47 protein-coding genes, 1 other RNA gene and 2 CRISPR repeat arrays (1 of these 50 running past the window's edge) are annotated in these 57,671 nt (G+C 36.9%); of the genes, 25 read left to right on the top strand and 23 right to left on the bottom strand.

Annotated elements, in window-relative coordinates; translation table 11 throughout:
* The 5 genes from NMU02_RS11215 to NMU02_RS11195 all read left to right on the top strand — a co-directional run.
* Positions 1-929, top strand: partial view of an endonuclease I family protein gene (locus NMU02_RS11215; RefSeq protein ID WP_255028002.1) — the 3' portion only. 484 nt of this gene lie to the left of the window's left edge; the window shows 929 of its 1,413 coding nt (coding positions 485-1,413); its start codon lies off the left edge, out of view; the stop codon is at positions 927-929.
* 21 nt (positions 930-950) lie between these two features.
* Positions 951-1,439, top strand: a complete 489-nt coding sequence (locus tag NMU02_RS11210; protein WP_255028000.1) for a hypothetical protein — start codon at positions 951-953, stop codon at positions 1,437-1,439.
* A gap of 149 nt (positions 1,440-1,588) precedes the next feature.
* Positions 1,589-2,647 (top strand): class I fructose-bisphosphate aldolase, encoded by a 1,059-nt coding sequence (locus NMU02_RS11205; protein ID WP_255027999.1) that lies wholly within the window; start codon positions 1,589-1,591, stop codon positions 2,645-2,647.
* 105 nt (positions 2,648-2,752) lie between these two features.
* The gene (locus NMU02_RS11200; protein ID WP_255027998.1) at positions 2,753-3,259 is read left to right on the top strand and encodes a flavodoxin; all 507 of its coding nucleotides are present in this window, start codon (positions 2,753-2,755) and stop codon (positions 3,257-3,259) included.
* Complete coding sequence (locus tag NMU02_RS11195; RefSeq protein WP_255027997.1) at positions 3,256-3,633, top strand: DUF2023 family protein; 378 nt, start codon at positions 3,256-3,258, stop codon at positions 3,631-3,633. The genes NMU02_RS11200 and NMU02_RS11195 overlap by 4 nt, the downstream gene beginning before the upstream one ends.
* Before the next feature lie 185 nt (positions 3,634-3,818).
* Here the strand turns inward: NMU02_RS11195 and NMU02_RS11190 are convergent, their stop codons facing one another.
* The 3 genes from NMU02_RS11190 to NMU02_RS11180 all read right to left on the bottom strand — a co-directional run bounded on the left by NMU02_RS11190 (position 3,819) and on the right by NMU02_RS11180 (position 6,054).
* The gene (locus NMU02_RS11190) at positions 3,819-5,033 is read right to left on the bottom strand and encodes a sodium ion-translocating decarboxylase subunit beta (protein WP_255027996.1); all 1,215 of its coding nucleotides are present in this window, start codon (positions 5,031-5,033) and stop codon (positions 3,819-3,821) included.
* Positions 5,034-5,044: 11 nt separating this feature from the next.
* Positions 5,045-5,488, bottom strand: a complete 444-nt coding sequence (locus NMU02_RS11185; RefSeq protein WP_255027995.1) for a LapA family protein — start codon at positions 5,486-5,488, stop codon at positions 5,045-5,047.
* 122 nt (positions 5,489-5,610) lie between these two features.
* Positions 5,611-6,054 (bottom strand): hypothetical protein, encoded by a 444-nt coding sequence (locus NMU02_RS11180; RefSeq protein ID WP_255027993.1) that lies wholly within the window; start codon positions 6,052-6,054, stop codon positions 5,611-5,613.
* Between the two features lie 317 nt (positions 6,055-6,371).
* Between NMU02_RS11180 and NMU02_RS11175 the strand changes: the two genes are divergently transcribed.
* The 5 genes from NMU02_RS11175 to NMU02_RS11155 all read left to right on the top strand — a co-directional run bounded on the left by NMU02_RS11175 (position 6,372) and on the right by NMU02_RS11155 (position 13,044).
* On the top strand, positions 6,372-7,835 hold the full coding sequence (locus NMU02_RS11175; RefSeq protein ID WP_255027991.1) for a glycosyltransferase family protein: 1,464 nt from the start codon (positions 6,372-6,374) through the stop codon (positions 7,833-7,835).
* 291 nt (positions 7,836-8,126) lie between these two features.
* Positions 8,127-8,447, top strand: a complete 321-nt coding sequence (locus NMU02_RS11170) for a hypothetical protein (protein ID WP_255027990.1) — start codon at positions 8,127-8,129, stop codon at positions 8,445-8,447.
* 71 nt (positions 8,448-8,518) lie between these two features.
* The gene (locus NMU02_RS11165) at positions 8,519-9,661 is read left to right on the top strand and encodes a BF3164 family lipoprotein (RefSeq protein WP_255027989.1); all 1,143 of its coding nucleotides are present in this window, start codon (positions 8,519-8,521) and stop codon (positions 9,659-9,661) included.
* Positions 9,662-9,663: 2 nt separating this feature from the next.
* Positions 9,664-10,272 (top strand): hypothetical protein, encoded by a 609-nt coding sequence (locus tag NMU02_RS11160; RefSeq protein WP_255027988.1) that lies wholly within the window; start codon positions 9,664-9,666, stop codon positions 10,270-10,272.
* 192 nt (positions 10,273-10,464) lie between these two features.
* The gene (locus tag NMU02_RS11155) at positions 10,465-13,044 is read left to right on the top strand and encodes a retropepsin-like aspartic protease (RefSeq protein ID WP_255027986.1); all 2,580 of its coding nucleotides are present in this window, start codon (positions 10,465-10,467) and stop codon (positions 13,042-13,044) included.
* Between the two features lie 109 nt (positions 13,045-13,153).
* Here the strand turns inward: NMU02_RS11155 and NMU02_RS11150 are convergent, their stop codons facing one another.
* From NMU02_RS11150 to NMU02_RS11140, 3 genes are all read right to left on the bottom strand, one after another.
* Positions 13,154-13,711 (bottom strand): STM3941 family protein, encoded by a 558-nt coding sequence (locus NMU02_RS11150; protein ID WP_255027984.1) that lies wholly within the window; start codon positions 13,709-13,711, stop codon positions 13,154-13,156.
* A 153-nt stretch (positions 13,712-13,864) separates the two neighbouring features.
* Complete coding sequence (locus NMU02_RS11145; protein ID WP_255027982.1) at positions 13,865-14,983, bottom strand: glycosyltransferase family protein; 1,119 nt, start codon at positions 14,981-14,983, stop codon at positions 13,865-13,867.
* Positions 14,984-15,043: 60 nt separating this feature from the next.
* Positions 15,044-15,832 carry a UDP-2,3-diacylglucosamine diphosphatase gene (locus tag NMU02_RS11140; RefSeq protein WP_255027980.1) on the bottom strand — a complete coding sequence of 263 codons (789 nt, stop codon included), beginning with the start codon at positions 15,830-15,832 and terminating at the stop codon, positions 15,044-15,046.
* A gap of 181 nt (positions 15,833-16,013) precedes the next feature.
* Here NMU02_RS11140 and NMU02_RS11135 point away from each other — a divergent pair, with 181 nt between their 5' ends.
* Positions 16,014-16,664, top strand: a complete 651-nt coding sequence (locus NMU02_RS11135) for a SagB/ThcOx family dehydrogenase (protein ID WP_255027978.1) — start codon at positions 16,014-16,016, stop codon at positions 16,662-16,664.
* 87 nt (positions 16,665-16,751) lie between these two features.
* Here the strand turns inward: NMU02_RS11135 and NMU02_RS11130 are convergent, their stop codons facing one another.
* On the bottom strand, positions 16,752-19,292 hold the full coding sequence (locus NMU02_RS11130) for a DUF5686 and carboxypeptidase-like regulatory domain-containing protein (RefSeq protein WP_255027977.1): 2,541 nt from the start codon (positions 19,290-19,292) through the stop codon (positions 16,752-16,754).
* A 168-nt stretch (positions 19,293-19,460) separates the two neighbouring features.
* Here NMU02_RS11130 and NMU02_RS11125 point away from each other — a divergent pair, with 168 nt between their 5' ends.
* Positions 19,461-19,925 carry a CYTH domain-containing protein gene (locus tag NMU02_RS11125; protein WP_255027976.1) on the top strand — a complete coding sequence of 155 codons (465 nt, stop codon included), beginning with the start codon at positions 19,461-19,463 and terminating at the stop codon, positions 19,923-19,925.
* Positions 19,926-19,983: 58 nt separating this feature from the next.
* On the opposite strand, the gene NMU02_RS11120 is transcribed toward NMU02_RS11125, so the two are convergent.
* Positions 19,984-21,537 carry a sulfatase family protein gene (locus NMU02_RS11120; RefSeq protein ID WP_255027975.1) on the bottom strand — a complete coding sequence of 518 codons (1,554 nt, stop codon included), beginning with the start codon at positions 21,535-21,537 and terminating at the stop codon, positions 19,984-19,986.
* A gap of 316 nt (positions 21,538-21,853) precedes the next feature.
* Between NMU02_RS11120 and NMU02_RS11115 the strand changes: the two genes are divergently transcribed.
* From NMU02_RS11115 to NMU02_RS11085, 7 genes are all read left to right on the top strand, one after another.
* Entirely contained in the window at positions 21,854-22,543 is a 690-nt protein-coding gene (locus NMU02_RS11115) for a hemerythrin domain-containing protein (protein ID WP_255027973.1), read from the top strand.
* A 4-nt stretch (positions 22,544-22,547) separates the two neighbouring features.
* On the top strand, positions 22,548-23,156 hold the full coding sequence (locus NMU02_RS11110; RefSeq protein WP_255027972.1) for a response regulator transcription factor: 609 nt from the start codon (positions 22,548-22,550) through the stop codon (positions 23,154-23,156).
* A gap of 142 nt (positions 23,157-23,298) precedes the next feature.
* Positions 23,299-24,306: a 2-hydroxyacid dehydrogenase gene (locus NMU02_RS11105; RefSeq protein WP_255027971.1), complete on the top strand. Its 1,008-nt coding sequence runs from the start codon at positions 23,299-23,301 to the stop codon at positions 24,304-24,306.
* A 117-nt stretch (positions 24,307-24,423) separates the two neighbouring features.
* Positions 24,424-24,798 (top strand): YccF domain-containing protein, encoded by a 375-nt coding sequence (locus NMU02_RS11100; RefSeq protein ID WP_255027970.1) that lies wholly within the window; start codon positions 24,424-24,426, stop codon positions 24,796-24,798.
* Positions 24,799-25,053: 255 nt separating this feature from the next.
* Positions 25,054-25,242 (top strand): hypothetical protein, encoded by a 189-nt coding sequence (locus NMU02_RS11095; RefSeq protein WP_255027968.1) that lies wholly within the window; start codon positions 25,054-25,056, stop codon positions 25,240-25,242.
* Positions 25,243-25,932: 690 nt separating this feature from the next.
* A complete protein-coding gene (locus NMU02_RS11090) occupies positions 25,933-27,633 on the top strand; it encodes a WG repeat-containing protein (protein ID WP_255027967.1) in 1,701 nt (566 codons plus the stop codon).
* Positions 27,634-27,638: 5 nt separating this feature from the next.
* Positions 27,639-28,589, top strand: a complete 951-nt coding sequence (locus NMU02_RS11085; protein WP_255027966.1) for a tetratricopeptide repeat protein — start codon at positions 27,639-27,641, stop codon at positions 28,587-28,589.
* Between the two features lie 262 nt (positions 28,590-28,851).
* Positions 28,852-29,205: direct repeats of the CRISPR family, unit length 47 nt; unit sequence GTTGTATTTTGCTTCCAAAATGTTACCTTTGTGTGATTAGCAACAGC.
* 148 nt (positions 29,206-29,353) lie between these two features.
* Here NMU02_RS11085 and cas2 read toward each other — a convergent pair.
* The 9 genes from cas2 to tilS form a co-directional block, all read right to left on the bottom strand.
* Positions 29,354-29,686 carry a CRISPR-associated endonuclease Cas2 gene (gene cas2 / locus NMU02_RS11080; protein ID WP_255027965.1) on the bottom strand — a complete coding sequence of 111 codons (333 nt, stop codon included), beginning with the start codon at positions 29,684-29,686 and terminating at the stop codon, positions 29,354-29,356.
* Between the two features lie 7 nt (positions 29,687-29,693).
* Positions 29,694-30,629, bottom strand: a complete 936-nt coding sequence (cas1, locus tag NMU02_RS11075) for a type II CRISPR-associated endonuclease Cas1 (protein WP_255027963.1) — start codon at positions 30,627-30,629, stop codon at positions 29,694-29,696.
* Positions 30,622-35,178: a type II CRISPR RNA-guided endonuclease Cas9 gene (cas9, locus tag NMU02_RS11070; RefSeq protein ID WP_255027961.1), complete on the bottom strand. Its 4,557-nt coding sequence runs from the start codon at positions 35,176-35,178 to the stop codon at positions 30,622-30,624. Before cas9 ends, cas1 begins: the two co-directional genes overlap by 8 nt.
* Before the next feature lie 763 nt (positions 35,179-35,941).
* Positions 35,942-36,988 (bottom strand): lysylphosphatidylglycerol synthase transmembrane domain-containing protein, encoded by a 1,047-nt coding sequence (locus tag NMU02_RS11065; protein ID WP_255027960.1) that lies wholly within the window; start codon positions 36,986-36,988, stop codon positions 35,942-35,944.
* A 12-nt stretch (positions 36,989-37,000) separates the two neighbouring features.
* On the bottom strand, positions 37,001-38,149 hold the full coding sequence (locus tag NMU02_RS11060) for a glycosyltransferase (protein WP_255028041.1): 1,149 nt from the start codon (positions 38,147-38,149) through the stop codon (positions 37,001-37,003).
* 87 nt (positions 38,150-38,236) lie between these two features.
* Positions 38,237-39,898 carry a putative transporter gene (locus tag NMU02_RS11055; RefSeq protein ID WP_255027959.1) on the bottom strand — a complete coding sequence of 554 codons (1,662 nt, stop codon included), beginning with the start codon at positions 39,896-39,898 and terminating at the stop codon, positions 38,237-38,239.
* Between the two features lie 160 nt (positions 39,899-40,058).
* Positions 40,059-41,516, bottom strand: coding sequence for an alpha-L-fucosidase (locus NMU02_RS11050; protein WP_255027958.1), 1,458 nt, complete (start codon positions 41,514-41,516; stop codon positions 40,059-40,061).
* A gap of 157 nt (positions 41,517-41,673) precedes the next feature.
* A complete protein-coding gene (rho, locus tag NMU02_RS11045; RefSeq protein WP_255027957.1) occupies positions 41,674-43,698 on the bottom strand; it encodes a transcription termination factor Rho in 2,025 nt (674 codons plus the stop codon).
* A gap of 236 nt (positions 43,699-43,934) precedes the next feature.
* Entirely contained in the window at positions 43,935-45,281 is a 1,347-nt protein-coding gene (gene tilS / locus NMU02_RS11040; RefSeq protein ID WP_255027956.1) for a tRNA lysidine(34) synthetase TilS, read from the bottom strand.
* 135 nt (positions 45,282-45,416) lie between these two features.
* On the opposite strand from tilS, the gene pheS reads away from it, so the two are divergent.
* Positions 45,417-46,436: a phenylalanine--tRNA ligase subunit alpha gene (gene pheS, locus NMU02_RS11035; protein ID WP_255027955.1), complete on the top strand. Its 1,020-nt coding sequence runs from the start codon at positions 45,417-45,419 to the stop codon at positions 46,434-46,436.
* Between the two features lie 103 nt (positions 46,437-46,539).
* Positions 46,540-47,184 carry an endonuclease III gene (gene nth, locus NMU02_RS11030; protein ID WP_255027954.1) on the top strand — a complete coding sequence of 215 codons (645 nt, stop codon included), beginning with the start codon at positions 46,540-46,542 and terminating at the stop codon, positions 47,182-47,184.
* Between the two features lie 30 nt (positions 47,185-47,214).
* Here nth and ybaK read toward each other — a convergent pair whose 3' ends face one another.
* Positions 47,215-47,691, bottom strand: coding sequence for a Cys-tRNA(Pro) deacylase (gene ybaK / locus NMU02_RS11025; RefSeq protein ID WP_255027953.1), 477 nt, complete (start codon positions 47,689-47,691; stop codon positions 47,215-47,217).
* A 38-nt stretch (positions 47,692-47,729) separates the two neighbouring features.
* Positions 47,730-48,419, bottom strand: coding sequence for a 2,3-diphosphoglycerate-dependent phosphoglycerate mutase (gpmA, locus tag NMU02_RS11020; protein WP_255027952.1), 690 nt, complete (start codon positions 48,417-48,419; stop codon positions 47,730-47,732).
* A gap of 158 nt (positions 48,420-48,577) precedes the next feature.
* Between gpmA and NMU02_RS11015 the strand changes: the two genes are divergently transcribed.
* The gene (locus NMU02_RS11015; protein WP_255027951.1) at positions 48,578-49,345 is read left to right on the top strand and encodes an exodeoxyribonuclease III; all 768 of its coding nucleotides are present in this window, start codon (positions 48,578-48,580) and stop codon (positions 49,343-49,345) included.
* 143 nt (positions 49,346-49,488) lie between these two features.
* Here the strand turns inward: NMU02_RS11015 and NMU02_RS11010 are convergent, their stop codons facing one another.
* The 4 genes from NMU02_RS11010 to metF form a co-directional block, all read right to left on the bottom strand.
* A complete protein-coding gene (locus NMU02_RS11010; protein ID WP_255027949.1) occupies positions 49,489-50,001 on the bottom strand; it encodes a hypothetical protein in 513 nt (170 codons plus the stop codon).
* Positions 50,002-50,491: 490 nt separating this feature from the next.
* Positions 50,492-50,889, bottom strand: a transfer-messenger RNA (tmRNA) gene (gene ssrA / locus NMU02_RS11005).
* Between the two features lie 81 nt (positions 50,890-50,970).
* A complete protein-coding gene (holB, locus tag NMU02_RS11000; protein WP_255027947.1) occupies positions 50,971-52,092 on the bottom strand; it encodes a DNA polymerase III subunit delta' in 1,122 nt (373 codons plus the stop codon).
* A 9-nt stretch (positions 52,093-52,101) separates the two neighbouring features.
* A complete protein-coding gene (metF, locus tag NMU02_RS10995) occupies positions 52,102-53,052 on the bottom strand; it encodes a methylenetetrahydrofolate reductase [NAD(P)H] (RefSeq protein ID WP_255027946.1) in 951 nt (316 codons plus the stop codon).
* Between the two features lie 325 nt (positions 53,053-53,377).
* On the opposite strand from metF, the gene NMU02_RS10990 reads away from it, so the two are divergent.
* The 3 genes from NMU02_RS10990 (at position 53,378) to NMU02_RS10980 (ending at position 56,939) form a co-directional block, all read left to right on the top strand.
* Entirely contained in the window at positions 53,378-54,163 is a 786-nt protein-coding gene (locus tag NMU02_RS10990) for a polysaccharide deacetylase family protein (RefSeq protein WP_255027945.1), read from the top strand.
* Between the two features lie 19 nt (positions 54,164-54,182).
* On the top strand, positions 54,183-55,130 hold the full coding sequence (locus tag NMU02_RS10985; protein ID WP_255027944.1) for a glycosyltransferase family 2 protein: 948 nt from the start codon (positions 54,183-54,185) through the stop codon (positions 55,128-55,130).
* Between the two features lie 513 nt (positions 55,131-55,643).
* Positions 55,644-56,939, top strand: coding sequence for a DUF4270 family protein (locus NMU02_RS10980; RefSeq protein WP_255027943.1), 1,296 nt, complete (start codon positions 55,644-55,646; stop codon positions 56,937-56,939).
* Between the two features lie 217 nt (positions 56,940-57,156).
* Positions 57,157-57,665: a CRISPR direct-repeat array (repeat unit 48 nt; unit sequence AGCTGTTTTTGATCACACAAAGATAACATTTTGAAAGCAAAATACAAC).
* Between the last annotated feature and the right edge of the window lie 6 nt (positions 57,666-57,671).

The raw sequence follows: 57,671 nt of genomic DNA, 5'->3' as shown, positions 1-57,671 counted from the left end.
TTAACAATATTATATTCGATAACGGAGTAAGCAAAGTCGGCCAAGCGGTTATCGCCGGTCGTGGGATGTCGGCTTTCGAACCGGCCGACGAATATAAAGGCGATTTCGCCCGCATGTATATGTATATCGCCACATGTTATCAAAATTATAAATGGAAAAGCTACGGCACAAATATTTTTGAAGACGGAGTGTATCCTACACTCACTTCTTTCGGAAAAGAGTTATTATTGAAATGGCACCGACAAGACCCGGTAAGCCAGAAAGAGATCGACCGAAATAACGCTGTTTATGAATTTCAGAAAAACAGAAATCCGTTTATCGACTATCCCGAACTCGCAGAATATATTTGGGGTAACAAAACCTCAGAAGGATTCGAGTTCCCTGTTGCCACTATAACCAATTATAAACAGAATGATATAATCGTCATTCCTGCAACAAAAACCACCGGCAGTATCGAAATCTCTCTAAAGGGTGATAGTTTCGGTAACGACGTTACGTTGTCTACATCATCGCCTTTTGAAATAAACAAAACCCGATTATCAGCCGAAGATCTTAACAAAGGAGTGAAAATTACGATTCGGTTTAATCCGGGAACCGACGATAATACAGGATTTTACAGCGGTAAATTGCGAATCGAAGGAGATGACTTGGCCAAAGATTTTACACTACAATTATATAGCGTATTAGTACCTGCCGAAATAAACCGGATACAGCCTGTAGGACTAAAAACGACTTATAAAACTACCGATCAACCGGTCGAACTGAAACTAAACAAAAATGTAAATAATTGTATTTGGACAAGTGAAAAAGGAATTATTTCTGAAAACGGAACATTCTTTTTCAATCCCTCATCAGCCGGTAAAGGAATACATATAATTAAGTATCGCTCGGCAGATTATAGTGGAAATATCCGTATTGTAGTCGAATAAAATTAAACGCAATCATTATATATGAAGAAATCATTTGTAAAATTATTTTTGTTTGTCGTACCGATTTTTCTTTTTACAATAATATCGTGTAATGATAACAAAAATTCGAATAACGGTACAGAACCTCCTGTATTTACCGATGACAATACACCACGTATAGAAGGATGGAAAAGCAATACGGTATATATGAATGCCAAAACCGGAGATATATCATCGATGGAAATAGGTAGAGATGCCGCCGGTAACGAAACCGGTGAAAATTTGACCCGGACTTACGAATTCTCGAACCTCAACAACAATTCCGATTTTTTCAGGGCAAGCGCCAAAGGAGACTTTTCAAAACAAGGGTCATTATCGGAAGGTTATATAGCTATCCGAGAAAGCGGAGGTGAAACCGATTATCTGATCGCTCAAAAAACGACTATCGAAAAGACGGCTAACGGACAAATATGGCTCTTGTTTTCATTTAAAGACCATGATGATATACGTATCGTAACAGAATCTTTGTAATTAAGAGATACCGATCTTTAAATTCCGGGAAAAGACACAACGTAGTTTCCCGGAATTTTTGTTTTTATATATAAAACTATTCAATTAATCCACCATGAACATTCTGCCGATTTGAACTGTATTATAAGAATAATTAAACCGAAATGATTATGAGCACAAACAAAATTCTCGAACTTTTAGGCAACGAGGCTCAATATTACCTCGAGCACATTTGTAAAACTATAGATAAGAGTCTTATCCATATTCCCTCTCCCGAAACTATAGATAAAATCTGGATACCGAGCGATCGGAATATCCCGACTCTTTCGAATCTGCAGCGTTTATTAAACCATGGTCGACTGGCCGGAACCGGATATGTTTCGATCTTGCCCGTCGATCAGGGTATCGAACACACTGCCGGTGCATCTTTTGCTCCAAATTCACTGTATTTCGATCCTGAAAATATCGTCAAACTCGCAATTGAAGGGGGTTGCAACGGTGTCGCTTCTACTTTCGGAGTATTAGGCTCGGTCGCCAGAAAATATGCACATAAAATTCCTTTTATCGTTAAGCTCAATCACAACGAATTACTCTCTTATCCGAATACCTATAATCAAATCATGTTCGGAACCGTAAAAGAAGCCTGGAATATGGGAGCTATAGCTGTAGGAGCCACTATTTATTTTGGTTCGGAAGAAAGCCGAAGACAAATTATCGAAGTATCCGAAGCTTTCGAATATGCCCATGAACTGGGAATGGCAACAATACTTTGGTGTTATCTGAGAAATTCAAACTTTAAAAAAGACGGGGTAGATTATCATGCTGCAGCAGATCTTACCGGACAGGCAGATCATCTGGGAGCAACAATACAAGCCGATATCGTAAAGCAAAAATTGCCTGTAAATAACGGCGGATTTACAGCAATCAAGTTCGGAAAAACCGATAAACGTATGTACGATACGCTGACGACAGATCATCCTATCGATATGTGTCGGTATCAGATAGCCAATAGTTATATGGGACGCGTGGGATTGATAAACTCGGGAGGTGAATCGAACGGAATATCCGATCTCAAAGACGCTGTAATTACTGCTATCGTAAACAAACGAGCCGGAGGTATGGGACTTATCAGCGGACGAAAAGCTTTTCAAAAGCCCATGAATGAAGGGGTCGAACTGCTGAATGCTATTCAAGATGTTTATCTGAATCCGGAAATTACAATCGCTTAGTCGGTACTATACTTTTTTATAGTGATAGAATAGTTATAAAATCCATATATATAGGTATTTCTTTTACCAGGCAGAGAAAATAACTTTGTAAAAAACAAAATAACAATGGAGAAAATAGGTATATTTTATGGAAGCACTACGGGAACTACCAAAGATATTGCTTCCAGAATCGGCAAAGTTCTCGGTGTATCTGCCAGAGACATACATGATGTAGGAAATGCAGATGTTAACACGGTAGATAATTATGATTGCCTGCTTTTAGGCTCCTCTACCTGGGGAAGCGGTGATTTACAGGATGACTGGTATGACTTCATCGAGAAATTAAAAAAGAAAGACCTCACCGGGAAAAGAATAGGATTTTTCGGTTGTGGTGATGCTGACTCATATCCCGACACTTTCTGTGATGCATTAAGAGTTCTATACGATGATCTGCAATCTTCAGGCTGCATTTTTATCGGATCGTATAAACCCGAAGATTATTATGTCACAGATTCTCTTATCAATAAAGATGGAGAATTTGTCGGCCTTGCAATCGATGAAGTAAACGAAAGCGATAAGACCGATACTCGGATAAAAAGTTGGACCGAACTTATTAAAGCCGAAAGCAAATGAGTATAGAAGACTTTGACCGGTTCCGGGATATGAAGCTTTTCCTGCATCATATCTACGAATTTAAAAAGGGGATCAGAAATCTGATTCTTTGTACCATGAACCGTTCCTGCGCGAAAGTATTTATCAACCGGTTAAGACAACAGGAGATCGATTTTCTCGTACAAGAAGTAAGAGATGACAAAGTAAACCTTTTTTTCGGAAAACCGGCTTGTCTCGACGCTTTGCAAACCTTTATCGATAAACCGCTTAACCGGCTTACCCCCGAAGAAGATTTCATGCTGGGAATTATGCTCGGATATGATATTACATTACAGTGTGAACGATTCTGTAACCGTAGGAAAGACAAAATAATGTCGGAAGAGCTGATAGGTTGATATTTTTAGATCAAATGACCGGATTATCCATATCCGGCCATTTTACCGTTTTATGTTACAAATACTTCTAAATTATATTGGGGTTGATTCAGTTATACTAAAAAATCAAGTATTATCTGGATACTATCGAACCGGAAGCCAGCCATACTTCCGGTTCTTAGTTTTTTTTAATCCTTTCTTAAAAATTACATATAAGGGATCATGGTAATATAAATACCGGTAATAATCGCAGAAGTAATGACTCCTGAAATATTTGCGCCTAAAGCATCTCCCAAAATAAAAGAATCTGGATTATCTTTACTAACCAGTTTCTGAGCTACTTTGGCAGTGGTAGGTACACAACTTACAGCCGCAATTCCAATAACGGGATTATAATTCCCTTTTTTAATAAAATACATAATATAGCCACCCAATATACCTCCGATGCCTGATAATAATAACGCTGTAATACCCAATACCAGTAATTTCAGTATTTTAGGATCGAGCAGTAAATGAGCATCGCATAATACACCCAATAATAAACCAAGCATAAAAGTAGAACCGTACAACAAGGGGCCGCTCACAAAATCATAAATATGTTTCATCCCAGACTCTCGTACTGCAACTCCCAGAAACAAAGAAAAGAACAAAGGCGATGCGACCGGGAAAAGGAAACAGAGAACGGCACACAATATAACGGCAAAAGCCAGTTTTACTTTGGCATTATAATTTTTAGCCGGTTTCTTCTGTACCATTTTTATAGCCCGTAACTTTTTAGGGACCATAAGTTTTACAAGATAAGGATAACCTCCGTATGTAAGTCCGAGATATAAATAAGCGACAACAGTTATGGGTACGAATAAATGTTTTGCCAACATCAGCGACGTAAATAATACCATCGGGCCATCGGCACCTCCTACCATTGCAATCGAAGCGCTTTCTTTAAGGTCGAGACCAAAAAAAGAAGCGATAGGTAATGTAAGAAAAGTACCAAGTTCGGCACACAAAGCTAAAAATAAGCTTGCAAACGGTTTCTGAAGTAAAAAACTTACATCGAGTAGTGTGCCTATTCCCATAAAAACAAAACAGGCAATAAGTCCATTACTGAACGTAAGAGTATAAACCGGCTGAAGGAAATCAATTTGCATCGTATTCATCAATTCATCGGTATCGGATAACATAGGATCGAGAAATAAATTGCTCAAACCGCCATCAGGCATAAACAAAGTTCCGCAGTTTATGGCAACCATGCCCAATCCCATCGGTATCATTACCATCGGTTCCAAAATTCCCTTCCAACCCAAATACACCAACAAACCTCCCAAGGCGATAAGAAAAATACGTGCTGAAGCTAATACCCAACCACCCGCAGCCATAGTACCTACACCCTGAAACAAATTAAAGAAATCTATATTTTCCATACTGTTTTCTATCATTTTTTATTTTCGGAAGAATTATTCTCATTATCCCGTTTTTCCTGTAATCTTATCATTTGTTCTCGTTTTCGCAGATACATTAATTGAGTATCTTCGGAATAATAATAATCGATCAGGTCTAATTTCGATTGACCATGGCTTACACCATGATAATAACCGGCTGGACGTACCTCTGATAGGTCTTTATTAATACCCCGGCTAAACTCTACCCGTTTATCACCATACCGGTAATTCTTAATTGCCTCATGTTCGAGCAACCGAGCTACTTTCTGATGCAGTTTACGTACTCGTTTCAATCTCAGCAACTCTTCCTGATGCGTATTGTAAAAATCGAGGGAATCAGCCCACGACGCAATTCCTTTTATCACGGCAGCAACAAAAAAGCCGATAATAAAAGTAAGTCCCATCATCTCTAATGTGGACATTAATAAGTTTAACATGATAATTGATTTTTAAGTATTTATATATTAAGATAAATAAATATCATATTGAATACTTGCATATTAACAGTAACCGATTTTTATTCCTAAAAACCGATACAGACATTAACAGAATCTATTTATTAAATAATTATTGTTTCGAGAGTATATAGAAAATATAATAGTGAAGACTTTACAAAACTATAGTGCAAATACCACTTTCTGGAATTTTTCTCGACAAGAGGCTTATTCTGAGAAGATAAGATGAGTATAGGAGAAACCGATTTTACTACAGTGTAAAAACCTCCTCCAACTAACTGAGACAACTGGAATAATACAAGATCTCCTATTTCAGCACCAAACTCTCTATTGTCATGATAAACAGTAGTTGTCGAATTTCTATCACACAGAGTATTATTTACCGATGACGATAATACGGCATAAGAAGAAGAAACAGAATTTAAAACGTCGAAATCCTGCTTATCGTTTTCTCTATTACCGACAAAAATCACAGCAAAGAGAATTATCGCAATTATACCTGTAAATGACCTGTACATCGTTGTGACAAACATAACAAATATCGGCATAAAAATAAAACATTTATCCTTATATTAACCTTATGCTTTTAAAAATATTTATCTGTATATACATCTAATCAATAAAAAAACAATCACCTCTTTTATAACAACATATTCAATAAAATTGATTTTTATCCATTATTACCATATTTATACATATAATATCATAATAAAATTAAATTATAAATTTAATTCTTTCTCATTTTTAAAATTCTTTACTATATTTGAAAAAGCCTATTTACATTCATTGAGTTAATATTAAATTTACTGTTACCAGAAAGAAGTTATATTCAGTGATTGAAAAAAGATTGAAAAATGAGTATTTTTTGTTTGTAATAGCCTTATTAGTATATCTTATTACAGCCATCAACAGTAACGGTTATCATCACCCCGACGAGCATTTTCAGATTATAGAATTTGCAGGATTAAAAGCGGGATGGAATACCGCTGCAGATCTTACATGGGAATACGATTCAAACCTGAGGCCCTCTTTACAACCAATGATAGCTTTAGCTATAATAAAATTATGCGATGTTGCAGGAATAACCAATCCTTATGACCAAAGTATGATTATGAGAATTATTACTGGGATCGGCTCTTTGCTATGTATCGGTTATTTTATCCGCTGTTTTTCTAAAATCATTCAACCACGATTTAAAAATATTTTTATTTTCCTATCCTACTTTCTTTGGTTTCTTCCGGCAATAAACGTACGATTTTCTTCCGAAACATTATCGGGACTATCGTTTCTTTGTGCAACAGGTCTGGTTTGGTCTTTAACCAGACCCACTTTCAAATCATACTTATTTATAGGAATATTATTAGGCCTTAGCTTCGAATTCAGGTTTCAAATGGCTATTGCAGCCACAGGAATGATGGGCTGGCTTATTTTTATAAAAAGAATACCGATGAAACAGATACTCACAATTTTACTGGGGGGATTATCGGTAGTAATTCTTTGTACATGCCTCGATTCGTGGTATTATAACAAACCTGTATTCGTTCCTTACAACTATATTTATTCTGCATTTTCAGACACAGACCAGTTCGGGACTCATCGTTGGTTCTTTTATATTGTACATATCATATCAAGACCTACGCCGGTTATAGGTATTATCATTTTATGTTCTTTATTTTATTTATTAAAAGAATACAAGAGCATTTTATTCTGGTGTATATTTCCCTTCCTTCTCGTACATATTTTTATACCACACAAAGAGGTAAGATTTCTATATCCTTTAATAAATTTTTTACCTCTCATAATGATTTTATTCATCCAGAAAATTATTCCCGAGATAACATCCTCAGTAAAACAACTGATTGTATATCCGATTTATATTATTTTTTTTATAATAAATATTGGAGGTATCATTATGCTCGCCTTTAAGCCACCAATGACAGGAAACGTTGCCATGATGGAATACATTCAAAATAACTACTCGTCGAAACCTACTCATCTTTTTGTTATAGAAGGCTGGAGTAATCCTTACTCTTATTTAAATATTAAAGGATTAAATATGCGTTTTTATAATAATAAAATGATAAAAACTATCGAACTAAGAGATAATTCTCAACATCACAAAATAAGAAATGACTTAAAAGATGATGATCTGATACTTCTTAGAAAAGATGCTTCCGAAAGATACCTGATCGAAAAATTAGGGTATACAATTGAAAAACGGAGTATTCCTCCCTGGATAGAAAAAATGAATCCTTTCTATAAAGTATATAATTCGAATACAGCTCTTTTACTCTATTCGAAAAAGAATAAAAAGAAAATCACATTATAACTTAAATAAAAAACAAATCACTTATGCCAATATTATTCGACTATACCTTCATTAACTATTAAATCTTAAACCTTAAATCGATTATACCATGTATAGACTCTATTTTTTAGAAGTATATCAATACCGACTATCCCTTCCAAAAGGAGGGGATAAAAAAACAAACGACATAAAACAATAAAAAACTATGTAAAATAAACATTTAAAATTAAAAACAACATGAAAAATATAAAATTAATAGTACTTGGAGTATCTACTATATTAATCACTTTAGCCTTAAATTTCAGACATGCAATGAACGATTATGGAGTGCTGGATAACAAGCTTCAAACAGAGGTTCTCGCCCAGTCAAACAACTCTGGTAACGATAGTGGAGGTACTACCGTTCCGGGATATCCGGGTGGAACGACTATTCCAAACTCAGGCAGTACCACAATTAATTGGGGAGACTGGTCTGGAATAATTGGCGGAAGCGTTACCGGTGGTGAATTAAAATTAGATTTCAAACTCGAATATGAATACAGAAATGTCACTATCGGCGGACAAGTCACAACAAAATTATTTCCGAAAGCATGTGTACCCTACGTCGGACTTTCTTGTAAAATAAAATTTTAAACGGATCTGATATTAATTAAGTTACGCGGGAAGTTATATATTTCTTCCCGCGTACAATAAAAATATAATATATGAAACTTATAAAACTATTTGCTCTTGTTTTTATTATCTGCTATGCTTGTTCTTCGGAAAAGAAAATAGAAAGTGATTTGACAAAGATAAATGTAAATCCTTCAGAAACCGGCATAGCTTTAGATATCGCCAATAATATTGAAAAACAATGGGAAATCATTCCTTTAGAAACCAAAGATGAATGTTTGGTTAACGAAGCGGATAAAATTTTATATAAAAACGGGATATATTACATTCTCGACCGGCAAGGTAATTCGTTATTTCTATTCGATTCGGATGGTAAATTTATTTCTAAAATTTTAAAAAAAGGAGAAGGTCCTGACGAATACAGTAATCTCGACGCATTTGCTGTCGATAACGATAGCATCTGGATATCGGATGCCAGTAGCCGATCTTTAATTTGCTATGGACCAGATTTAAAAATGATAGATCGGGCAAGCACCTGGGAAAGAGCGACAGGAAACGATATTACACTTATGAATGGGAAAATATATCTGGCAACAAACTGGACTGGTTGGAATAAAAAAAATTCACAAATCGCTTCTTACGATATTAAAAATAAGGATGTAACCGGACTCTGGCGAGTTCCTCCACTAAACGGAGACCATGCTCTTATCAGAAAATCTTGCCAATTGGCTGATAATGGAGATTCTTGTTTATTTATATATTCATACTGTGACACAATTTTCCAAATTAAAGACAATAAATTAACCCCCGCATACCAATTATCTTTTACCGAAAGATATGACGACGTTCCTTTACCGATCGAAAAACTGATGGACCCACAAAACAAAAACATTATACGGGGAATCGATTACTTAAAACAAACCAATACCCATATTTTCTTCAGCTATGCCGATGACGGTTTACTCATATCAGTCATTTATAACAAAAAAGATAATAGTTGTAAAACGTTCCCCTATTTTATAAATTCTAATTTGGGAGAAATGAAAACGTACCTATATACTACCTTTTTCGATGGCAATAATATGATATGCGTTTACGAACCGGAGACTATAAAAAATAACGATCTATCAAAAATAAGCGATATCGCTGACAGAGAAAAATTCAAGCAAGTCTCAGAATCTCTTAAATCAGATGATAACCCGGTACTGATTAAATATAAACTTAAAGATTTTTAATTATGAAATACAATCCGAATGTTATTATCGCAGTATTTATCGTCTTGCTTATTTTTAGCGGTTTTTATATATATAATCAGAAATCTGAAGTTAACCAGTTACAATTACTGAACCATCAGACCTTGAACGAAAAAATAGACTTATCTATGGTTCAGGAATACAGAGATGCGGAAATAAATTTAAATGGAAAATCTTTAGCAGGACAACTAAAAGTTTCAGATGAGAAAGGCAATCCTGTAAATTTCGAAGAAATGATCGATGGATGCAAATTGATACTTTATTTCTCTGAATTTAATTGTGATATCTGTCTCGAAGATGCTTTTAATAATCTAAACAGCCAAATCGACTCTATCGGCTATGAGAATGTAGCGGTATTGATAGACGCAGAAAATAAGAGGTTTGTAAAACAATACAAAACGAATCATAACATTAAATACAAATGTTTTGAAGTTGAAAAAAAACCGGATGGTATATTCTCAAGTTCCCTACCATTTTTCTTTATTGTCGAAAAAGAAAAAGCACGAATAAACTCGGCTTATATTCCTCAAAAAGAAAAACCAGAGGATACAAAACGATATTTAAGAAAAATCATCTCTGATTATTTTTCTTAATACTATATAGAATATATAAAACAACATAAAACATAATTTCGATGTTATTATTATATAAGATTTTATTCGGATATGACTGTTTAATACAGTCTCCGAATAAAATCTCGTATTGAAAATTATTAATCCGTATTAAAACTACCTATTAATTATTTGTAAGAAACGATATAAGTCAATCATTTAAATTTTTAAATTATGAAGACCTTTTATATCCTAAGTTTACTGAGTATTTTTTTTATACTTCCATCCAGTACACATTCTCAAAATACGGATGAAATCATCAGTAATTATATCATAAAAAAAGATTACGCCTCTTTATGTCGAGACTTCCCTTCACTCAAAAAAGGTATAAAAAATAAATACGTTTACGATTTTGCACAGGCTTATTACGACATGTGCACTAATACTCCTGAGAACGCGACAAAAAGTATCGAAAAATTGCTTCTATCTCATAAAGAAAAAATAGATGCACAAACCGTAAATATTCTAAGTTTAAATCTTGCCAGAAAATATGAAGATTTGTTTCAATATGATAAAGCGTTCGCTGCATTAAAAAGATTTTCGAATAAAAATTTATTCGATAACGATGCGCTCAGAATGGAATATAATAAATATAAAGCATTAAGTAAAATCCCCTCTACCGAAATAATAAAACCTGAAAGCTATACTATTCCCTATCAAATATCTGAATTTGAAAATTTAGGATCACTAATGACTATAAATACCAAGCTTAATAACGTTCCTGCAAATCTGATATTCGATACAGGAGCAGACGTGCAAATGTATCTTTCTGAATCTCTTGCACGCAAACTTAATGTAAAAATAATAGCTGATTCTATACCCACACTCTCTATCATGTCATCTCCTTATATGAAATTAGGTTTACTCGATAGCATAGAAATCGGCAATATTAAAATAAAAAATGTAGTAGTCAATGTTGGCGCATTAAACGATGTGTTAACAGGAGAGCCTTCAAACCAAGCAAATAATCTGCACATGACAGTAAACGCAGTATTAGGACGTCACCTGATAAATAAATTAGGAGAAATACAGATATTTCCTCCACAGAAAAAAATAACATTCTCCCAAATCAGATCAGACGGGTTGTCCCAAAAGAAGAATCTTTATGTAATTAACGGACAACCTTTCGTATATGCATCTTCTAACGAAAAGCCTTTTGTATTCCACTTCGATACCGGAAGTGCAGAATCTTACCTGTCCCCTTCATATTATACCGAAAATAGAGATCGTGTAAGATTAACAGGACAACGAGACATGGGACAAAAAACAGGGATTGCAGGATCGGCCCAATTAAATGAGATTTATATTATTCCGGATGTACCTGTAAAAATAAACGATGCTATAATCGATTTAGGTGAATCGATCGTTTATACCGATAACGAAGTAATGGGAAATAATTTTTCGGATGCCCGAATCGGAATAAACCTATTATCCGATTGCAAGAGAATTATTATCGACTTCGACCGCTTTCTTTTTATTGCCGAACCTACAGAAAACAAAGTTACACAAGATACGAATAATACTGCTATATCGGCAACTGCTTCACAGGAAGAAAAAATAGCTCGACTCATAAATTCAGGGGATTATATTACCATAAACAAAGAATTCGATTCAATACAATACAATATCCCACCGGTACTTAAAGATATAATTTCACCTCTACTACTGAGTGCATTAAATAAGCACGAACCTGCTATAGAAAAGCTAAAATACATGATATCCACTTACCAGACGGGAATAGGTTTCGCAAATTATTTCAAATCCATTTCTCAGATTGCCGACGAATTAGCGCTCATTTATCATTATAAAGATGCTGCAGGTATACTTAAACAAACCATAGATCAGATAAAAGAATATAATTTAGTCAGTAAAAACATACTCTTACCCATCGAAAACGATTACCGCATCTTTTCGGCATTAAGCAATGCAAAACCTACCATAATCAAAAAAGGGAATAAAGATTGTATCTTAAAAACCGATATCGCAAATAATCTTCTGTACATTCCTGTCAAAACAAAGGACAAAGAGATTCCTTTCTTGATCGATACGCAAGCCGATTTTCAATGTGCCGTATCCGGATCGATGGCCGCCACACTCCCCTTACGTATTCTCGTCGATTCGATATTTATCGATAGTAATACCAAAGAAAAAGGGAAATTGGGAATTATCGACAGTCTCGAAATCGGAAACATCACGGCATATAATGTCATATGTCGTATAGGGTTGGATAAAGACCGATACGAAAAGAATAATACAAAAGCCGTTTTCGGAAACAGGATGTTGGAATTATTAGAAGAAATTCAGATACTTCCAAAAGAAAAAATGGTTATAATACCATTACGTCAAACAAATTTACCAGAAAACGGAATAAACATAACAAACAGTTTCGGGGTACCCGCAACCGAGGTATTTGTTAATGGAAAAAGATATCTGATGAAATTCGACACCGGTAAGGAGAATTCTTTCTTGTCTCCTGTTTATTATAATAAAAACAGATCTTATGTGGAAAAATCCGGAAAAAAAATTCAAGCAGATGTTGAAAATATTAAATCTGTTCTTCCTGAAACTAACATCTATTCTATGAACAATCTTAAGATGCGTATAGGAAATAAAGACTTAAACGCGCCGCAAATTACAGTATACGATTACGAAACATTGGGTGAGAAGTATGACGGTAGCCTAAGTTTGGACTTATTAAAAAACCAAAATGAAATTACACTTAACTTTAGAAAAATGTTTCTGACGATAAAATAAATCTATCTCTTTCTGAAGCAATCTACTCTGATTATAAATCCGATCAAGACGCGATTGCTTCAGAAATTCATTTATATCCCGCAACTTTAATTTTCAGATTAGTAAATAATTATTCTGCTAATTTTTTCTTTTCATCGAGATTTAATAATTGTAGGCGATCATTTAAAATACGATAAATATCATTGCCTTTCATCGTAAGCATATCGACCGGTATTGTCTCGAACGCTCCCACAGTGATATAATTAAATGCTAAAATAGCCGATTTCAATTTACTTTTCGAATTCTTCTGGTACTTATTATGAATAAGATCGGGTTTAAAATCGATCGTGATTTGTTTTGTTCTCTCAATTTTAATTATCCGAAAACTCTTTACGTCGGAAAACGGTATTACCTTATACTTTCGCTTTAAATGCACATAAATTTCCAATCGGTCTTCGTAAATGATAAGATAAGGAATGCGACGGCATCGGTAATATACTGCAATACCCAAAACAAATAAAGCGGTAACGCCAAAAAGTAGAATAGCCGACCAAAATAATATTTTCTTATTAAAATCGAGATCAGGATTAAATAAAAAATAAATTGCCGGAACTGTAAATAACTGGGCAACAACGAATAATATTGTAGTTTTGAATATACTATGATAAATTTCTATCTTGTCATACATATAATTAAGCAATGATAATTTTGCCAAATATAGTATAATCGTAATGTTAAAACAAATTTTTAAAAATTTATCTGATCACATTCCATCTATTTCATAGATACTGCATCTGATTATTAAGAAAAAATTAAAAAAAATCATCCAAGTTTGAAAATATCAGAGGGGATACGAAGTTTTTGCTTCACAAGTGCAATTGCTGTTTTCGTACACTTCTCGAAATTCTGCGTAAATCAATGACTCAGCATGCGATACCCATCTTCGAAATGCAGTGTTAGGTGTATATTCGGGTATAATAGCCAACAATTTATCCAGATCGAAATCATTAGATATTACCCCTGCCCCAATTTTCATCGCATCCCAGGCGTTACATTCCTGTTCTATATGGGCAGGAACCATTAATACAGGCTTTTGCATATACACCGCTTCACAAACCGACTCGAAGCCTGCTGTTGTTGAATAAGCCTTACAACCAGCCATATAATATAGAAACTTTTTATCGTTTATACGATGCAATGTCAAATTGGGGGTTATATTTACGGTTTCTTCCGCATCTTTTTTATCCCAAAAGAACTCGAGCTTTTCTTCGGGATGCTTTTGTTGCCATTTTTTTATATCTTCTATATAACCACTATTCAAAACGTATCCGTGTATATATTCTCCCGCAACGGGTTGCCGGTTCAATACGTCGGAACGGAGTAATGGGGGAACGACAGAAATACTCCGACGAATATCATCCGCCATCGGATAAAAAGAAAGAGCCAGTTTACGAACCGAACCGAAGCTGGTCAACCTCGTAAAAAAACGTAATGAAAATAAAGCTATCGCAGATTTTTGAGGAAACCGGAACTTATGATGCAAAAACATATACTGATGTCCTATACATACCATCGGTACTGAAGGAGAGAATAAAAGATAAGTAAGCCCTGCCAATAGTTCATAAAAATTTATAACAATATCAGGTTTATATTCCTTAATCTTTTTACGTATAAACATCATATTTGATACAAAACCAGGGAAGTGTATCAGGTTAGACAGGGTACTTTTCAGTAGATCGGGGCGTTTGTTCTGTGCCGTCGGAAGAAAATTAGGGCTATCGAAAGGCAATAACGGAACATTCATTTTAGTCAGGAAATAATCCGGTAATTGCCTTGACGGACTTTTCCCAACAAGACAAGCCACCACTTCGTCTCCATGGCGACCGATCATCTCCTTCATCACTAAAGCCTGAGTAAAATGCCCCCTACCTTCTCCTTGTATAATAAATAAGAATTTCATATATTTCGGTATATACTTATATAAACAATCGAAGACTACAAGAGTTCTAATAGTGATCATTTATGATGCTACCGGAAAAATTTCACCGGTAGCATTCATTAACAGACAATCTTCATACCTGTAAATTTCCCACGTACCGTCTTCATGTTCGATTAATGCGCTAAGAGATTCAACCCAATCTCCCGAATTAAGATAATGTATATTATCGTACCAGGTATCTGCCGGTTGGTGTATATGTCCACAAATCACCCCATCGAAATGACGACTGCGGGCAATTCCAGTAAGTTCTTTCTCAAAATCCGAAATATAAGATACCGCCGTTTTTACCTTGTGTTTTATATTCTGAGAAAAAGAATAATAAGGTTTCCCATTTCTTTTCCGGTAATTGTTCAATACCTTATTTACCCATAATAGAAACGAGTATCCGTAATCACCTAATTTAGCAAGCCATATCATCCGCGAACAAATATTGTCGAAAATATCACCATGGGTTACATAATAACGGCGACCATGAGACACATGTACATAATCACTCACCAACGTGACCGAAGCAAACGATAAAGGTAACATGCGATCAAGAAAGCTGTCATGATTGCCTCTTACATAAATTACTTTCGTGTCATGATTTTCCATCATTTTCATAATAACCTTTATCAGTTCGGTATATTCCCGTTTCCATTTTCCGAACGGATTCCTTTGTAATTTCCATCCGTCGAGGATATCTCCGTTTAAAATCAGTTTGTCACAATCTATATTTTTGAGAAATGCAATGAGTTCTTTCACTTTAGCATGTTCCGAACCGATATGTACATCAGACAGAATAACAGTAGAAACTTTCTTTCTTAACATTACAACTTTCATTTATTTATACAAAAGAAACCGATACATATTTCCTTATCATGACAGCAGAATAACATTACGATGACAATGTATCGTTATTGAAAAAATAATTTAAAATTTCCAGCCTCGGCAGCTGTTTCAGTATAAAATCTTTTATTTTTGTTTATGTTACATCTAAAAAAATATTATTATGAGACGAGTATTATTTTTGGCCTTCTCACTTATCCTGTTATCGTGTAACTCGTTACACAGCGCCGCACCAGAAACGATCGATCTTGTAAAACCGGATAAATCGAGAGGTAGCTCGGTATTGAAAGCAATGAACGATCGGGAATCTTTACGGGAATATGCACCCGGAAAGATCAATGACCAAGATTTATCCGATTTATTATGGGCAGCTAACGGAATAAATCGACCCGAATCGGGAAAACGCACTGCACCGTCGGCCATGAACAAGCAGGAAATAGACTTATATGTAGTTTTTCCGGAGGGTACCTATCTTTACCAGCCGCAATCGCACAGTTTGAAACTGATCGCAAAAGGAGATCATCGAAATCTCGTTGCCGGAGGTCAGGACTTTGTAAAAACAGCGCCATTGAGTATCGTCATGGTCGCTGACTTATCCAAATTCGGCAATATACCCGATGACCACGCACAATTGGCCGGATCACTCGATGCCGGAATCGTCAGCCAAAATATAAATCTTTTTTGTAGCAGTATCGGACTGGCAACAGTACCCCGTATTACAATGGATATTCCCGGACTAAAAAAAATACTGAACTTATCCGACAATCAGAAACCTATGATAAATAATCCAATAGGATACCCGAAAAATAAGTAAGACACATTAGCAAAATTAAAAAAATAAAAAACCGTTACAGGCACATACTTGTAACGGTTTTTATTATATATAAATATAAAAGAAATATCAGAAAGTAAAATGCAGCGCGATACGTACCCCACCCTTATCGATATGCGGTAAATTACGATAGGTAAGCCGCCATACATACTCGATACGTAAGATTGTAAATATATTATCGAGGCCGGCACTGGCTTCCATATAGGGCATCTTATCCATTAAATGCGTGCTTTTCGGAAACACGAACAATTTATTATCATATAATGGATTATTCTTTTTCGTAAGATTACCATACAATCCTCTGAAAGCAATTACCTCCCGCCATTTCAGATATTTTATAAGCGGGATACGGTTAAGTAACGCTCCATTGGCAAAATAGGTTATATCCCATGAAACAAATTCATCATTAAGGAATTCCATCGGATTCATAAGAGCATATGATTCCTCTCGTATCGTATACGATAAGTTAGCATTGGGTATAATCAATAAAGGATAGGGTACTTTGTCCCATACTTTACCCGCTTTCACAATTACGTCGGTATATCCGAATGCCGAGAACCAGAAACGTTTCTGAATGCCCAGTTCCGTAAAATTCATGTTATAACGACTTTTTAAAATGCCTTTTATTCCCACTGTATGACTTAAAGTAAATACAGGCGCATCCCTACTTATCGGGAATCGATTACTTTTGGTCTGATAATATTTCTCATTAGGAGCATACCTTAACTTTATCTCGGCTTCAGCCATCGAATAGTCTTTAAGACGTATACCGTTTCCCTGAATAAATGGTACCCATGGAGTAGCATATTGCGTTTTATATCGTAAATTCAGCCCATAAGAAAAACCGGTAAGATGTTCCCTTAAATACGATACCTCGGTATTTCGCTGATAAACGACAGATGTATCCCTCATGCGTTTCAAAGACATAAATATATTGTCTTTGTTTGTATAAAGATAATGTTGTCCCAACTCATTTATATCATAACTATGTGAAACTTTTATCGAATGTATAGGAAATTCCCGAGCATGATATTTTTTTTCATTGAAAGAATATTCTAATTCTCCGCTATACTTGAATTTTTTGTCTTTAGTTCCATAAGCAACATATCCCCTGGCAAAAAGATGCGGATTAAGGTTAGCCGTAGTGAGCCCCCCCACTCGAAAACGTGCCCCTTCGACAGAATTACCACTAATGGTAGTATTCATAGGTCCGAAATCGAATTTGCTATCAGGTCCCGTTTCAATATACCCCGATACAAGTATCTTAATTACTTTTTCTAAATAATAAAACACAGGTACCGATCGCAATTTAACCAACAATTTATCCACCGCATTCTCTTTATTATTCACAGGAACATGCCGGTTATCGGCCCAATAAGCCTCCGGCTTAATCTCTGCATCGTCCTCTATAATAATATTCCCCTCTTTTGAAAAAATCGACATATCCGGAGGCGGTGCAAAAGAAAACTTATCGTATGTAGTCAACCGTCGTGCATATAATCCTTGCGTATGAGGCATAATTCTAAATTCGACAATTATATCGTCTTTCGTTTTTAAACGAGTTCCATCTTTCGTCCGAATAAAGTCTTGACTAATGGTCATATTCTCTACATAATTGAGATTGATGTCTTTAGGAACATTTAGCTTTATTTCTTTTATAAAATAGGTAGAATCAAGTGTAACATACATATGCCCCGTAAACCCGAACGATTCAGAATTAAAAGGTACGAAACCAAGATCTACACAACGTTCACCGCCCACATCGAGAGTATCGAGCAAATAAAATTTATAAAATGAAGTCGCAATATGTGATAACGGACTGACAAAACGATTCAGCATGAGATTGATATCATTATCGAAAATATTTATCTCTTTAAATACCTCATCATAAAACTGCTGTAAACTTTCCTGATTAAACATTTCGTCTATGCCGGCCCGTTTTATTCCCGTTACCAGTTTTTTTTGGGTATTGGGGTCTTTCCGATAATAATTATCCGCAATTTTTTCTTTTATAGATACCGTAAGAATAGGTTTTCCCGATACCTCCGATGTATCTACATAATCGAATATAAACTGAAACTTCTTAAATATCCATTTCTTTTTTTGTTCCTCCGAAAAATCATTTAACGCTATGGTCATTTTCTCATACTCCTCATAGCTGAAATATTCTTTTTTCTTCGGATCATTATCATCTTTATGATCGATAACTTTTTTAACGAATTCTACTGCCGGATTTCCTTTTTTCTTGTATTTTTCTTTACCCGGCCTTACTACAACCTCTTTTTGCTCATAAACTGCGGGCGACATCGCAATATTAAGCGTATTGGTTTGTCCCGGAATTATCTTCACTGTCTGCTCGATGTAACCCAATGTAGAAAAAACGACATAAGATGCTTTAGACGTAGAACGCAGTGTAAATTTACCGTCTAAATCGGTATTTGTCCCCGATTGTGTACCTTTAAGATATACCGAAACGAAAGAAAGCGGTTCTTTGGTCAGCGAATCGGTAACAATTCCCGTCACAACAGTTGCCTGCTGCGCAGCTATCCTTGCCGGTAATATTGTACTTACAAGTAAAATAAACAGAATAGTAAGTATCCGCTTCTTCATATCCTTTCATTTTCGAGGGGCAAATTTAGGCAAAAAATGAAAACTAAACACATTAAAAAAGTTTTCTATCTAATGTTTAACATAGTTTAATCACTCCTTTTCACCATTCCATTTATTATACCGGAAATAGAACTTATCTTTACGAAAAATAACGCATTTACGTTACTAATGGCTAAAGAAATTGAACGAAAGTTTTTAATAAAAACAAGTGAATGGCCGGGATGTTCGCGAAAGACATATTTTAAACAAGGATATCTTTCTGCCGACCCGGAAAGAGTCGTGAGAGTAAGGATAGCGGGAGAAAAGGCTTTTATAACTATAAAAGGGGCTAATTCGGGTATTGTCAGAAATGAATATGAATATGAAATTCCTGTCGATGATGCCCATCAAATGCTTGATAGCCTTTGTCACAAACCCTTAATCGAAAAAATCAGATATTTTTACCCACAAGAAAATCTGGTATGGGAAATAGATGAATTTTTAGGAGACAATAAAGGTCTTTTCATAGCAGAAATAGAATTACCCTCAGAAGATTATGCATTTTTTAAACCTCAGTGGATAGGGGAAGAAGTCACCGGTGATAAACGTTATTATAATTCCAACTTAGTAAAGAACCCATATAATAAGTGGTGAAAAAAGGGGCGCAACCCATATGCTTCTTCCCAACCCCTTTTTCTCATTTATTACTGCATTACTGATCTTTTCCTTTCATTTCTTCATCATTAAGTATTTTTTTCAACTTTATTAACCTGGATTTTTCAGAAACCGCAAGGTTTTTCTTTTCTCCCGGATCATTTTTTGTATCATATAACTGTGGTAACGGATTATTAGCCAGCTCTATTTTTGTATAATAATCTATCGCCGCCCCTGAATTCGGCTGTATATATTTCCATCCTTCGGAGGTTAACACCGACAAATTATTATTTAAAGATTGCTCTATAACATAATCTCTCCCTTTCGACGACTTCCCGAGCCATACCTCTAACTGGTCGCGGCTGTCTGGTGCTACCGTATCAGCTAAATTTACACCGATAAGTTTAGCAAGAGAAGCAAACCAATCGATTTGCGACACCAATGCATCACTTACTTGCGGCTTAACTTTACCCGGCCAACGAACGACACAGGGTATCCGTGTACCGGCTTCGAACGAACTGTATTTTCCTCCCCTGTATTTTCCCCAAGGTTTATGATCACCAAGCATTTGCCACGCCAGATCGGCATATCCGTCATTTACGACGGGCCCGTTATCACTCGAAAGAAAAATCAATGTATTCTCTGCTATCCCCAAACTGTCGAGCAATCCGATAACTTTTCCAACCGTATAATCGAACTCGAGAATAGCGTCACCACGCGGTCCTAATCCGCTTTTTCCCGTAAATCGAGGATGCGGTACCCGAGGTACGTGTATATCGTTAGTCCCTAAATATAAGAAAAAAGGACCGTCTTTATATTTTTCGATAAAACGTAGTGCATTTATAGTAATTGTATCTCCTATATTTGCATCTTTCCACCGAGCCGAGTGGCCTCCTTTCATATAACCAATACGGGGTATACCGCTTATCACAGACTGGTCATGTCCGAAATCGGGATGCATAACAGTCGCCAATTCGGGATGAGTTGTATACGTAGGTTCTCCGGGAAAAGGTACCTTATAACTAACTTCGATAGGATCATTCAAATCGAGATTTTCTACTTGCTGATTTTTTATCCATACACAAGGTACCCGGTCGCCGGTCGCCGCCATAATATAGGAATAATCGAAACCGATATCTGCAGGTCCGGGGGTAATTTTATGATTCCAATCCTGTGTTCCTACACTATCCCCTAAACCCAGATGCCATTTCCCGATTACAGCAGTTTCATATCCTGCCTGTTTAAACATATCAGCTATCGTCATTCGTTCCGGCGGTATAACCATGCCAGCATCTCCGTTCGCTATACCTGTACCCTTACGACGCCACGCATATTCACCGGTAAGCATCGCATAACGGGATGGAGTACTGGTAGATGCACACGCATGAGCATTTGTAAACCGGATACCTTCACTGGCCAAACGATCTACATTGGGTGTTTTAACCGACGAAGTACCATTGCAGCTGAAATCGCCATACCCAATATCATCAGCATAAATAAAAATCACATTCGGCCGAATGGCCGATTTTTTTTCTTGTAGATGTCCTCCACAACCGGCAAGCGCTACTAAAGCGACAGAAGATAATAAATTACCTGGAAATAATAATTTCATAATCGCGATTAATTTATTGTGTTTAACATTGAAATAGAGGGCTAAATATACAAAAAAAGAACTAATATTCATCTTTTTTCGATAATCGAATAACAAACAGAAAACTGCCGTTATAATAAAATACCTAAATATAGTGATTGCACATAACTATAAAACCTTTTTACTTTGTACGTGTTAAGTTTTTAAAGTCATAAGATACTTCTAATTATGTTTGAAATATCCGGCCGGAGATCATTCGCTCTTTCTCCGTGCCGGAATATTCGATTTCCAGAGGATTATCTTATCTTTGAAGCAAACAAAAAGAGGAATTCTGAATATGACAAAAATACATAAATTCGGGCCGAAAGATAAAATGAGTCTTCTTATAGAAGAAGAATATACTTTATTATCTGTGTTAAGCCGCTTCGGTATATCTTTAGGATTCGGTGACAAATCGGTAGCAGAAGTATGCGAGTTGCACAAGGTGGATACCGCAACTTTTCTGGCAGTCGTTAATTTCTTGAGCGAAGATGATTTTGTACCGGAAAACAGTTTCGGTAAAATATCGCTTCATTCGCTTATCAGCTATTTACAAAATGCCCACCAGTATTTTCTTGAATTTAAATTACCCTCGATACGTAAGAAACTTATCGAAGCCACAAATTATTCCGAACAGGACGTTTCTTTCTTAATAATGCGTTTTTTCGACGAATACGCTAACGAAGTACACAAACATATGGAATACGAAAATAAAACCGTATTTAAATATGTAGAAACATTACTTGCCGGTGAAAAAATGCCGAATTATAATATTGCCGTTTTCAGTAAACGCCACTCTCCAATAGGACTGAAACTGGCTGAACTAAAGAATATCATTATAAAATATTATCCGGCTAAAGAAAGCTGTAACTTACTAAATGAAGTACTTTTCGACATATTTTCATGTGAAAAAGACCTCGAATCGCACTGTAAAGTAGAAGATTATTTGTTTGTTCCTATTATTACCGAATTAGAAAAAGAAAAATAATAAAATGAGCCGCGATTTGTTGAAAATAGCCATTGCCGAACCGTCGGTTATTATACGCAGCGGAATAGCGGCAGTACTGAAAAGAATACCGGGTTTTAACATACAGCCGATCGAAGTCGTTACGATAGACGCACTTTCTGATTGTATGCGTATGCACCGGCCTGATATACTTATTATCAATCCCGTATTTTTGGGATACAATGATATCCCTAAATTCAAATCGGAGTGTGGTTGTCCCAGAATAAAATGTATCGCATTTCTCAGCGCAATGATGGGCGATACGATCCTTAAAAGTTTCGATGAAACGATTTCGATGTATGACGATACCGAAACCATCACCGCCAAATTTAATGCTTTGTTTGATAATACCGAAGCAAACGATCCCGAAACCCTGATCCTCAGTCCGCGTGAAAAAGAAATAGTTGCTGCAGTCGCCCGCGGACTGACGAATAAAGAGATCGCTGAAAAATTATACTTATCGGCACATACCGTAATTACACACAGACGGAATATTGCCCGGAAACTACAAATACACAGTGCCGCCGGTCTTACAATATATGCTATCGTAAACAAATTGGTCGAACTCGATGAAATAAAAAAAGACAATCTCTAAGATATTTGCTTCAAACAATTTCAGGACAAAATTAATAAAGAACATACAAGCCGATACTTTTGTTATATACAATATAATTTTCCCTACCCGATCGCTTTCGGAACCTAAAAAAGGGAATATTTTACCACAAACCTATACTTACATGGCATTTAAAATCGCATTTTTCGGAACAAAACCATATGATGAGAAATCATTCAACGAAGCGAATAAAAAATTCGGATTCGATATTCGTTATTTTAAAGGACATCTTAACAAAAACAACCTTCCTCTTACACAAAATATCGATGCTGTATGCATCTTTGTAAATGATACCGCCGACGCCGATATTATAAATGCTCTGGCTCATAACGGAGTAAAATTGCTCGCATTAAGAAATGCAGGATTCAATAATGTAGATTTGAAAGCCGCCCGAGGAAAACTACCCGTTGTGCGCGTTCCGGCTTATTCGCCTTATGCCGTAGCCGAATATGCAGTTGCACTGATGCTTACTCTCAACCGAAAAATACACCGTGCCTACTGGCGCACACGAGATGGTAATTTTTCGTTACACGGTCTTATGGGATTCGATATGCACGGTAAAACGGCTGGAATTATCGGCACCGGAAAAATCGCGCGTATCCTCATTCGTATCTTGAAAGGATTCGGTATGAATATACTCGCATACGATTTGTACCCCGATTATAAATTCGCCGAAGAAACCGGTATTACCTATACTTCTCTCGATGATCTTTACCGAAATTCAGACATTATTTCATTGCACTGTCCTCTTACAGAAAAGACTCGCTACATGATTAACACCGATTCTATCTCGAAAATGAAAGACGGGGTAATGATTATAAACACCGGCCGGGGGCAACTGATACATACCAACGCTTTAATCGATGGGCTAAAAGACAAGAAAATCGGTTCGGCCGGTTTGGATGTCTACGAAGAAGAAGGAGATTATTTTTATGAAGATAAATCAGACAAAATTATAGACGACGATGTATTGGCACGATTACTCTCTTTCAATAATGTCGTAGTTACATCGCATCAGGCATTTTTTACAAAAGAAGCGGTACAAAATATTGCCGAAACTACGTTACGGAATATTCAGGATTTTATTGAAGGCAAAACGCTCGTAAACGAAGTTATATACCAAAAATCATAACTCCGCCAATTTTCCCATAAGAAGATAACCCGTATGCGGAAAAATATAGTTTTTATACATTTAACCCGAAAAAAATACTATATTTGAGGCATAACATACCTAAACAAGCCTAAAATTATGAATCTTCTGGGAAATATTATTTGGCTCATTTTCGGCGGCCTCTTGCTGGCACTCGAATATTTTGTAGCCGGGATTATTCTTTGTATTACCATTATCGGGATTCCTTTCGGATTCCAGGTTTTTAAAATCGGGTTGTTAGCCTTGTTCCCTTTCGGCCAGAAAACAGTAGTCGAATCCGGAAAATCGGGCTGCCTCTATACGATAATGAATATTATCTGGATTCTGATCGGCGGGATATGGATTGCGCTTACTCACCTTGCACTCGGGTTACTTTTTTGTATCACAATCATCGGCATACCTTTCGGGATGCAACATTTTAAACTAATGGCTGTCGCTTTCACTCCATTCGGTCGTACGATTGTGCCCTGCTAAACGTATATTATCTTCATTAATTTTTAATTAATGAAAAAAGGGTATTCAAGGACATCTGTTGTATTTTGCCTTCTAAATATTATCTAAGTGACTGATATGCTGAATATGCGTAAATCACGCACATCGGGAGACAAATTTTTCCAATAATAAGAATCGCTCATTCCGCCATGTATTCTATTGCATATAAAAATAAGATAGTAAATTTTTCAGTCACCCTTTTTTGTTTGATTTAGTTTATTAATTATATCGTAAAATATGATATTGATCATTCCTAACATCGGAGGTTATTTTATTTGGTTATGGAAACATTACATAAAAGGAAATAAAAAAGTAAAATTAAGGGATCTTACCGATGATCAGAGTTGGAAAGCATGGTTAGTAGGAATAGTAATTATTGCCGTCTTTATTTGGATAAATATGATTATTGTAGCATGTGTTTATTAAACGATATATCTGATATTGAAGCAAATTATTTTAATTATATGATGAGAAATATAACAAAGAAAGATTTAGTAATATTGTTAAACTTTTTTCAAGCAATTATCATATTATCGGTTTCTATTAATTAAAACTTATGCCTTCTATTTCATATTTACACCCGTATAAAATGTTTACATTGTGTGATCTGAAACCGATAAATACGCATTAAATACCGCTTAATCGATAATTAATCATACATTTTAAGTCACCATTGATACAAAATATTGTAAATGTTGAAAATATATGTATTTCCGAAAAAAATTAATAGGATACAAATTCCAGCATACAGTCTATCATTTTGTCACCATTCGATTTATTACATTATAGCAGCTACATTTACCTCCCAATTTTTTAAATTAAATCTGTATATTTTCGTATATTTGTAACATATTGCAAAAATAATTTGCTATGACATAAACGAATTTACGACATATAACATAAAAAGCGTTAGCTTTATTTCTTGCTTTTGAAACTTGGCCGTTTTAATCGCAGACAAGAGTAAAGTGTATACGCTCACGTTTACGTGGGCTTTACTCATTTATTTGTCTGCACGGTTGGCCAAGACCTCAAAAGCAAATGAAAGGTACTGTCCCACGTTTTTTATGTATAATTTTATAAACTTGCCGGGGGACGGGCAAATAAATCTATAATTACATGAAAAAACATTTAATTCTTACGTTCTTGGTTGCAGCCATTCTTGGCGGCTGTAGTCTATCGTCGTCCGATAAAGGATGGGAAACCGATGATATGCGGTATATTCCCCTTTTTCGCGAAGCCACCGACGCCGTTTATGTCGATACGGAAAAAGGTACGGTAAACGGTGGTTATACTTCTGCGGGGCTATATTATGACGGACTTGCACTCGTAACAAATGAAGACGGCTGCTATTACGTCGATTACAACGGCATTCAAATGGGCCAAGAAACCTATTTAAATGCCACTATTTATGATGGTAATATTGCATGGACAGTAAAACCGGGCGGACCTATAACCGCTATCGATAAGAAAGGCAATATACTTTTCGAGTTTAAACAAGCAGAAAACGCATATGCGTTTCATAATGATTTAGCAGTTTATGCCGATGCGGATGGCAAATGGGGTGTTGTTGATAAAAAGGGGAATATCGTTGTTACACCCCAATGGGGAAAAGTGGGCCCGATGTTTGTAAACGGTCTGCTTCCGGTTCAAGATAAAGAAAGCGGTTATTGGGGCGTAATCGATAAAAAAGGAGAAATAATGATCGAATGCCAATTCGATGAATTGGCGACATCAGATGTAGAAGAAAACTTTAAACAAAACTATGTACAAGCATTAAGAGAAGGACGCATTCCGGTTCTAAAAGGGAATAAATGGGGAATTATCGATAAAAAAGGCAATTTTATCATCAATCCACAATTCGACGAAATTCTGATCGATGGAAAAAACTATCTTTTCCGTAAAGGTGATTATTGGGGATGGTGCGATAAAAAAGGGCAATATTTAATTAATCCTCAATTTGAAAATGCCCACTCTTTTGGCTCTGAGGATTACGCCGCCGTAGAAAACGAAGAAGGTAAATGGGGTTACATCGACCGGGAAGGTAAATGGAAAATCCAGCCCGAATACCGAAGTGCAAAACCCTTCCTTACATCGGGAGTGGCACCAGTACGTGATAACGGAAGCCGGGAATGGGGCCTCATCGACAAATCGGGTAAATGGGTGGTAAATCCGCAGTTCAGAAACATTTTTGACATTGCCGTTGACAATCGATTAATGGTACAGGATCAATCCCGTAGTTTCGGTATAATTGATCTCAAAGGTAAATATATTGCGAATCCCGATTACGAAAACGCCCCGGTGTCCCTAATACATAATGTTTCCGGTATAGGAGTTTCGTATAGTGTACAGAGCGATTTTACTGATCTACCGGTTATCGCCGGATTAATTGAATCTAAATTATTATCACTCAAAACGTCAACAGTGGGTGAACTCTTAAAAACATACAATTTAAAAGAATCGAATTTCTCTAAAGGAGACGGAAGTGCGACTTTGTATCATAATAACGATACTCGCGAAGTAAATTTTAAAATAACAATACCGGGAACCAATGCATGGAATAAAGTTTCGGATGGCTGGTTTGGTTATAATTATACATTTAATCCGGATGCTCCTGTCAATAGTTATATCTTAACGGTAAATTTAAAAGATAAAGCATGGCGTTTCGTAAATGAAATTTTCGAGATTTTGAAACAGAAGTATTCCTACGATTCAGAAAAACAAACATTAGCCATTCCCGGCTATCAGGTTTTGGCTTTCCCCATTACAAATGGCGGTATTGTGTTCCATATTAAGACAAATAATAACGATAATATTTAAATTTCATGAAATCAATATTTTCTGTATTTATTTGTTTATTATATAGCTTTACCGCATTGGCACAGGATAATTTGGAACGAGGAAAAAATTATTATAATATGCAGTGCTATCAAGAAGCGCTTCCTCTTTTACAAACAGCAGCCAAGGAAGGATTCGGGGAAGCTTGTTACCTGCTGGGACAGATGTATTACAATGGTAAAGGTACTGCACAAAACCATAACATTGCATTTCGAATGTATCAGCGCGGGATAGAGTACGGATATAATAGAGGAGAAGCTGAACTGGGGTTGATGTATGAACAAGGTCAGGGATGTGCCGCCGATACTGTAAAAGCTTTCTCGCTTTACCGAGAAGCTCATGCCAAAGGCGATCTCATCGGTTCCTATAGATTGGCGATTTGTTATTGGAATGGAGAAGGGGTAACTAGAGATCGAGTCGAAGCATTTAAAATCTTGAAAATGTTGTATGAATGTAAAGATTTCATTCAAAATTATTTGTGGGCTTATTATTGGACTTGTTCTTTATTGGGCAATTGCTATGAATACGGTTGGGGAACTAACATAGATATTACTACAGCCGTTCAGTTTTACAATAGAAGCAATAAACCGCAGGCTCTTTACCATGCGGCTCTTTTAATCGACCAACATAAACTCGGACATATAAGCGGAATTAACGAAGGTAAAGCCGGACTTATTGTTAGTGCGATCAACGGAGGGGTCGAAGATGCAAAAGCTTACTTCTTACTCTCCCTATGGTTACCTAAAGGAGGGCCTATAGGAGGAAATGATTCTAACCGATTCGAATACTTGCTGAAAGCCGCAGAAATGGGTTACGGCCCTGCTCAAAAAATGTGCGGCGATTGGTATAAAACAGGAAAAGGAACTGCTGTGAATTTGGTAAAGGCTCGCGAGTGGTATGCTAAAGCGAAAGCCAACGGTGAAGAAATTACTGAATAAACTTAATTGAAGTGAACCCCATAGTTGAACTAAAAACTATTCGGGTTCACTTCAAATCTTACATAGGCACTTTATTTGTATCTAAATACCATTATAAAAATAATATCTGAAATATTATTCTATTTCTCCTGTCGTTGAGTACTTTTTAGAAATTGAAACATTTAATAAACCTATCTTACCATAAATTATAAATACAAACTAATATTGTTATCTTTGTAACTTTAACAACAGCATTATTGCATTTATTCCTAATTCGTTGCGAGTTGTATTTTGCTTCCAAGATGTTATCTTTGTGTGATCAGAAGCAGCTACCCTGTGAGTTGGTAATATTCAAACCGCGTTGTATTTTGCTTCCAAAATGTTACCTTTGTGTGATTAGCAACAGCCTATGGTTGCGCCATATTGCAGGGAAGTCAGTTGTATTTTGCTTCCAAAATGTTACCTTTGTGTGATTAGCAACAGCTACAAGGAACAGATAAAATATACCAAGTCGGTTGTATTTTGCTTCCAAAATGTTACCTTTGTGTGATTAGCAACAGCGTTGGAAGCGTTCAAACGTCAGTACGACCGTTGTATTTTGCTTCCAAAATGTTACCTTTGTGTGATTAGCAACAGCTCGATATACGTAAATCACTATTAATCTGGCAATTATTCACACATTTAGGATTATAAAAAATGAGCTTTATCACAAAAAAATCTGCCCTTCGGACAGATTTTTTATTTCTATCAGATAGTAATTTCTCTCCTATCAGTAGAATAAACAATTAAAAAAGTTCCAGTTGCATATAAGTATCAGGGATTTTCTGTGCCTTTTCTCCATAAAATATTTCGATATCTCCAAATTGTTTATCAGTAATACATATAATCGCAATTTCACCTTTCGGAGGAATCATCTCCTTCACACGATTTATATGTACCCGGGTATTTTCACGACTCGCACAATGCCTCATATAAATTGAGAACTGAAACATGGTAAAGCCGTCATCCAGTAATTTCTTACGAAACTCGACATACAATTTACGGTCTTTTTTCGTCTCGGTAGGTAAATCAAACAACACCAATATCCACATCACTCGATACTCGTTAAGCCGTTGCATACTCAATCTACTTTATTTCCGGATAAGCAATACGTCTTTGTTCACCCGTATAGCAGGCGGCAAGAGACGATGTTGTAAGTCCGGCAGCAATCAAAAGCGGGCTTCTTCGTCCGTTAATTATCACATCGAGAACAGGTATCGATAACAACTTTTTCTTTATATCTTTAGTTAATTCATTTACGACACCCTGTTCTTTTATGATTTCAAGAATAACCCGATCTACATACGGGCGATAAGGTTCCATAATATCATCCGCTAAACAAAACGCATTATAACGATTATGATGATGTATTCCTAACGTGGGCAACAAACCGCTGCCGACAAGAGACCGAGCCATTATCGCTCTAAGGATAGCATACCCATAGTTCAGCATATGGTTAGGAGATATACCTTCTCTATCGCGCGTAAAGCCAATCACATCGGGGAATAAATTTTTCCAGTAATATACGGCGGCACGGCCCTCTAAATTATCGGGATCCCCGCTTTTTACATCTTCGGCCCAACGTAACATATTTTTCACGACTACGCCATGTTCCAAAGACAGCACGGCAGCCTGATTATAAATTTTCTGTCGTATCGTCTGCTGCCATAACTGTTTTTTAAGAGGTAAACTTGCGTCTATTTGATACTTAAAACGTTCCTGTTGTATCGTATTACCATAAAGAGGTAAGTGCAACCCCACTGGCATATGCTGGGTATCACAAGTAATTACGGCCGCATTATTACCTAATAAAGCCGATAAAACAGGTTGTGTGAGTGTTATTTGTTGATGATCGAGAATTACGACACCTATGTCCTCAACTGGAATGGATCTTCTTGAGTCCTGCTTGAATTTATCAGGCAACGCTGCATTATTTTCTACTTCCGGCAATTTAATAAACAGTTGATTATGCTGCAAACTTAAATAAACCGGATTCCCGAAATATAATGTCTTTTTAATCATGACTTATATTTTTATCGTTTACCGCAATAATATTTCCCAATCGATCGGTCTTTATTTTGTAACATACCTGTTTTATCATTTTTCCACTATATATATCTCGTCCTATTTTATTCATCTTCTCAAATTCGATTTTATCGACAATAGGAATCGCGACTGTATGCGGCACGTAAAAACTATCTTTATCGGTACAACTTACCATTTTATATATACGCGGAAATAAACTTTTTATATCCGACCAATCGATATGTCCGGTCGCCAATTCTTCTTCTGTGGGAACATATACAAGATCTCCCGGAGACAAACCAAATAAAAGATTCCATTTCTTAGAGCCATTTTTATCGGTAAAATACTTCGATTTATCATAAACCTTTTCCCCTTGCCTGCAACGCTCGACAACAACATTTAAGGGAACAGACTCATATTGCCGGTTACCTTCTTCATCGGTATATACTGCATAAAAAAGATTGGTTCCCGATGCCGCTTCAACATATTTCGTTTTCTTGTTTCCTTCAGACCCGACAACGAATTTACACCCCAAAGGTTCGGAACAACGCACCTTATATATCGGATGATGGAATTTTCCATTATTCAACTCAGATATATTACGATTCATAGTCATTATTCCTTCGGGAGAGAATGCCATACCCGGATTTTCTTTTATATTATCGCCCTCACATTCGTCATATTTCGATAAATGACGAAGCAATATTTTCTGTATTCCCGTGTCGGTGACAGATAATATTTTTTTACGGGTAAAATCGGGACCCAACGCAGTCCTCGAAGCTATTATATCGGAATCACTATAATAAATTTCTACCTTTGCGATGTCTTTTCCTTTATATTTATAATCGTTTCCTTTAAAAAATTTCATTATTTCCTTATGCGTACCGTATTTCGCTATCAATGATCCTATATATCGCTTCAAGTCTTTATCTGCAATCATTTCCCAATCTTTCACCGCATTAGAAAGTGATGTTTGTTTTTTCTTTTTTAAAGTCACTTTACCATAAAAAGTTTCTTTGTGTAAAGGTTTACGCACAGCCCAATGATTTTCGGAAGATTGTAGAACCGAAACTTTTTTCCTGATTCCGTTTTCATCGATACTCCACTTTCGATACCGGTTATTCGTTTTATTAATTATCCTGAGATTTTGTTTGAAACTCACCAGTGATCGCGATAAAATCTCTTTGACCTCTTGTGTAAAGGTAGGCCATGGCTTTTTAAAAATCCACTCATAATTAGAATGTGAAGTATCCCATTTTTTTTCACACAATATATTTCTCATTATATACGGTCCTTTTTTATCTTTATCTTTCGGATCGTTTTCATTGGCATGCCTGTTACTTAAATAATTAATATGGTTTACAGTCATTACCGCAATCAAAATCGCGTCAAGTATATGATGCCGGTGATCGAGCCGCTTTTTCTGTACCGTATAATTAACGTCGGAAGGAACGGATGTAAGAAAATATCTTTTCCCCTCTTTCTGAGTCCAATACCCGTAATTTTCAGAATGGGTTATTTCATTCAAACGTTCGAAACGATGATATATCAAGTCATTCCAGACATCGTCGAGCCCCCACGATCTCCTCAATCTCGCGGTATGTTTCCCATCACATACGACCATATGTTTCGATTTGTCTTCCTGTTCGTCCTCTTCTCTAATCACATTAGACAACAAAGACTTTACGATACGAGCGATATACCGGCTATCGTTCATTTGGCGTTGTGTAAAATTCTGGGGAACATCTTCCATCAGAAGATTTTTCATTTTTACCGGATTATTTTTATAATTTTCCCTGACATAAGCAACATATTGGCCGGGAGATAATAAAGGAATATCCAAACTTCCTTTATTTATATATTCATATGCCAGCATATTATCTTTTTGCCTATTTACATAGGATTCACAAATTACCTTATTATTATACGAATCGTCGAAATAACGCTTCTTGGGAATAATATGTTCTATTTGATATTCGGGAGTAAATAACCGACTCAGGGGTATCATTTCACCGGTGTACGGCGAACGGTACTTTTGCTCGAGCCATAATTTATACCTAAGTAATTCACTTCGGGAAGGATTAGATGAACGCGATATCTTTTCTATATCTTCCGGAATATCTTTTTGAGTACACAAAACATCGGTTTCATATATACGTAAAATTTCTTGTTGGGAAGGTGAATATGGCCTTATCCCCTTAATATCTTCAGACAAAGACAAAAGTAAAGCGCGTATACGCCGATTGGTATTTTCATTCTCGATATTTCTCTGGGATTCCCGGCTTCGTTCATCTTTCGTTTGTTTCATCTCTCTACCCATTTCGAGGTGTATTTCATCAAAAAAACCGGGGCGTCCGTTACCATAGTAATCCCATATTTCGGCAACAACCCGCAAAGTCTCGGTAATAACCTGTTCTACAATCGGATTACGCAAAGAATACTGGCGAAATTCATCACGCAAATAACTCCGGATATCCTCCGGTGTTTTCCAATAACGTATATCTCCCGACTCGGAATGACGGTTATATACGACATAACAAGCCTGCCAAAGGGGCATTCCGTTAAAATCGTCGATACTTGTTTTTTCACAAACTTTTTCACGTGCCCGATCGGAAACACCTGGGTCGTACTCTCCGTTAATAATTTTCAGAATACGCTCTTCTACCTCGAAGCCTATATTTTTTTTATCCCAATAACTTCCCATTCTCATCAACGGCAATAACTTACGTATCGCCTTTTCGGAATAAGCCCCGTATTCTTTTTTATAAGGAGAAATTTTAGAAAAAGTATCGACAAAAGCAGCCGGTAAATCATATTTCGCCGCAAATTTTTTCAAAGCCTTTTCAATTTCCCGGCGATCTTCTACCGAATACAACAAATGCCAAAGTGAAATCTCGATTTCAGCTGTAAGGAAACTCCGTTCTATTCCCGCTTTTTGTAATGCCAATAGTATTCCCGCACGTGTTTCATTACAGGGATAGGCTTTGTTTTCGATAAAATTCCATTTATAACGTTTTTCTCCTTGTTTCAACTTAAATGCCGGATATTTAAAAAATCCTTTCTGATCGATCTCCTTTTTTTCATTCAACCAACTAAACAAACCAGCATAATCCTCGGCGGTTTTCAGAAAATCGGAAGTTACGTCTGCTTCTTTTATTAAATTTCCCTCGACTTCAGATTCCCGTGCATATATACGCAGATTTTGAATAAATTGCCATAATCTGAACTCTTGAAATAACGGATGCGAACGGGCGATGCATTTTACCGGAACCCGTACTTTTTCTCCTGCTTTATTTACGTAATACCGGGTCTCGTATGGACAATCGTCGAGCTGTGAGTTTTTAATTTTCAACGGCCGATGATAAAATATAATATCATTTTCGAGTAAATAAGAAATATCCTTTCCTAAAATACGTTTACGATGTTCTTCATTATTGGGATACAATTGCAGTATGCATTGTTTATAGAGTGAAGCATCTCTCAATTCGGGATGATATTTCATTTGTTCCTTTAAAATAGCATTCAACTCCTTTCTATAATGATCCCGTTCGATCGTAGCGACCAATTTCCCCTTTATCTTCACTGAAGGATTTTCTAATATATGATCATATATATAAGCACCTACGGTAAGATTACTTTTTTCGATATCGCTTTCGGTCTTTTTCTTAATCAAAGTCCAGTCGTTTTCCCCGGGCGCCCTGAAACTACGTTTTTCCCGACCGTCTTTATCGGTTTTTATATTACCTTTTTCATCGTAAAAAGTCGTAACGATAAAATCACGTACCGTGCCCTCCCAATCGTTTAAAGGTGTTTTACTCGTACGCCGGTATACCCACCCGTTTTCGAGTACGACCTCATACCATTGTTCTCCTTTCCGGTTTACTTCACCAACACGCACTTCTTTCACCAGCAGAGGATAATATTCTTCTTTTTTCCCTTTCTCCTCTTTTTCTACTTCACCTCTTAACTGATAATAGCCTCTTTTATGATTGAAGTTCAACAAAATCCACGCTAATTCCTCTTTTTTTATTTTTTGAGACAAAGCCTTTTTACGTAAATAAAAAAGGGTCCAGTTATAAGGGACTTTTTTCCCTCCGCTTACCTTTTCGGGATATTTTTCTGCAAATTCGGATAACATTTCATTAAACGAATCGGTAAAGGCAAATTCGTATTTACCGTTCCCGAGTGGGGCAAAAGGAAGTTTTGGTTCCGATTCATCGATGAGTCGGCCATATTTACAGAAATCAAATTTCTCATCGAAATAAGATGGCAAAAATCCTAAAATATGTAATACACGCAAAAGCCGCTGACGGCGCAAACGATGTCTTTCTTTTAATCGGCGCATACTCCGATAAAGACGTCTTTCTGCTGTTTGTGAAACCGTAACGCCTTTTTCAAAATCAGATAACATACGTTGATTCATGGGTAATATGCGGCTGCCTGCAGCTATGATTTTCCCTTCTGGCCTTTCTACATTTTTCTCTATTAATGCCCATCCGATGGAATTAGGTCCCAAATCTAAGCCTAAGATTTTGCATGTTTCCATAATATTATTTATTTTGGTATTAAACTCTTAGTATTCTTTAAAGATAAATAATATAATTATTATTATCAATACTATTGTAAATATTAATTTTATTAGTTAAGTTTGTCATCATTTTGAAAGCAAAACACAATAAGGATTATTCCGTTGTGAAAACATTTAAGGCGGGACGCTTTTTTAAGCCTCTCGCCTTCTTTTTATGATATTATATTCTTGTTCTAAATCGAGAAATATTACACTCTTCATATTGTATTTGTTTACTAATCATCTTTCTGTGATCAACAACAGCTTTAGTTTCTTTTTTCTTTTCCCCAAAGAGCTGTAATTTGCTTTCGAAATATTATTTTTGTAGTTACATTATTTAAATCCAATTTTATAATTCAACAAGAACTATAAATTTGAAAATATAGTGGATAATTAAATGATGTATTGTATTTTGCTTTCAACATAACATCCTGTATTTTATATAGGATGTTATGTTACATTCACTTGATATATTTTTTTATCTTTTTCTTCTCAATCGTTAGAATTATTTTGTTTCCGAGTTTTATTTTTTTACTTACAGCCCATTGTATTTGAATGACCTGAAATTTTTTTATATCAAAAAGAAATTTTTTCATAATTATCTTTTTAAATTTTGTACATCATTTATATCCACTATATATTGATGTGAAAACAAAGAAATATAAAATTTGTAAATTACACAAATATATGAATACAAAATTTTTGATTTAATTTATCTGAAAAAACAAATATAATAAATATCCTATAGTGACTCAGGTACTTTATCCGAACGAGTTCCCATATGTCGTAACCAGGCGGGAACAATACATACTCCTATCGCGAGATACATATAATAGGTAATAATACGCCACAAAAAAGCAGCGACGAGCGCCATACCCACCACCGGGAAAAAATCATGATAATACTGGGTAAACATATACTCAGACAATCCGCTACCGCCGGGGGTGGGACTAACAGCCATCACCTGCCAGAGGACAAATTGCCGGGCAAAAGCCAAAAGATGGTTACCTCCTGACGAAAAGGCAAGCAATAAGGCATTTACCACCAGGTAACGAGAAGTCCACGAAACGATAGTCGCCCCGAAGGCTCCAGCCCAAAACTTAGCCGGCCGGCCGGCAATATCGTGTGAACTATGCACTAAATCATCGGCCATACGGGCAACCGGCTGCTGCCAATGCCTCAGCCATTTCATCGAAAACAAACGATTCAGAAAACTCCTTACCCACTCAGGCTTTTTAAAAAGAGCCAGATACAAAAAAACAGTCCAAAGTGTAATTAAGGCATATATTGTATAAAATAAAATACTTACCCCCCGTGTAAAAACTACCGATGTTCCGAAAAGATCATCAAAAGAAAAGAATAAACAAACCAACAGACAACTGATAACAAAAAACAGCTCGTCGAGAAAAAGGCATGTGATCATTAATGTCGTACTGCGACCCGCATCGATTCCCTCCCGATTAAGAAAAACCACGATCAAACTGCTTCCTCCTACAGCAGAAGGTGTTACTGCGGAAGTAAATTCACACAGCATATTTACCCGGAATGCCTGTCGCCAGGTGAGCCTGTTATCGGATACTTTACGATAACGCCACATAAGGCCGAGATCACGTCCGAACATTAATAGAAATGCAAGAAAAATAAAAAAAACAGAAGCCGGAGTAAACTTTAAATGCATAAATATCGAAGGGTCTACTTCTTTGTAAAACATGATGCCTACTACCACTAAACCGATTATAACGGGAATAAGCACATATACCGATTTAAATTTCTTAACCTCAGCCGACATTTTGCTTTTTCCTCAACTTTTATATCTTGCCATAATAGAACGGTAACGATCACAAACTTCTCCGGCAACATCTTCCCACGAACGGGCAATTGTTTTTGAGGCATTTACTCCCGCTTTTTTTATACGGCCCGGCATCACCATCAACGACATAATTTTATAAGCGAATTCTTGGGGAGTATTCCCCGACAGAAAACCATTTTCACCATCATTAATAATTTCGGCCGAAGTAGATCCTCCTACCAATACGGCAGGGGTATTCATAGCAGCCGCTTCGCGTACTACCAACGGAGCATTGTCATATAAAGAAGGAAAAAGGAACAAATCTGCTGCCGCATAATAACATTTTAACTCCTCTCGATCGGTTATTGTACCTTTAAAAATTACTTTATCATCGAGATCAAGCGAACTCACCAATTTCCGAAGACTGCCTTCGGCATATCCCGATCCGATAAAATACATATGATATGGCAAATTTTTTAATCGGGCAAGAGCCTCTACCAAAAATCTCAAATTCTTTTCCCATATATGCTGTCCTACGAATAAAAACATAAATTCCCCCGACAAAATATTTAAATCGCGTCTTTTCCTCTCTCTTAGTGCTCGATAGCCAGTCTCACCCGCAAAATCATTGCCATTATCAACTACTTCTACCCGACCTTTATAGCCGTATTCTCTTAATGTATCCTCAACCGATGCCTGAGGTATCCATACCTCATCGGCCGACTCATAAAAATGAACGACATTACGTACCAGATAATTAACTAATGATTTACTGGGAATAGCCCGTTCGAAATCAGACCGGTATTTAGAGTGAAACGTAGCAACGAGAGGTATATGCCGAGCATGTGCAATACGCATAGCTAAGGTACCTGAAGAAAAAGGACAATGCGCATGAACCAGTCCGAAAGGTAATCGCATGATGTGTGAATGAAACGTGAAATCGATGCGAGGAAAACCCAAACGATAAGGCTTACGCATAGGTAACGGTAAAGACGAATAACGATAAACAGGATAAGACTCATTATCCGAAATTCCGGGAGTTTTAGGGGTCACGACACATACATCCATTGCCTTTTGATGCAGCCAATAAGCATAATTGCGTGTCGTAAGCGACACCCCATCCATTATAGGAGGGAAACAATCATTGAACAAACCGATCATTTTTTTATTCATTTCGCAGGAAGATTATCTGCTAAATAAACAGTCTGCCGTTACAAAGGTTTAACAAATTTGTGAAAATCCCGTCAATTAAATAAAAAACATGAGAATAACCTGTGCGATAATCACCCTCAAAAACATACATAAAGGATATACCGTCGCATAAGCAACCGAAGGATTATCACCAGGCAGCGTATCATTAGCATAATTCAAAGCCATCGGATTTGCCATACTGCCGCATGCCATTCCAGCCACCGATCCGTAGTCTATTTTCATTATCTTTAATGAAACAAGAGCCATTATTACGACAGGAACAAATGTAATGGCAAAACCTAAAACAATCCACAACAAACCTTCGGGACGTATTACCGTTTCGAAAAAATGGCTACCTGCATCGAGGCCAAGACAAGCCAAATACATCGATAATCCCATAGCACGCAACATCAGATTAGCACTGCGGGTAGTATAGGTTATCATATGCAAACGAGGACCGAACGAGCCGATAAGAATACCCACGATAATAGGCCCTCCGGCAATTCCCAGCTTTACAGGCGTACTCATACCCGGAAAAGAAAGAGGAATAGCCCCTAAAGCTAATCCCAATACCATACCGATAAAAACGGCCACAAGATTCGGTTCTTTCAGACTTTTTACAGCATTGCCCAATACTTTTTCGACATTATGAATAGCGGCGGCTTCCCCAACAACCGTAAGACGATCTCCCATTTGCAGTATAAGATCGGGAGTAGCCAATAATTGCACTCCCGACCGGTATACTCGACTTATATTAATTCCATAATGATTACGCAAACGCAAAGAACTCAATTTTTTGCCGTTAATTTCAGGACGAGTAACAACAATACGTTGAGATATTAACTGGCTATCGATAGCATTCCAATCGATATCTTCCTTATTCCAATCTTTATTCTCATGCTCTCCGAATAACGCTGTAAGTGCATCCACATCTTTCTCAGAAGTTATTACGAGTAACCGATCTCCGTCTTTAAGTATTTTATCAGAAGTTGGTATCGTTACATTTCCATCTCTCCAAAGCCGGGAAATAACAAATTTTTTATTACTGAAATGAGCAATCTCTTTTATACTTTTACCGTATATACCAGGATTATGCACTTGAAACTCGGCTATAAATGTAGGGTTGGAATGATCATGTCCCGGCGTTTCGATATCTTTCTCGGAAACGAATATCTTGCGCACTACAAGAATGGCCAATATCACACCTACCACCCCCAAAGGGTAAGCCACAGCACAACTCAATGCCGGACCGTTAGCAGGCATCCCCATTTGTTTCAATGTTTGTTGCGCTGCTCCCAATGCCGGAGTATTAGTCGTCGCACCGCAAAGAATACCCACCATATCGGGCAATGACACTTCGGTCGTAAGATGGAAAACAACCGTCATTAACGTTCCCAGAAAAACGACACCTAATGCCAACAAATTCAACGAAATTCCACCTTTACGAAATAAACTAAAAAAGCCCGGACCTACCTGCAAACCTAAAGCATATACAAATATTACCAGGCCAAAAGTTTCTGCATAATTAAGCATTTGAGGATCGATCGCCAATCCCAGATGACCGGCAAGGATTCCGATAAAAAAAACGAATGTTACTCCCAAAGAAATACCCGCAATATGTATTTTCCCCAACGAAAGTCCGATCGCAGAAATAAGAGAAATAATGACCACCGACTGCACTGCCGAAGGAACAAAGAATAAACTATCCAACCATTCCATACAGGTATGAGTTTCATATTTTCGTTTCAGGCCACAAATATACAAAACATTTCTGCCGGCAAACAGTATGTGATAGAAAGTTTTTCATACGATAATTTTCCAGATATCCGGGAAAAAGTCAAAACAATATATAATTATCTTATATTCAAGCAATAGTTAATTATGGTAATATGGCTTGTTTATAAATTCCGAAGGTATGTAAAGCCGGGCAAGCTTTACCGTCTAAAATGCATAATCTTACTTTCTTTGCTTTTAAAGGATCAAAACGAACAATCCACTTATGACCGATAGACTGCAAATTTTCTGTCTCCGGTATTTTTTCCCATTTTTTCCCATCAACCGAATAATCTACCGACCAGCGTGTCGTACGATGTCCGAGTTGTATTACTTCCTGCAACATCAGGCAATCGAATGTCACAGGAGATTTTAAATCGAAAACTATCGAATCGGTCATATTTGAATCCTTAGAGGCATAATAAGTTTTCGACAAATTATCGATCAAATTTTTAGGTGCATATTGCTTCCCTCTTTGATGCAATGATTTCACCGAAGCACCAGTAAGCAAATTATTTCCGAAAGTGTCGTCAATCATTTTCCTGAGACCGGCAGCATTTATAGAATCCTGCGCAGGAACAAGTCCGCGCCGATCTGGAGCAAAATTCAACAACATAACGCTATTATGCCCTACCGAATTACAATATATATCCCACAACTGTTTAACCGTTTTTACATCTTTATCTTCATAGGAGTGATAGAACCAGCTCGGTCGTATCGATACATCCGATTCGGCAGGAATATAAGCACTTCCATTTACCTCTCCATGGTTCAGTGTTATACGATTATCATTCTCATCCCGGATACTTTCGGGATTTATTGTCGACCAACAGGGATTCCCGGCTATTCCAGACTCATTTCCAACCCATCTTACATCGGCAAAACAGTATGAATTTCTCGTACCGAATATAACACATTCAGGTTGTAAACGACGTACGATATTGTACCAACGCGTATACATGGAAATCGTAAGTTCATCAGCACCTGCACCATCCCACCATATTTCATACACGGGACCGTAATCTGTTAAGAGTTCTGTCAACTGATTTGCATAATAATCTTCGTAACGTTGTTTTGTATATAATGGAGATAAATGCTCGTGACGATCATGAGGCCCTAAATACAAGCCCATCCCTATACTATCTGCACGGCATGCTTCGGCATATTCCTTAACCAAGTTACCTTTTCCATTCCGCCAAGGTGAATTTTTCACACAGTAATCGGTATAGGCGCTCGGCCAGTTGCAAAAACCATCGGCATGCTTAGCAACCAGAATACCGGCGGGTATTCCGGCCGATTTCAATGTACCCGTCCATTGCCTGCAATCGAGTGCCGTAGGATTAAAAATAAAAGTACCGGCCCTACCGTCTCCTTCATTCACATTATTCTCGAACGTATTAATCCCAAAATGAAAAAAAGCAATAATTTCATCATTATACCATTTTATTTGTCTTTCGTTTGGGAGCGGCCCGCAGGGTTCGGGAGCCGGTTGTGCAAAAAGAGTAAACGTGTCGATACAAATAAAAGATAATAAAATAAATAAACAGGAAAATAAACTTTTCATGGTAAAATAATTAATAATTAAAAACGATATTTTTTTGTAAAAATAAAAGCTATTATTAATACAGCCTATTCTCTTTCGTTAATTTTAAACAAAAAAAGCACAGCGGAGAAAAGATTTAGATCTTTTCTCCGCTGTGCTTTTTATAAAATATATTGTATTAATCGTTCATCGACAGTAATAATTCTTCATTCGACGAGGTTTTTTCCATTCGGTCTTTAATAAATTCCATGGCTTCAATCGAATTCATATCCGAAAGATATTTACGCAAAATCCACATACGATTCAAAGTGTCTTTATCAAGTAATAAGTCGTCGCGGCGTGTACTCGATGCTGTAATATCCACTGCCGGGAAAATCCGCTTGTTAGATAATTTACGATCGAGCTGCAATTCCATATTACCGGTTCCTTTAAACTCTTCAAAAATAACATCATCCATCTTTGAACCGGTTTCAGTCAATGCAGTCGCAATAATCGTCAGACTACCACCGTTTTCGATATTACGAGCAGCTCCGAAAAAGCGTTTTGGTTTATGTAAGGCATTCGCATCTACCCCTCCTGATAAAACTTTACCGGAAGCCGGAGAAACCGTATTGTAAGCACGAGCCAAACGAGTAATTGAATCGAGCAGAATAACGACATCATGACCGCATTCGACCATACGTTTTGCTTTTTCAAGCACAATGCTGGCAACTTTTACATGACGTTCGGCAGGCTCATCGAATGTCGAAGAAATTACTTCAGCACGAACACTGCGAGCCATATCGGTCACCTCTTCAGGGCGTTCGTCAATTAAAAGAATGATCATAAACACCTCCGGGTGATTCTCGGATATGGCATTCGCTATATCTTTTAACAACATGGTCTTACCGGTTTTAGGCTGTGCCACTATTAAACCGCGTTGCCCCTTTCCTATCGGTGAAAACATATCTACCACCCGGGTAGAAATATTACCGTATCTTCCCGATGTAAGGTCAAATTTTTCTTCAGGGAAAAGCGGAGTTAAATGATCAAACGGCACCCGGTCACGCACATATTCTGGAGTACGCCCGTTTATACGTTCCACTTTTACGAGCGGAAAATATTTTTCGCCTTCTTTAGGAGGACGTATAGGCCCTTCTACAACATCGCCGGTCTTTAGTCCGAATAATTTTATCTGGGATTGCGAAACATATATGTCATCTGGAGATGTAAGATAATTATAATCGGAAGAACGCAAGAAACCGTATCCGTCGGGCATCATTTCCAATACTCCGCTACCGATAAGTATCCCTTCAAACTCATATGGTTTTTCTATTACTTTAGGTTCGGGCTGCGGTTGGGGTTGAGGTGCAGGCTGCGATACAACAGAGGGTTGATAAGTTTCCGCAGAAGCTGCGGTATTATTTGTATTAGTAAATTTTTGACGGTCACGAGGTACGAAACGCTGTCTCTCACTACGAGGGAAAAATGTTTGAAGATTAGAAGTGGGAGGAAGCTGTACATTATTTACCTCAGTTTGCGATTTTTCCTTGACAGAAGTTTCATTTACATCGGAATCGGTACTTTTATTTTCCGATTGGTCAATCTTCTGTTCAGGGGATGCTTTTTTAATGACTGTCTTTTTAGTGCGATGTATCGAAGCCGAAGATTCATTATCTTTTATCTCTTCAACAACGTCAGCTACAGTCTTTTCATCCACCCCTTCCACAGGAATTTCCAACGGCAACTCTCCCGTAACCGGTATTTCGATCTGCTCTTTCAATGCAGGGTGTGTAAACTTTGTTTTCTTTAACGGTTTCTGCGGAGCCACCTCTTCTACAGCTACATCTGATTTTCCGGTTTCGATATTACTATCGGCCTGAAATACGGCGGCATTTATCGCCTCAGGTGTTTCTTTTACTGTAATCGTTTGTTTTTGTACTTTTCGGGGACCCTTTTTAACAACGTTTTGTTCGGATGCTTTTTCAGCTGATTGAGCTTCTTTAGCTTTCGGATTGTTTTTCACTGTTTTCCGCTGTTTGGTATTTGTTTCGTCATTTTTTCCCGAAACCTTGATGGCTGCAAGATTGATAGCCTGCTGATCGAGTATTTTATATATCAGATCATCTTTTTTTAAGGTATCAACCTTTTTAATATCCATTTCTTTAGCGATGACTTTCAACTCCGTCAAGAGTTTGTCTTTTAATTCCAGAATGTTATACATGAAAATTTGCTATTGCTAGTGATAAAGTATTTCTTAATAATTTAACTCATCTTTCCCGTTGCCACCTTCTCAGATAAAGAGGCAAATATAATGTTTTCAGATCGAACAGGATTTTTTATTTGTTAGGAAATTGTGTGCAAGACACGGCTCACATAAGAAGCCTTCATTTCTTTACAAATGTAGATTCTTTTTTCTATTCAACAACAAATAATCTTAACAATAAGTTGAATAATTAACTATATTTCATAATTGATATTCAAAATCAACGTTGTTTCACAATCGATCTTATATTTTTCGGACATTCGTTCTCCTATTAACCAAATTATATCGTTTCCTGAACAAAGTAACCACGCATTTTCTTTTTCTACCCGACTGTATTTTCGGTCATTAAAATAATCGCTTAACTTCTTGCTACCCTTCATTCCAAACGGTGTAAAACGATCGCCTTTCTTCCAATGTCTTATTTCCAGAGGGAAAACGAGTTTTTCTACATCGAAACAAGCCGACATCTTATTTGTAGGAATCACAAAGTTTTCTCGATCCGAAATATAATTAAACGTCAATTTCAAAGGAAATGTAAGACATGTCGTTTCCCGATCGACCTGTATCGGAAGAAATTCATTTTCTCTACCCCCTAAAGATGTGATAATTAAATACTCCCTATCTTTTAACAAACGATAAGAAGGTGAATAAAACTCTTTACCGGAAATTCGCCCCAGCGATCTTATAATATCATCTAATTGCGAAGGTAAAAATCCATAAGAAGATAATATCTCATACAATAATGTACGGGGTGAAGGTTGACGATTAAGATTTTCGATTGAAACGCATACTTTTTCACCGGCAATTTCAACAACCTCTTTTTTTTGTCGTTCGATAGCATCTCGGTAAATAATTTCCGTTTCGCGCATGTTCGATGCCGTTCGACCGATCGTATCATATATCGCAGGGTTGATAGATTTTAATAAAGGCAATACTTGCAAACGTATCTTATTACGAGTATAAATATCTTCTTTATTGGTACTGTCGGTAACATAAGATAAATGCCTTTCCCTGAGATAAGCGTCTATTTCCAAACGAGATAAACACAATAAAGGCCTGACCACAAAACCATTTTTAGCATTTATACCCGTAAGTCCGGCTATACCGGTGCCCCTTATTAAATTCAACAAAACAGTCTCAACCGAATCGTCGCGATGATGTGCAACAGCAATATAAGACGCACCCGTTTCTTTTCTTATTCTTTCGAACCAGTCGTAGCGCAATTCACGACAAGCCATCTCTATCGACACTTTATGATATTTGGCATACGCTAATGTTTCGAAAACCGTTTCATGAAACGGGATATTCAAACGAAGAGCTATTTCTGAAGCAAAATTACGATCCCGAACCGACTCTTCACCCCTCAATCCGAAATTACAATGTACAGCAATACATTTATAACCCAAACGGCACAAAATATCGAGAAGAGCAACCGAATCGGCCCCTCCACTTAACCCGACAATTACGGGTAAAGAAAAATCAAAATCGAAATTCGTATCAATAAACGATCGTACTTTTTTTAACGTCTCGTTATCTTTCATTCCTGAAGTCAGTTACTAGGTATTTGCAAACGTACGTTTTTTTTTCGGCAGTATAAAATATTTACAACGAATCCTATCCGAAAAGCCGGTTATTATTATTAAATTTGCAGTTGAAAATCAGAAAATACATTTGTTATGATTAACAAGATCAACGATCTGAAGGCTGAGATCGAAGCGCTCAAAGCATCCAAGGCCGACGAACTCGAGGCCCTTCGTATAAAATACTTAAGCAAGAAAGGTGAGATTTCCCAACTTTTCAACGATTTCCGCAATGTTGCTGCTGAAAACAAAAAAGAAGTCGGTAAAATGCTGAACGAACTGAAAGAAAAAGCTTTAACTAAAATAAACGAATTAAAGGACAGCCTCGATAACAATATTACCGAAAACAACACGATCGATCTTACCCGTACGGCGTATCCGATAAAATTAGGTACACGTCACCCGATTTCTTTGGTAAAAAACGAGATTATCGAAATTTTCGGGCGCTTGGGATTTTCTATTGCCGAAGGTCCTGAAGTCGAAGACGACTGGCATGTATTCTCTTCTCTGAATTTCGCAGACGATCACCCCGCCCGCGATATGCAAGACACGTTTTTTATACAACGCAGCCCCGATGTTTTATTACGTACACATACCTCATCGGTACAAACTCGTGTAATGGAACATGCCGAACCTCCCATTCGTATCATCTGTCCGGGACGGGTATATAGAAATGAAGCAATCTCTTATCGTGCCCATTGCTTTTTCCATCAGGTTGAAGCATTATATGTAGATAAAAACGTATCTTTTGCCGACCTGAAACAAGCCCTGTTATTCTTTGCGAAAGAAATGTTCGGTCCAGACACGAAAATACGGTTACGTCCTTCATATTTCCCATTTACCGAACCATCGGCGGAAATGGATATCTCTTGTAATCTTTGCGGAGGAAAAGGCTGTGCGTTCTGTAAACATACCGGGTGGGTAGAAATTCTCGGTTGCGGTATGGTAGATCCGAATGTTCTCGAAGCTTGCGGTATCGACAGCAAAAAATATACCGGTTATGCCTTAGGGATGGGTATCGAACGTATTACGAACTTAAAATATCAGGTAAAAGACTTACGTATGTTCTCTGAAAACGATCAGCGGTTTCTCGAAGAATTCCAATCGGCACATTAAGAAAATAATATCCGAAACAAGAAGAATATAAAACTTACCGAAAAACGCAGGAATGAGCCAACCACACTAAGGATTTTTCTGCGTCTTTTTAATATTTACGAGGATGAAAATACAGGAACGTTACCACAAAGTTATCGAATGGTTTTCGACGAACGTACCCGTAGCCGAAACCGAACTACACTACAAAGATCCATTTCAATTACTCATCGCAGTCATCCTTTCGGCCCAATGTACCGATAAAAGGGTAAATATGATCACTCCCCCGCTCTTCGAAGCGTTTCCTACCCCGGAAGCATTAGCCGCCGCAACCCCAGAAACCGTTTATGAATACATTAAAAGTGTTTCATATCCCAATAATAAATCGAAACATCTCATGGGAATGGCACGTACTTTACTTACCGATTTTAACGGTGTTATTCCCTCTGATGTGGACGAATTACAGAAATTACCCGGTGTAGGACGTAAAACGGCAAATGTGATCGCATCGGTCGTATTCAACAAAGAAGCCATGGCTGTAGATACTCATGTATTCAGAGTTTCGAACCGTATCGGGCTTACCGATAACTCGAAAACTCCGCTCGAAACCGAACGTACCCTCGTTAAATACATACCTGGGCATTTACTTCCCATAGCGCACCACTGGCTTATTTTGCACGGACGCTATATATGTGTTGCTCGTAAACCTAAATGTCTCGAATGCGGTATACGTGAATTCTGCAAAGAATTTAACAAAACAATAAAAAAATAAATACGTCGAGCAAGAAAATATAAGAGTACCCTATTCTGCGATTTCACCAATCTCGGCTCCCGAATAAGCAATCAGGTCAGAAGGAGATAATTTCAACTGTAATCCCCGTAAACCGGCACTTATATAAATATATTCGAAATCACTTGCCGTATGGTGTATATAGGTTGGAAAATGCTTCTTCATCCCTATCGGAGAACATCCTCCTCTGATATAACCGGTTACAGGAAGAAGTTCTTTCACAGCAAGCATCTCGGCACTCTTATTACCCGAAATTTTTGCTGCAGCTTTCAGATCGACTTCTTTATCTCCGGGAATCACACACACGAAAATGCCGTTACGATCACCTCTCAACACAAGAGTTTTAAAAACCTGATCGATATTTTCTCCCAACTGTTCGGCCACATGGGTTGCAGCTAGATTATTTTCATCAACTACATAAGATTCCAGTTCGTATTTTATTTTTGCCTTATCAAGTAACCGGGCGGCATTCGTCTTATTTATTTTCATAACATATTAACCGTTATTTACGGCAAAGTTATAAAAATTTATCCCAGGTAATATCGTCTTTCCGGTCTTAAATCAGTACCGAGTTCATAGATAAGAGGACGACCGGTAGGTATTTCTTCGTATACGATTTCCGCGGGTGTCATTTGCTGCAAATACATTACAAGTGCTCGCAAACTATTCCCGTGAGCGGCAATCATTACTCGTTTTTTCTTCTGTATTTCAGGTAGAATCAGTTCGTTCCAGCAAGGAATTACACGGGCAACCGTATCTTCAAGCGATTCCCCGTGAGGAAGTAACGATAGATCCACCTCTTTATAACGGATATCATGAGCCGGGTAGCGAGGATCGGCATTACTTACCTGGGGAGGTTTTACGTCGAAACTCCGTCTCCACAATTTTACCTGCTCAGCTCCGTATTTATCAGTAGTTTCCGCCTTATTTAATCCCTGTAATGCTCCGTAATGACGTTCATTAAGTCTCCAATCCCGCACAACAGGAACCCATAAACGATTTATTTCTTCTGCAGCATATAAATGCGTTTTTATTGCACGTTTCAATACCGAAGTAAAACAAATATCGAAATCGAGTGAAAACGATTTCAATAATTGACCGGCCCTACAAGCTTCATCTTTTCCTTTTTCCGACAGATCGGGATCGGCCCAACCTGTAAATCTATTTTCTTTATTCCAGATACTTTCGCCATGCCTTAGCAATATCAAAGTACTCATAACATTTTGTTTTTTATTTTTAATATACAACAAACATGACCGCCTCTTCGTTTTCTCCTTTTCTATTTTTAAGTATAACACATCTATTTGCATGTATTTTAAGCCGATTTTTTTGTATAACCGTCAGTTGTACTTATATTTACCGGAAAATAAAAACAATGAAAATTATCACATATAACGTAAACGGAATAAGAAGTGCTTTAAATAAAGGTCTTATCGACTGGTTGTCGGCCGAACGCCCCGATATACTTTGCCTACAAGAAACCAAAGCTCAACCCGATCAGGTGCCGACTGAAGAATTTGAATCTCTGGGCTACCACTGTTATTTTTTTTCAGCGAAAAAGAAAGGTTACAGCGGAGTAGCCATTATAACGCGTATAAAACCCGACCATGTCGAATACGGAATGGGAATTTCCCGTTACGATGATGAAGGCCGATTTCTCAGAGCCGATTTCGGAGATCTTTCTGTCATAAGCGTTTACCATCCCTCAGGTACATCTGGCGAAGAAAGGCAAGCTTTTAAAATGGAGTGGCTTGAAGATTTCCACCGATATGTGCTCGATCTGAATAAAAGTCGCCATAAACTCGTTCTTTGCGGAGACTATAACATTTGTCATGAAGCTATCGATATTCACGATCCCGTAAGAAATGCTACGAATAGCGGATTTTTGCCTGAAGAACGGGAATGGATGACTCGTTTTCTCGATAGTGGCTATATCGACACTTTCCGTTATTTTCACTCCGAACCGGGGAATTATACTTGGTGGAGTTTCCGTTTCAATGCCAGAGCTAATAATAAAGGGTGGCGTATCGACTATTGTATGGTAAACCGTGAAATGGCTCCTTTATTGAAAGATGCATCGATATTACCCGATATAAAACACTCCGATCACTGCCCTGCGGTATTATTACTGAACGAAAAATAAAATCATTCATTCCGCATACATAAAACAAACCGTTAAACGGAAATATTCATTTGGCAAACAGCAAAAAGTTAAACGGTCTCGATATATCATATAATATTGTATCGAGACCGTTTACACATTAATGAAATAATCCTTTTTATTTATTATGGTAAATTATCGGGAATATTTTTCTGAACATATTTTTTCAACTTGCCTTTTTTCTGAAGTTTTATGTACTTCTCGATGCGATCATCTTTTTGTAAACGGTCTTTATTCAAAGTATAAAATTCGTTCACAGCTTCTAATCCGGCAGTAACAGCAGCAACGCGATCTTCAAAATCCCGGGTCTTCAACGAATATCTCACCCAGCCCCCTACAAATATCACTAAACCATCGGTAAAATCGGTAAACTGAACGATCTCGGGAAATATCACAACCATAGGTTTAGGCGCACCCTCGGTCCATAAAAGTAGAAACTCATATGCTTTTTGTCTTTTTTCTACCTGCTCGTTTACCGGAGTCGCTATCAACCAATCCACACAATCGATTATGTCCTTCTCATAGGCCGCATAATCCGATTCTTTCTCAAACTTATAATTCTTGGGAATTTCAAAACCATCGGCATACACAACAGCCGACAGAAATAATACAAAAAATAAAAGTACCTGTTTTTTCATAGCAGTAGAATTTAACTCTTATACAAAATTAAGAAAACCAACGATACTATATAATTTTTTTGTATAAAAATATATAATATCCTACAGATATAAAATAAATCTTTCCACTCAAAGCTTAATATGATATATTTTTAACAGGAAACGAATTTTCAGGCATATTTAGTGACTTATATAAAAAGTTCAACCATTATTATATCGATAATTTCGATAATACAGGATTTTCTTGCTTCCCCCAAAAACACACTGTTTTTACATACAGAAACTTTGATGATAAAGGAAATTGGATCGAGTGAATAACTATGAAAGATAAAACATTCTCATTAATCAAAAATTCGGAAAATAAAATATATGGAATAAATATTCAATTATAACACAAAAGTATAATACCTTTATTATACGGACTATTTACAAAATTAAAAAATACAAGGACTAAATAAGAGATCTCTTATTTAGTCCTTACATACTGTAATAACCTGATTTACAATCATCTTTGTGGAGTTGGAGGGATTCGAACCCTCGTCCAAACGAGGAACTAATGAGCTTTCTACATGCTTATCTTCGCTTCGATTGTCGGGAATGAACAAGACCGAAGCTACCCATTCATTCCTTAGTCTCTAAAGTTTCATCGGATACACGAGACAAACATCCGACTATTTCCGATATTATTGCACCACCGATTCGGAACGCTTCGGAACCACAGCAACCGGGTGATGTCTTGTCTCCACAACTATTGCGGAGATTAAGCTAATCTACTGTACTTCGATCAAGCAGCAAGAGCGTAGTTATTTTCGCCAGTTAAATTTTTGATGTCTGAGATTTAAGAGCCAGCCAACGAAGCTCTGCATGCTTACACACCATTTCTACCCGCTGTCAAAACCGGTCAACCCCATGGTTATGTACCTTCTCGTATTTTGTGAAGGATTGCAAAGATACTATTTTTCTTTTAATTTATTCAAGCTCAGATAGAATTTAACTTTTAAGCAACAAAATACACTTTATCGCAAGATCAAAAAAGACAATCTTACCATTGGCATTCTGACCTATATCATAATAAGCACGCTCGAACTCTTCCATCAGTTGCGTAACATTACGTTCATGTATAAAAGGGGCAAAACGCTGTGAAAAACCGGCTTCTTGTTGCGTCATATAATTCAATTCGGGCCGTTGTAGATTATATATATAATTTTCACGCAACATTCGTTGTGCATATTCCAGAAAATTACGTTCTTTTTCGCGACCTAAACCGGCAACCTCCTCACTCCAAGATTTCAAATCCTGTATCTTACGACCATAGGCCAAGCGCATAAGAGATACAAACAAATCGAAATACTCTTTAGTCTCGTCGTTTATACGAATCGACTCGAGAGCTTTTCGAAAATTACCGGCAGCAAGATGAGCAACCGAAAAAGCATCTGCTTGTGAAAGAGAAAAACGGGAAATCAAAGTAGAAGCTATGGTTTCTTCCGGTAAAGGCCGTACTCTTATGGGTTGAGTACGAGATATTATCGTACCTAAAACCGCAGCCGGATTATTACTTACCAATAAAAATACCGTTTTTTCGTATGGTTCCTCAAGTAATTTCAACAACTTATTGGCACAAGTATCATTCATCCTTTCGGGTAGCCAAATGATCATAACTTTATATTCCGACTGATATGTTTTGAGACTCATCTTTCGTAGAATCTCTTTACTTTCCTCGGCATATATCATCGCCTGGCTGTTAGCCGCTCCCAAATATTCGAGCCATTCGTCTAAGCAAAAATACGCGTTCTCACTCACAAACGATCGCCAGTCGGTGATATAATAGTCACACACATTTTTACGATCTTTTTTAACAATAGGAAAAACAAAATGCAAATCGGGATGCATCAGGTTATTATCGAATTGCCTACAAGACGGGCATTTACCACAAGCATCGTTTTCTCCCCTTTGGGTACACTGAATATATCGGGCATAGGCAAGAGCCAAAGAAAATTTCCCCACCCCCTCGGGGCCGCAAAATAATTGAGCATGCGCAATCTGCCCCGATTTTACAGAGTGTATAAGGCGCTCTTTTATTTCATCCTGTCCTACGATATCCCTAAAATACATATACTCTTCTTAATAGACGTTATGCGCAATACGACGAACACTTTCAGTCGCCATCATCGAATAGAAATGAATACTCGGGACTCCTTTTGCCTTTAACTCCCGGGCTTGTCCAGTAGCCCATTCCACACCGACTTCACAAGCCTCTGCATCTGTTTTACATTTTCTCAACTCACACGCTAACGCTTCCGGCAAATCTACATGAAATACTTTAGGTAATACCGTTAGCTGGTTACAATAGTTTATCGGTTTAATACCGGGAATTATAGGCACATTTATACCTGCAACTCGGCATCGGTCGACAAAATCGAAATATTTACTATTGTCGAAAAACATTTGAGTCACCACATATCCGGCACCTGCTTTCACTTTTTCTCTTAACCAATTCAAATCAGACTCCGGATTAGGAGATTCATCATGTTTCTCCGGATAACCCGCAACTCCGTAAGTAAAAGGGATATTAAGCGAAGTTTTCGAGCCATCGAGAAAATATCCTTCGTTAAAACGGTTAACCTGATGTTGCAGATCTAAAGCATGTTCATGTCCCTCGGGAGTAGGAACAAATTTATTATCATGTTTAGCCTTATCGCCTCGCAAGATCAACAGATCATAAATACCTAAAAAGTTCAAATCTATAAGGGCATATTCCGTTTCGCTTTTAGTAAAACCGCTGCATATAAGATGAGGAACCGCTGGTATCTGGTATTTATTCTGTATAGCGGCAGCCACAGCAACCGTGCCGGGTCGTGTACGTTCCGAAATCCGTTTATACAACCCGCCCTCTATATCTTTATATATAATCTCACTCCTATGAGTCGTAATGTTTATATATTTAGGGTCATACTCGCGTAATCGATCGATTGTTTTAAATACTTTTTCTATGCTATTTCCTTTTAATGGGGGTAAAACCTCAAAAGAAAACGCAGTCGTCCGGGTATTATTAATTAAATCTACAACACTCATCAATATTCTTTTTGTTTTTACAAAAGTAATATTTTATACCGAATTGTCGAGAATAAATCGGAAAGTTTGATTTCTTACCCGATATCACTATAACGGAAATATAACATTTCGAGATTGACATATTTTATTATATTAAATTTTTAATATATTTTTGTTGAATTCTATGAATTAATAAAATGTTTTTAGTTGTATTTAAACTGACTGAATTATATAAATTAATGGCCCTTTCGATACAATTTAAGTCTATTATTTAATTAACCGTTAAAATCTTTCATTCTTTACTAAGCGTATGAATGGAGATTATAGTTTTCAAAAATAAAATCTTATGATATTACTGAGTTTCGACATTGAAGAATTTGATATCCCGAATGAATATGAAGCCGATCTGCCGCTGGAAGAACAAATACGAGTATCGACTGAAGGCACCATAAAAATATTGGATTGTTTACTCAAAAATCAGGTGAAAGCCACCTTTTTCTGTACCGCAAATTATGCTCTGCACGCTCCTCAAATTATTGAGCGTATACGAGATGAAGGACATGAAATTGCATCCCACGGATTTTATCATTCTGCTTTTGTAATATCAGACCTGAAAAAATCCCGTGAAATACTCGAAAGTTTAACCGGAACTCCAATATACGGCTATCGCCAACCGAGAATGATGCCGATCCCCGAAAATGCAGTTTACGAAGCAGGATACCGTTATAACTCATCTCTAAATCCGACATTCATTCCGGGACGATATGCAAATTTTTCTACACCACGAACTGCTTTTGTAAAAAACAAAGTTTTGCAAATCCCCGCTTCGGTAACCCCGTTATTACGGTTTCCGCTATTCTGGCTTTCCTATCACGTATTGCCTTCATTTCTGTACCGAAGACTGTGCCGTTATACACACAATCACGATAGTTACCTTACGACCTATTTTCACCCGTGGGAATTTTATCGCCTATCCGGTCATCCCGAATGGAAATTACCCTTTATCATACGCTGTAACTCAGGAGAAAAAATGGCAAAAAGACTAAACGACTTTATCTTATATTTCAGAAAAAGAAATATTGTTTTTATAACTTACTCAGAATTCGAAAAATTAAACTGCACCAAGCCATAACATCCAAATTTACAATACAATGAAAAAAATAACAATATTGTTACCGGCTTTTAACGAAGAAGAATCTATATGTCTAATAGAAAACTCGATGAACAGGGTTACTCAACAAAACCCGAATTATCTATGGAGTTTTTTATTAGTTAATGATGGAAGTACCGACAATACATTGCAAGAAATGGTACGGCTACACACCAAAGATAACCGGTTTTCATACCTCGACCTTTCGAGAAATTACGGCAAAGAAATAGCCATGATGGCCGGCTTCGACTATATCGATAGCGATGCCGTTATTATAATGGATGCCGATATGCAACACCCCATTGAAATTATCCCCGAGATGCTGAGTCATTGGGAAAAGGGATATGACGATATTTACGCTTACCGGAAAATATCGAAAGAGAAATGGTTTAAACGAAACAGTTCGAAGCTTTATTACCGCTTGTTGCAAAAAATGACAAAACTTCATGTACCCAAAGGTGCTGGGGATTTTCGATTATTAGATCGAACATGTATCGAAGCACTAAAACAAATGCGGGAAACCGAACGTAATACAAAAGGAATGTATTCGTGGATAGGTTTCAAGAAAAAAGGTATTCCTTATGTACAGGGAAAACGGTTGAACGGGTCCTCGAAATGGGGATTTATTCCATTACTTAATCTGGCGATCAACGGCATCACTTCTTTCACTACAGTACCGTTACGTATCGCTTCGGTACTGGGAATCGCCGTTTCTACCGTAGCTTTTGCTTATTTAAGCTATATTATTTTTACAACACTCGTCTTCGGAGAAAGGTTACGCGGTTACCCCACTATTATGGTCACAATTCTATTTTTGGGAGGAGTTCAGCTAATTTCTTTGGGAATTATCGGTGAATATTTAGGAAAAGTATTTAATGAGTCGAAACGAAGACCCGGATATTTTATCAATAGTTTTAACGGGAAATCCCCGAAAGAAAATAATCGGTAAGATCACCTCAATAATAACAATACAGATGTCACAAAATATTTTAAATTATTAAATACCAAAAGTTTAAATATAAAGACAATCGAAGAAAAAAATTAACAAAACGGCACAAAACAAATACTTATTGTTAAATAAACACAATCTAAAGCATTTTTCGGATACAATACTTGACAAATGAGATTTTACATCTTACATTTGCATTGTGTTTTTCATGGTATTAGATTTAAGGTTAACGAAGATTGGTTGTCGGGAGACAACCATTTTCATTTTATTCCGTTCTGTAATTTTCCGATGAGATAATCAGTTTACGAGTATTGAAACTCCATTTTTTAAACCGTCATAAAAGAATAATTCATTTTTAAAACCACTTAAACAATCGATCGGTCAATAAACAAAATATTAAAATATTCGATCCCTTCCGGCTCATATATTTATTTCGTATCGAATAAAATATAACAACTCGACATTAATATAAATAAATATTTATATATTTACATATTACTAAATCATATCGATATGAAAAACGTACTTTTTATCTTTTTAATCTTTCTCTTCTTCGCCTGTAATAAAGAACGGGACCACTACATTTACGAATATATCGAAATAAACGTTCACAATTTAACTACTTCTACGATAAAGTTAGATTCATTCCCGACATCTCAGGGTAAAGCAAGATACGGCCTATTGATGGGCCGCATCGACGATCCGGTTACCGGTATTACGATTGCTACGCCTTACTATGTGATTACTCCGAATGGGCTGCCCGATATCGACCAACAATGTGTTTACGATTCTATTTCCTTTTTTTCCACTTATAATAACGCGAGGTGGGGAAATTTTACCGTATTACAAACTTTTCATCTGTATCGATTAACAGGTTTACCTCTTCTCAATCCCAAAGACGGGCTGATATATAACAATTATACGGTTAGTCATTACCCAGAACCTTTGGGGTCGTATACTACATGGCCTACCACTGAAAAATTAAATAAATTCCGGTTCCGACTCGACGACGTTACAGGCAACGATTTATTTCTTAAATTACAGAATAAGGACGAAATAATACGATCTCCCCAAAAGTTTATAGAATATTTTAAAGGAATAATGCTTGCATCAGATCCATTGAATAACTGTATCTTGAATTTTGCATCTGCTGTCAACAGCTTAGGCATCGATATACATTATCACCGGGGATCAGAGTCGCGCGTTTATACCTTTTCGCCCGATGAAAACGATTTTTCCCGATATGCGTTTTCAAATATTGTGAATAACGCAGACGGAACTCCTTACGCCATTCTCACAAAACAATCCGATAATTTACCATTTGTATCTGCCAAACGTCCCGGGGCGATAAACGGGCAAGCGGTATTGCAAGGAGGAAGCGGATACTTGATTAAAATGAAATTACCAATCTCTCCACTCTATAGTGTAGATAATAAAAAAATTTCGAAAACCGAAATCGTACTTAAACCGCAAAAACAAGAATCGATACCATTAAGCTATTCCAATACGATGCCTTCTACTCTATTTTTATATAAACCGGGAACTGACAACAAAATTCTATCGACTATAACAGACAAAACCGGAAATCCCGTAAAAGGCAGATATATACATAATTCAGGTAACAGAGAGGAAGGATGTTATATCATAGATATAACCGATTACTATCTTTCTCTCTGCCAACAATCTGACGATAAAAACGAGAATTATGTTCTGGCAGGAATACCTTTATCCGAAATGGCAAGCAACTTTAGCCGGTTGGCAATCGATGAATTACCGATTTTAAAAGTTTATTACGGCGATTCGAAATAATACAGGATTACCGATTTGAGAATCATCAAAAAATAGGAATAAAAAATACCTGATATTATCGCGACCGGTTACAGAGGAAGGAAACGAAAGATAAACTGTTACAGCGTAGAAATAAAAAAATCTGTCTTAACAGACAGATTTTTTTGTGATCATATTCATTTTTTATAATCCTAAATTCTTATTTAATTTACTGATTAATATTAATTTACACGCATCCAGCTGTTTTTGATCACACAAAGATAACATTTTGAAAGCAAAATACAACAAAGCACGACGAGTACCAGCAGATGAAATAGCTGTTTTTGATCACACAAAGATAACATTTTGAAAGCAAAATACAACCATAGATTGTACCATGGTGAGTTATTTTAAGCTGTTTTTGATCACACAAAGATAACATTTTGAAAGCAAAATACAACTTAGAAAGGGATTCCCCTTTCGCCCCTTCAGCTGTTTTTGATCACACAAAGATAACATTTTGAAAGCAAAATACAACGCTTCCCTATTACACTGTTATATTCGGTTGGCTGTTTTTGATCACACAAAGATAACATTTTGAAAGCAAAATACAACACTTCGGCGCCAGATGAATATTCATCTCTGCTGTTTTTGATCACACAAAGATAACATTTTGAAAGCAAAATACAACCCCGCACAACCCCACCTGTGCCGCATAATAGCTGTTTCTGATCACACAAAGATAACATTTTGAAAGCAAAATACAACGGATGG

The organism is Coprobacter tertius (genome assembly GCF_024330105.1).
Classification (GTDB): Bacteria; Bacteroidota; Bacteroidia; order Bacteroidales; family Coprobacteraceae; genus Coprobacter; species Coprobacter tertius.
Note: the sequence above shows the minus strand (reverse complement) of the source record. Positions and strands in the feature narration are given on the sequence as shown.

Excerpts from the sequence above, each read along its gene's own strand:
- NMU02_RS11210 (WP_255028000.1), top strand. The coding sequence starts at position 951 with ATGAAGAAATCATTTGTAAAATTATTTTTGTTTGTCGTACCGATTTTT.
- NMU02_RS11205 (WP_255027999.1), top strand. The coding sequence starts at position 1,589 with ATGAGCACAAACAAAATTCTCGAACTTTTAGGCAACGAGGCTCAATAT.
- NMU02_RS11200 (WP_255027998.1), top strand. The coding sequence starts at position 2,753 with ATGGAGAAAATAGGTATATTTTATGGAAGCACTACGGGAACTACCAAA.
- NMU02_RS11195 (WP_255027997.1), top strand. The coding sequence starts at position 3,256 with ATGAGTATAGAAGACTTTGACCGGTTCCGGGATATGAAGCTTTTCCTG.
- NMU02_RS11190 (WP_255027996.1), bottom strand. The coding sequence starts at position 5,033 with ATGGAAAATATAGATTTCTTTAATTTGTTTCAGGGTGTAGGTACTATG.
- NMU02_RS11185 (WP_255027995.1), bottom strand. The coding sequence starts at position 5,488 with ATGTTAAACTTATTAATGTCCACATTAGAGATGATGGGACTTACTTTT.
- NMU02_RS11180 (WP_255027993.1), bottom strand. The coding sequence starts at position 6,054 with ATGCCGATATTTGTTATGTTTGTCACAACGATGTACAGGTCATTTACA.
- NMU02_RS11170 (WP_255027990.1), top strand. The coding sequence starts at position 8,127 with ATGAACGATTATGGAGTGCTGGATAACAAGCTTCAAACAGAGGTTCTC.
- NMU02_RS11165 (WP_255027989.1), top strand. The coding sequence starts at position 8,519 with ATGAAACTTATAAAACTATTTGCTCTTGTTTTTATTATCTGCTATGCT.
- NMU02_RS11160 (WP_255027988.1), top strand. The coding sequence starts at position 9,664 with ATGAAATACAATCCGAATGTTATTATCGCAGTATTTATCGTCTTGCTT.
- NMU02_RS11155 (WP_255027986.1), top strand. The coding sequence starts at position 10,465 with ATGAAGACCTTTTATATCCTAAGTTTACTGAGTATTTTTTTTATACTT.
- NMU02_RS11150 (WP_255027984.1), bottom strand. The coding sequence starts at position 13,711 with ATGTATGACAAGATAGAAATTTATCATAGTATATTCAAAACTACAATA.
- NMU02_RS11145 (WP_255027982.1), bottom strand. The coding sequence starts at position 14,983 with ATGAAATTCTTATTTATTATACAAGGAGAAGGTAGGGGGCATTTTACT.
- NMU02_RS11140 (WP_255027980.1), bottom strand. The coding sequence starts at position 15,832 with ATGTTAAGAAAGAAAGTTTCTACTGTTATTCTGTCTGATGTACATATC.
- NMU02_RS11135 (WP_255027978.1), top strand. The coding sequence starts at position 16,014 with ATGAGACGAGTATTATTTTTGGCCTTCTCACTTATCCTGTTATCGTGT.
- NMU02_RS11130 (WP_255027977.1), bottom strand. The coding sequence starts at position 19,292 with ATGAAGAAGCGGATACTTACTATTCTGTTTATTTTACTTGTAAGTACA.
- NMU02_RS11125 (WP_255027976.1), top strand. The coding sequence starts at position 19,461 with ATGGCTAAAGAAATTGAACGAAAGTTTTTAATAAAAACAAGTGAATGG.
- NMU02_RS11120 (WP_255027975.1), bottom strand. The coding sequence starts at position 21,537 with ATGAAATTATTATTTCCAGGTAATTTATTATCTTCTGTCGCTTTAGTA.
- NMU02_RS11115 (WP_255027973.1), top strand. The coding sequence starts at position 21,854 with ATGACAAAAATACATAAATTCGGGCCGAAAGATAAAATGAGTCTTCTT.
- NMU02_RS11110 (WP_255027972.1), top strand. The coding sequence starts at position 22,548 with ATGAGCCGCGATTTGTTGAAAATAGCCATTGCCGAACCGTCGGTTATT.
- NMU02_RS11105 (WP_255027971.1), top strand. The coding sequence starts at position 23,299 with ATGGCATTTAAAATCGCATTTTTCGGAACAAAACCATATGATGAGAAA.
- NMU02_RS11100 (WP_255027970.1), top strand. The coding sequence starts at position 24,424 with ATGAATCTTCTGGGAAATATTATTTGGCTCATTTTCGGCGGCCTCTTG.
- NMU02_RS11095 (WP_255027968.1), top strand. The coding sequence starts at position 25,054 with ATGATATTGATCATTCCTAACATCGGAGGTTATTTTATTTGGTTATGG.
- NMU02_RS11090 (WP_255027967.1), top strand. The coding sequence starts at position 25,933 with ATGAAAAAACATTTAATTCTTACGTTCTTGGTTGCAGCCATTCTTGGC.
- NMU02_RS11085 (WP_255027966.1), top strand. The coding sequence starts at position 27,639 with ATGAAATCAATATTTTCTGTATTTATTTGTTTATTATATAGCTTTACC.
- cas2 (WP_255027965.1), bottom strand. The coding sequence starts at position 29,686 with ATGCAACGGCTTAACGAGTATCGAGTGATGTGGATATTGGTGTTGTTT.
- cas1 (WP_255027963.1), bottom strand. The coding sequence starts at position 30,629 with ATGATTAAAAAGACATTATATTTCGGGAATCCGGTTTATTTAAGTTTG.
- cas9 (WP_255027961.1), bottom strand. The coding sequence starts at position 35,178 with ATGGAAACATGCAAAATCTTAGGCTTAGATTTGGGACCTAATTCCATC.
- NMU02_RS11065 (WP_255027960.1), bottom strand. The coding sequence starts at position 36,988 with ATGTCGGCTGAGGTTAAGAAATTTAAATCGGTATATGTGCTTATTCCC.
- NMU02_RS11060 (WP_255028041.1), bottom strand. The coding sequence starts at position 38,149 with ATGATCGGTTTGTTCAATGATTGTTTCCCTCCTATAATGGATGGGGTG.
- NMU02_RS11055 (WP_255027959.1), bottom strand. The coding sequence starts at position 39,898 with ATGGAATGGTTGGATAGTTTATTCTTTGTTCCTTCGGCAGTGCAGTCG.
- NMU02_RS11050 (WP_255027958.1), bottom strand. The coding sequence starts at position 41,516 with ATGAAAAGTTTATTTTCCTGTTTATTTATTTTATTATCTTTTATTTGT.
- rho (WP_255027957.1), bottom strand. The coding sequence starts at position 43,698 with ATGTATAACATTCTGGAATTAAAAGACAAACTCTTGACGGAGTTGAAA.
- tilS (WP_255027956.1), bottom strand. The coding sequence starts at position 45,281 with ATGAAAGATAACGAGACGTTAAAAAAAGTACGATCGTTTATTGATACG.
- pheS (WP_255027955.1), top strand. The coding sequence starts at position 45,417 with ATGATTAACAAGATCAACGATCTGAAGGCTGAGATCGAAGCGCTCAAA.
- nth (WP_255027954.1), top strand. The coding sequence starts at position 46,540 with ATGAAAATACAGGAACGTTACCACAAAGTTATCGAATGGTTTTCGACG.
- ybaK (WP_255027953.1), bottom strand. The coding sequence starts at position 47,691 with ATGAAAATAAATAAGACGAATGCCGCCCGGTTACTTGATAAGGCAAAA.
- gpmA (WP_255027952.1), bottom strand. The coding sequence starts at position 48,419 with ATGAGTACTTTGATATTGCTAAGGCATGGCGAAAGTATCTGGAATAAA.
- NMU02_RS11015 (WP_255027951.1), top strand. The coding sequence starts at position 48,578 with ATGAAAATTATCACATATAACGTAAACGGAATAAGAAGTGCTTTAAAT.
- NMU02_RS11010 (WP_255027949.1), bottom strand. The coding sequence starts at position 50,001 with ATGAAAAAACAGGTACTTTTATTTTTTGTATTATTTCTGTCGGCTGTT.
- holB (WP_255027947.1), bottom strand. The coding sequence starts at position 52,092 with ATGTATTTTAGGGATATCGTAGGACAGGATGAAATAAAAGAGCGCCTT.
- metF (WP_255027946.1), bottom strand. The coding sequence starts at position 53,052 with ATGAGTGTTGTAGATTTAATTAATAATACCCGGACGACTGCGTTTTCT.
- NMU02_RS10990 (WP_255027945.1), top strand. The coding sequence starts at position 53,378 with ATGATATTACTGAGTTTCGACATTGAAGAATTTGATATCCCGAATGAA.
- NMU02_RS10985 (WP_255027944.1), top strand. The coding sequence starts at position 54,183 with ATGAAAAAAATAACAATATTGTTACCGGCTTTTAACGAAGAAGAATCT.
- NMU02_RS10980 (WP_255027943.1), top strand. The coding sequence starts at position 55,644 with ATGAAAAACGTACTTTTTATCTTTTTAATCTTTCTCTTCTTCGCCTGT.